The organism is Hymenobacter frigidus (assembly GCF_014640435.1).
In the GTDB taxonomy this organism is placed as follows: Bacteria; Bacteroidota; Bacteroidia; order Cytophagales; family Hymenobacteraceae; genus Hymenobacter; species Hymenobacter frigidus.
The window spans coordinates 57,672-112,654 of the sequence record NZ_BMGY01000012.1 but is presented as its reverse complement, the minus strand read 5'-3'; the positions used below and the strand labels follow the sequence as shown (position 1 = coordinate 112,654).

The 54,983-nt window shown below is 59.5% G+C and carries 44 protein-coding genes (1 of these 44 only partly in view); 36 read left to right on the top strand and 8 right to left on the bottom strand.

Features of this window, described 5'->3' with window-relative positions; all coding sequences use genetic code 11:
• Positions 1-80: 80 nt before the first annotated feature.
• Together IEW17_RS08700 and IEW17_RS08695 are read left to right on the top strand one after the other, a co-directional pair.
• Positions 81-905 (top strand): HlyD family secretion protein, encoded by an 825-nt coding sequence (locus IEW17_RS08700; RefSeq protein WP_229748899.1) that lies wholly within the window; start codon positions 81-83, stop codon positions 903-905.
• A gap of 82 nt (positions 906-987) precedes the next feature.
• Entirely contained in the window at positions 988-2,562 is a 1,575-nt protein-coding gene (locus IEW17_RS08695; RefSeq protein WP_188561640.1) for a DHA2 family efflux MFS transporter permease subunit, read from the top strand.
• A gap of 262 nt (positions 2,563-2,824) precedes the next feature.
• Here IEW17_RS08695 and IEW17_RS08690 read toward each other — a convergent pair whose 3' ends face one another.
• Together IEW17_RS08690 and IEW17_RS08685 are read right to left on the bottom strand one after the other, a co-directional pair.
• The gene (locus IEW17_RS08690; protein ID WP_229748898.1) at positions 2,825-3,076 is read right to left on the bottom strand and encodes a four helix bundle protein; all 252 of its coding nucleotides are present in this window, start codon (positions 3,074-3,076) and stop codon (positions 2,825-2,827) included.
• Between the two features lie 34 nt (positions 3,077-3,110).
• Complete coding sequence (locus IEW17_RS08685; RefSeq protein WP_229748897.1) at positions 3,111-4,148, bottom strand: hypothetical protein; 1,038 nt, start codon at positions 4,146-4,148, stop codon at positions 3,111-3,113.
• A 555-nt stretch (positions 4,149-4,703) separates the two neighbouring features.
• On the opposite strand from IEW17_RS08685, the gene IEW17_RS08680 reads away from it, so the two are divergent.
• The 5 genes from IEW17_RS08680 (at position 4,704) to IEW17_RS08660 (ending at position 9,879) form a co-directional block, all read left to right on the top strand.
• Entirely contained in the window at positions 4,704-5,516 is an 813-nt protein-coding gene (locus IEW17_RS08680; protein ID WP_188561639.1) for a porin family protein, read from the top strand.
• 591 nt (positions 5,517-6,107) lie between these two features.
• The gene (locus IEW17_RS08675) at positions 6,108-6,572 is read left to right on the top strand and encodes a DUF2147 domain-containing protein (RefSeq protein ID WP_188561638.1); all 465 of its coding nucleotides are present in this window, start codon (positions 6,108-6,110) and stop codon (positions 6,570-6,572) included.
• 129 nt (positions 6,573-6,701) lie between these two features.
• Entirely contained in the window at positions 6,702-7,781 is a 1,080-nt protein-coding gene (locus IEW17_RS08670) for a DUF6268 family outer membrane beta-barrel protein (protein ID WP_229748896.1), read from the top strand.
• Between the two features lie 213 nt (positions 7,782-7,994).
• Complete coding sequence (locus IEW17_RS08665; RefSeq protein ID WP_188561637.1) at positions 7,995-8,684, top strand: RNA polymerase sigma factor; 690 nt, start codon at positions 7,995-7,997, stop codon at positions 8,682-8,684.
• The gene (locus IEW17_RS08660) at positions 8,671-9,879 is read left to right on the top strand and encodes an energy transducer TonB (RefSeq protein ID WP_188561636.1); all 1,209 of its coding nucleotides are present in this window, start codon (positions 8,671-8,673) and stop codon (positions 9,877-9,879) included. The genes IEW17_RS08665 and IEW17_RS08660 overlap by 14 nt, the downstream gene beginning before the upstream one ends.
• Positions 9,880-9,939: 60 nt before the next feature.
• Here the strand turns inward: IEW17_RS08660 and IEW17_RS08655 are convergent, their stop codons facing one another.
• Positions 9,940-11,046, bottom strand: coding sequence for a proline iminopeptidase-family hydrolase (locus IEW17_RS08655; protein WP_229748895.1), 1,107 nt, complete (start codon positions 11,044-11,046; stop codon positions 9,940-9,942).
• A 232-nt stretch (positions 11,047-11,278) separates the two neighbouring features.
• Positions 11,279-11,659 (bottom strand): dodecin family protein, encoded by a 381-nt coding sequence (locus tag IEW17_RS08650; RefSeq protein WP_188561635.1) that lies wholly within the window; start codon positions 11,657-11,659, stop codon positions 11,279-11,281.
• 210 nt (positions 11,660-11,869) lie between these two features.
• Between IEW17_RS08650 and fumC the strand changes: the two genes are divergently transcribed.
• The 5 genes from fumC (at position 11,870) to IEW17_RS08625 (ending at position 15,713) form a co-directional block, all read left to right on the top strand.
• Positions 11,870-13,273, top strand: a complete 1,404-nt coding sequence (gene fumC, locus IEW17_RS08645) for a class II fumarate hydratase (RefSeq protein ID WP_188561634.1) — start codon at positions 11,870-11,872, stop codon at positions 13,271-13,273.
• Positions 13,274-13,567: 294 nt separating this feature from the next.
• A complete protein-coding gene (locus tag IEW17_RS08640; protein ID WP_188561633.1) occupies positions 13,568-14,161 on the top strand; it encodes a GNAT family N-acetyltransferase in 594 nt (197 codons plus the stop codon).
• Positions 14,154-14,555, top strand: a complete 402-nt coding sequence (locus tag IEW17_RS08635) for a diacylglycerol kinase family protein (protein WP_229748894.1) — start codon at positions 14,154-14,156, stop codon at positions 14,553-14,555. The genes IEW17_RS08640 and IEW17_RS08635 overlap by 8 nt, the downstream gene beginning before the upstream one ends.
• Before the next feature lie 112 nt (positions 14,556-14,667).
• Positions 14,668-15,120 carry a DUF6970 domain-containing protein gene (locus IEW17_RS08630; protein ID WP_188561632.1) on the top strand — a complete coding sequence of 151 codons (453 nt, stop codon included), beginning with the start codon at positions 14,668-14,670 and terminating at the stop codon, positions 15,118-15,120.
• A gap of 98 nt (positions 15,121-15,218) precedes the next feature.
• Positions 15,219-15,713: a DinB family protein gene (locus IEW17_RS08625; protein WP_188561631.1), complete on the top strand. Its 495-nt coding sequence runs from the start codon at positions 15,219-15,221 to the stop codon at positions 15,711-15,713.
• Between the two features lie 227 nt (positions 15,714-15,940).
• Here the strand turns inward: IEW17_RS08625 and IEW17_RS08620 are convergent, their stop codons facing one another.
• Positions 15,941-16,777, bottom strand: a complete 837-nt coding sequence (locus IEW17_RS08620) for a DUF4382 domain-containing protein (RefSeq protein ID WP_188561630.1) — start codon at positions 16,775-16,777, stop codon at positions 15,941-15,943.
• Between the two features lie 116 nt (positions 16,778-16,893).
• On the bottom strand, positions 16,894-19,926 hold the full coding sequence (locus IEW17_RS08615; RefSeq protein WP_188561629.1) for an AsmA family protein: 3,033 nt from the start codon (positions 19,924-19,926) through the stop codon (positions 16,894-16,896).
• 642 nt (positions 19,927-20,568) lie between these two features.
• Between IEW17_RS08615 and IEW17_RS08610 the strand changes: the two genes are divergently transcribed.
• The 3 genes from IEW17_RS08610 to IEW17_RS08600 all read left to right on the top strand — a co-directional run bounded on the left by IEW17_RS08610 (position 20,569) and on the right by IEW17_RS08600 (position 24,216).
• Positions 20,569-21,747 (top strand): OmpA family protein, encoded by a 1,179-nt coding sequence (locus IEW17_RS08610; protein WP_188561628.1) that lies wholly within the window; start codon positions 20,569-20,571, stop codon positions 21,745-21,747.
• A gap of 99 nt (positions 21,748-21,846) precedes the next feature.
• Positions 21,847-22,890: a PorP/SprF family type IX secretion system membrane protein gene (locus tag IEW17_RS08605; RefSeq protein WP_229748893.1), complete on the top strand. Its 1,044-nt coding sequence runs from the start codon at positions 21,847-21,849 to the stop codon at positions 22,888-22,890.
• 69 nt (positions 22,891-22,959) lie between these two features.
• Entirely contained in the window at positions 22,960-24,216 is a 1,257-nt protein-coding gene (locus IEW17_RS08600) for an SUMF1/EgtB/PvdO family nonheme iron enzyme (protein WP_188561626.1), read from the top strand.
• Positions 24,217-24,302: 86 nt separating this feature from the next.
• On the opposite strand, the gene IEW17_RS08595 is transcribed toward IEW17_RS08600, so the two are convergent.
• Positions 24,303-25,004 carry a ComF family protein gene (locus IEW17_RS08595; protein ID WP_188561625.1) on the bottom strand — a complete coding sequence of 234 codons (702 nt, stop codon included), beginning with the start codon at positions 25,002-25,004 and terminating at the stop codon, positions 24,303-24,305.
• A 217-nt stretch (positions 25,005-25,221) separates the two neighbouring features.
• On the opposite strand from IEW17_RS08595, the gene IEW17_RS08590 reads away from it, so the two are divergent.
• From IEW17_RS08590 to IEW17_RS08530, 13 genes are all read left to right on the top strand, one after another.
• Entirely contained in the window at positions 25,222-25,641 is a 420-nt protein-coding gene (locus tag IEW17_RS08590) for a carboxymuconolactone decarboxylase family protein (RefSeq protein ID WP_188561624.1), read from the top strand.
• Positions 25,638-26,030 (top strand): hypothetical protein, encoded by a 393-nt coding sequence (locus IEW17_RS08585; protein ID WP_229748892.1) that lies wholly within the window; start codon positions 25,638-25,640, stop codon positions 26,028-26,030. The genes IEW17_RS08590 and IEW17_RS08585 overlap by 4 nt, the downstream gene beginning before the upstream one ends.
• Positions 26,031-26,095: 65 nt before the next feature.
• On the top strand, positions 26,096-26,866 hold the full coding sequence (locus tag IEW17_RS08580) for an exodeoxyribonuclease III (RefSeq protein WP_188561623.1): 771 nt from the start codon (positions 26,096-26,098) through the stop codon (positions 26,864-26,866).
• Between the two features lie 89 nt (positions 26,867-26,955).
• Positions 26,956-30,474: a DUF4175 family protein gene (locus IEW17_RS08575; protein ID WP_229748891.1), complete on the top strand. Its 3,519-nt coding sequence runs from the start codon at positions 26,956-26,958 to the stop codon at positions 30,472-30,474.
• Positions 30,475-30,638: 164 nt separating this feature from the next.
• On the top strand, positions 30,639-31,085 hold the full coding sequence (locus IEW17_RS08570; protein WP_188561622.1) for an ATP-binding protein: 447 nt from the start codon (positions 30,639-30,641) through the stop codon (positions 31,083-31,085).
• A gap of 5 nt (positions 31,086-31,090) precedes the next feature.
• The gene (ybeY, locus tag IEW17_RS08565; RefSeq protein ID WP_229748890.1) at positions 31,091-31,588 is read left to right on the top strand and encodes an rRNA maturation RNase YbeY; all 498 of its coding nucleotides are present in this window, start codon (positions 31,091-31,093) and stop codon (positions 31,586-31,588) included.
• A 112-nt stretch (positions 31,589-31,700) separates the two neighbouring features.
• The gene (locus IEW17_RS08560) at positions 31,701-32,426 is read left to right on the top strand and encodes a GNAT family N-acetyltransferase (RefSeq protein WP_229748889.1); all 726 of its coding nucleotides are present in this window, start codon (positions 31,701-31,703) and stop codon (positions 32,424-32,426) included.
• Between the two features lie 279 nt (positions 32,427-32,705).
• Positions 32,706-34,574: a tRNA uridine-5-carboxymethylaminomethyl(34) synthesis enzyme MnmG gene (mnmG, locus tag IEW17_RS08555; protein ID WP_188561621.1), complete on the top strand. Its 1,869-nt coding sequence runs from the start codon at positions 32,706-32,708 to the stop codon at positions 34,572-34,574.
• A gap of 225 nt (positions 34,575-34,799) precedes the next feature.
• A complete protein-coding gene (locus IEW17_RS08550; protein WP_229748888.1) occupies positions 34,800-35,690 on the top strand; it encodes a class I SAM-dependent methyltransferase in 891 nt (296 codons plus the stop codon).
• On the top strand, positions 35,690-35,956 hold the full coding sequence (locus IEW17_RS08545; RefSeq protein WP_188561619.1) for a hypothetical protein: 267 nt from the start codon (positions 35,690-35,692) through the stop codon (positions 35,954-35,956). The genes IEW17_RS08550 and IEW17_RS08545 overlap by 1 nt, the downstream gene beginning before the upstream one ends.
• Entirely contained in the window at positions 35,940-37,574 is a 1,635-nt protein-coding gene (locus tag IEW17_RS08540) for an Ig-like domain-containing domain (protein ID WP_188561618.1), read from the top strand. Before IEW17_RS08545 ends, IEW17_RS08540 begins: the two co-directional genes overlap by 17 nt.
• Positions 37,575-38,493: 919 nt before the next feature.
• Positions 38,494-38,988, top strand: coding sequence for a DUF4385 domain-containing protein (locus IEW17_RS08535; protein WP_188561617.1), 495 nt, complete (start codon positions 38,494-38,496; stop codon positions 38,986-38,988).
• A gap of 115 nt (positions 38,989-39,103) precedes the next feature.
• Positions 39,104-39,589, top strand: coding sequence for a hypothetical protein (locus IEW17_RS08530; RefSeq protein ID WP_229748887.1), 486 nt, complete (start codon positions 39,104-39,106; stop codon positions 39,587-39,589).
• A gap of 185 nt (positions 39,590-39,774) precedes the next feature.
• On the opposite strand, the gene IEW17_RS08525 is transcribed toward IEW17_RS08530, so the two are convergent.
• On the bottom strand, positions 39,775-41,178 hold the full coding sequence (locus IEW17_RS08525) for an inorganic phosphate transporter (RefSeq protein ID WP_188561616.1): 1,404 nt from the start codon (positions 41,176-41,178) through the stop codon (positions 39,775-39,777).
• A gap of 305 nt (positions 41,179-41,483) precedes the next feature.
• On the opposite strand from IEW17_RS08525, the gene IEW17_RS08520 reads away from it, so the two are divergent.
• The 8 genes from IEW17_RS08520 to rnr all read left to right on the top strand — a co-directional run.
• The gene (locus IEW17_RS08520) at positions 41,484-42,986 is read left to right on the top strand and encodes a glycine--tRNA ligase (RefSeq protein ID WP_188561615.1); all 1,503 of its coding nucleotides are present in this window, start codon (positions 41,484-41,486) and stop codon (positions 42,984-42,986) included.
• A 238-nt stretch (positions 42,987-43,224) separates the two neighbouring features.
• A complete protein-coding gene (locus IEW17_RS08515) occupies positions 43,225-45,672 on the top strand; it encodes an efflux RND transporter permease subunit (protein ID WP_188561614.1) in 2,448 nt (815 codons plus the stop codon).
• 149 nt (positions 45,673-45,821) lie between these two features.
• Positions 45,822-49,193 (top strand): isoleucine--tRNA ligase, encoded by a 3,372-nt coding sequence (ileS, locus tag IEW17_RS08510; RefSeq protein ID WP_188561613.1) that lies wholly within the window; start codon positions 45,822-45,824, stop codon positions 49,191-49,193.
• Positions 49,194-49,492: 299 nt separating this feature from the next.
• A complete protein-coding gene (locus IEW17_RS08505; RefSeq protein WP_188561612.1) occupies positions 49,493-50,164 on the top strand; it encodes a lipoprotein signal peptidase in 672 nt (223 codons plus the stop codon).
• A gap of 45 nt (positions 50,165-50,209) precedes the next feature.
• On the top strand, positions 50,210-50,878 hold the full coding sequence (locus IEW17_RS08500; protein WP_188561611.1) for a lipoprotein signal peptidase: 669 nt from the start codon (positions 50,210-50,212) through the stop codon (positions 50,876-50,878).
• A gap of 97 nt (positions 50,879-50,975) precedes the next feature.
• A complete protein-coding gene (locus tag IEW17_RS08495; protein WP_188561610.1) occupies positions 50,976-51,494 on the top strand; it encodes a hypothetical protein in 519 nt (172 codons plus the stop codon).
• A gap of 131 nt (positions 51,495-51,625) precedes the next feature.
• A complete protein-coding gene (locus IEW17_RS08490) occupies positions 51,626-53,689 on the top strand; it encodes an ABC transporter ATP-binding protein (RefSeq protein ID WP_188561609.1) in 2,064 nt (687 codons plus the stop codon).
• Between the two features lie 279 nt (positions 53,690-53,968).
• Positions 53,969-54,983: the beginning of a ribonuclease R gene (rnr, locus tag IEW17_RS08485; RefSeq protein ID WP_188561608.1), read on the top strand. 1,466 nt of this gene lie beyond the right edge of the window; only the first 1,015 of its 2,481 coding nucleotides appear in the window; the start codon lies at positions 53,969-53,971; its stop codon lies off the right edge, out of view.

Sequence of the window (54,983 nt, the reverse complement as noted above, 5' to 3'; positions counted from 1 at the left end):
TGTGGGGGAAGGAGCAGGTACGCTGCCTAAACTAATAATGCTGTAATTAAGTTGTCAGAACACTAGTAGACAACCAACTCGTGAAAAAAGGCGACGTGCTGGCCACCCTCGACCCCGCCGACTACCAGCAGCGCGTGAATGCCGCCGAGGCCGCCCTCGCCGCCGCTCAGGCGCAGGTAGCGGCCGCCCGCGCCGGCGTGGCTACCGCCCAGGCCAATGTGCGCACCGCCCAAACCGGCATTGGTGTGAGTGAGGCCAACCAGGCCAAGCTCCGGAAAGACCTGAAACGCAGCACGTTTCTGCGCCAGCAGGACATCATTCCGCAGAGTGAGTACGATGCCGTGCAGGCCAACCTGCGCGCTACCAGCGCCCAGCGCGCCACCGCCACCGACCAGGTGAGCGTGGCCCGCCAGCAGGTGGCCGCCGCTCAGCAGCAAGTCAACGTGGCCCAGGCCGTGGTGAAGCAGCGCCAAGCCGACCTCGACAACGCCAGGCTGCAGCTCAGCTACACCACGCTGGTAGCGCCCGGCAACGGCATTGTGAGCAAGAAAAACGTGCAGCCCGGCCAGGTAGTGGCCCCCGGCCAGCAGCTCATGGGCTTGGTTTCGAGCAACAAAACCTGGGTCATTGCCAACTTCAAGGAAACGCAGCTGGAGGACATGAAAGTGGGCCAGCCCGTGAAGCTGGAAGTAGATGCCTACCCGCACGAGGAATTCCGGGGCCACATCGAGTCGCTTTCGGCCGCTACCGGCGCCCGGTTCGCCCTGCTGCCCCCCGACAATGCCAGCGGCAACTTCGTGAAAGTGACCCAGCGCGTGCCCGTGAAAATCGTGCTTGATAACGAGGATGCCGCACACCCGCTGCGCACCGGCATGAGCGTGAACGCGGTGGTGCAGGTGAAGTAAGAAATAAGCAACGTGCTAAAAGGTCGTCATGCTGAGCGCAGCCGAAGCATGACGACCTTTTAGCACATATGAATCGCAGTTAATGGAAACCGGATTTACCAAGTGGATTATCGTTGTGACGGTGGTCCTCTGCGTCCTGCTGGAGCTGATTGACACCAGCATTGTGAACGTGGCCCTGACCCAGATGATGGGCAACCTCTCGGCCACGCAGCAGGAAGTGACCTGGGTGGTGGCCTCCTACGGCATCGCCAACGTGATTGTGATTCCGATGACCGGTTTTCTGGCCGAGCAGTTTGGGCGGCGCAACTACTTTTTCGTGTCGGTGGTGATTTTCACCATCGCGTCCATCGCCTGCGGGCAGAGCACCAATATCTGGGAGCTGGTGGCGTTTCGCTTCATTCAGGGCATTGGGGGCGGCGCTCTGATGGCTACCTCACAGGCTATCTTGATTGATACCTTCCCGCCCCGGCAGCTGCCGCTGGGCCAGGCGTTATTTGACATGGGCATCATTATCGGGCCCACCATCGGCCCCACGCTGGGCGGCTACATCGTGGACAGCAACCTGGGCTGGCCCTGGATTTTCTACGTGAACGTGCCGGTGGGCATCCTGGCGGCTATTTTCACGCTGCTGTTCATCCGCGACCCGGAACGCATCAAAAACGCTATTCCGCGGCCCTTGCGCGAGATTGACTGGGCCGGCATTGGCCTGCTGATTCTGGGCGTGGGCTCGCTGCAGCTGGTGCTGGAGCAGGGCGAAAGCGAGGACTGGTTCGAAAGCGCCTACATCAACACGTTCGTGGTGTTTTCAGTCATCGGCATCGTCGGTTTCATCTGGCGCGAGCTCACGGCCGAAAAGCCCATTGTGGACCTGCGGGTGCTGGGCAAGAGCCGCAACCTGGCGGTGGGCGCATTCCTATCGTTCGTGCTCGGCTTCGGACTGTTCGCGTCGGTGTTTGTTTTCCCGATTTTCACGCAGCGTATTCTGGGCTTTTCGGCCGCCCAAACCGGGTTTTTGCTGCTGCCGGGGGCGTTGGCTTCGGGCTTTATGATGCCCATTATCGGCAAGGCCCTGCAGGCGGGCGTGCCCCAGAAGTACATGATTCCGGCGGGCTTCACCATCTTCTTCCTCTTCACGTTCTGGATGTCCTCGCGCATCTCGCCCACGGCTGGCGAGGGCGACTTTTTCTGGCCGCTGATGGTGCGGGGTGTGGGCCTGGGTCTCATTTTCCTACCCATCACCACCATGAGCCTGGCTGGTCTGCAGGGCAAGGACGCGGGCCAGGCGGCGGGCATTACCGGCATGATTCGCCAGCTGGGTGGCTCGTTTGGCGTGGCCATTGTGGGCACGTACCTGGAACGCAACATTGCTATCAACCGCGTGGGGCTGCTGCCCAACATTTCGCTCTACAACCCCGAAACCGTGCAGCGCATCCAGGCCCTCACCCAGAACTTCGTGAACAAGGGCTTCCCCTTGGAACAAGCCCGCCAGCAGGCTTACGCCGTCCTCGAAGGCATTCTGATGAAGCAGGTATCCATCATCACCTACTCGCAGGTGTTCTCGGCGCTGGGCTTCTTCTTTATCGCCTGCCTGCCGCTCATTTTTCTCATCAAGCGCAACAAGACCAGCGCAAAAATGGACTTGAACGCCGCGCACTAACGAGTGACTGAGTGGGGGAGTGACTGAGTGACGGTTCAGCTAAAATGCAGCTGGAGAAGCTGGAATAAACCACGAAGCGCGGGGAGTGACTGAGTGATGATTCGGCTAGAATTCGTCACTCAGTCACTCCCCCACTCAATCACTGTTTCTATGAGGCTGTTTTACGAGCTTTTGCCAACACCGACACTATTTCCAGGTATTCCTGTTTTAAATCCGTCAGACGCTCTTCTGGTACAATGCCCGCTTCGCCCAGCAACTCCAATCAAAGTTGAACTTCATCAGCCCCTTCTACGCAGATGCTGAGCTTGGCAAAGAATTCGGCTGCTGACCGCCCCCGGCAAGCAGCCCGGCAATTGGCTGCCACCGATGTAGCACAACGTAAAAGCTGTTTGCCAAGCACATTCGCTTCACCGGAATGTGGCAACCGTTGATACAGTCGAATAACACGTAAAGCTGCTGCTTTCGTACGATTACGAAACGCCTCATTAAGCGCAGCTTTTTCCGTCGTTTCCATTAATCACTCAGTCATTCCGCCACTCAGTCACTCCTTACTGGTACTGAATGTAGAGCGGCGCGGGCACCAGGGCGATGACTTCCTTGGGCGTCATAATATGGTAGGGGGCCGGCCGGGCGTCGTACTCGTAAAAGAGCTTGAAGCCGGTGTACTGCACGGGCTCTTTCACGATGTAGGCGTGGTAGGAATCCTTTTTGAGCGTGGGCTCGCCGTGGCCGTCCATGTGCATCACAATCTGCACCCGGGGGTCGAGCTTGATATTTTTGTAGTTGGTAATCATTTTCCGGGTGAAGCGGTGCACGGTGAGCACCTTGGGCGGGAGCTTATTCTCGCTCACGATGCGGGCCAGAAACTGCACGGCGTAGTTCACGTCGGCGGCGTCGAAGGTGCCGATGCGCTGATTGGGGCGCACGCCGGGCATGGTGGCCAGCGAAAACTCGGGGTCGATACCGAGGTGGACAATAGGGTCTTTGAGGTACTGCTCCAGCTTGGGCAGCTCGGCTTTGAGGGTGCTGTGACCCACCTGCACGTCGAGGAAAAGAATGCACTTGTGCTCCTTGGCCCAGCTGATAACCTCCTCAATGGTGGCCTTCGAGTTCATCAGGCGCCACTTACCGTCTTTGCCGGGCGTGCCCTGGGCCGTGATGGTCACGTTGTGCAGCGCGGCCTGCACGGGCCGGCTGGGGTCGGCGGCCTGCCATTCGGCCAGCACCTTCTCAAGCTTGCGAAACATCTGCTCCTTGGGCTCGCGGCCCAGAATGCCCATGCCCTTCGAGCGGATGTTGCCGTAGAATGCAATGATGCGGTGGCCGGGCAGAATAGCGCCCGGCAACGCGCCGCTTTTGCGCACAATGGAGTCGGCCCGGAGCGAGTCGCGGCGCATGGCCAGGGCCTTCAGCTTGATGGTATCGGTGGGCGCGGGCGGGGCAGCAGAATCACCCGCGGCGGTGGTGCCGGCAGCGGCGGTTTCGCCCTCGGCAGGGCGGGTGGAACAGGCGGAAAGGCCGGCAACAGCCAGCAAACTCAACGATGCGGCCACAACGGCGCGGCGCGGCAGGAAAGAAATTAACACTGAATAAAAACGAGTTAGAAGGCCAATACTACCCGCAAGTTAGCCCATTCCGGGCGGTTGGCCTCCGGGCAAACCCAGAAAAGTCCCGGCAGTAGCCGAAGCTTTTCGAACAATTTCTTCAAGTATCCAGCCGAAATGGTCCTGACTGTTCAACCGGGGGGCTGGATAAAACCAGGCCCTTTCAACCGGGCCGCTGGCCCGATGAAAGCAGACTCAACAAAGATAGTTGTACTCGTCACGAAGTAGTCTGCGAGAACGATGTAGCGGCGCGACCCTTCGCGTCTCAGCGTTGAACGGTTGAGGTGTTGACGGCGCGAACGCCGAGACGCGAAGGGTCGCGCCGCTGCACCAATTGATACAACGTTTATAAAACTACTCTAATCAGGCAAATAAGAACCTTAATCTGAAAGCAGAACGAAACCGACATTGGCTGCTGCCGGCCGACTAGTGGTTTGGCACAGTTTTGTGATACCCTCTATTATCGGCCCAGTAGCCGGGCCGGGACTCCGGCCTCCGAGGTCCGGTTTCTTTCACTCATCCCAACCAGTTCTGGTTATGAAAATTTCACGCCTTTCGGGCGGCCTGGCCGCGGCTTGCCTATTCATTTCTGCGGTGGCCAGCACCGCATCGGCCCAGGGTGCCCGCGATGCCTATGGCAACCCCAAGGCTGCGCCATCGCCTCGGGCCTCGGCTCCGGTGGGCCGCTCGCGGGGCTATAGTAAGCCCTCGTATTCTTCGCCAACCAGCGGCAGCGCTTCGGGCGTGCGGTTTGGCTTCCGGGGCGGTCTGAACCTGGCTGATGTGCAGGGCGATGCCGTGAAAAGCTTCACGAACCTGGCCGGCTATGCTCCCGATGGCGCTGTCACCCGTGAGATGCGCCCCGGCTTCTATGCTGGCCTCTACGCCACGCTGCCCATCGGCCCCGGCTTCGCCATCGAGCCCGGCATCAGCTACTCCGAGAAAGGCACCGTGCTCAGGGGCACCCTTCCCTTCCCCGCCCTCGATTTCCTGAATGCCCAGGTAACTGGCACTGCCCGCCTAGCTTATGTGGACGTGCCGGTGCTGGCCAAGGTGTTCGTCACACCGGGCTTCTACCTCTATGCAGGTCCGCAGGCCTCGTTTTTGGTGAGTGGCAAAGCCCGGGTGGAGGCCGGCGCGCTGGGCTTCACGGCCTACAGGCAGGATTTTGACGTCTCCAACCAGCTGCGCAAAGTGGATTTTGCCGCCGTGGCGGGCCTGGGCTACCAGTTCGAAAACGGCCTGGGCCTGAGCGCCGGCTACGACTACGGCCTAACCTCGCTTGATACCAACAACCGCTTCGACGCCCAGAACCGGGTTATCAAAGTCGGCCTGAACTACTCCTTCTAATTATTCAAGCCGATTACCGGCCATTTTATCCCACTGTCCTGGTTCATTTATTGCTCGGGTAATTATCCGAAATAGGTTATGGAAAGGCCTCGCCGATAGCACAGCGGGGCCTTTCTGGTTTTGGCAGGTTCCTACACAGAACGACCATGCTGAGCTCAGCCGAATTGAAAGTCGCTATGGGCAAGTAAGTGCCAAGCCACTAGCTTTTAGCTAATAGCTGTTAGCTTTTGTTCTCATAGCCAAGTGATTATACCGGCTTCATTGTTCGTTTAATTAGGGCTTGGCACTTATCTCTGCTACTTCGCTATAGTCGCATTCAGTTGGCGTTTCCTTACAAAGTGAAGTTGGGTGAATACCCTGCCGATGCCACCTGACCAGACAATTGCATTCGGGCATCCCGGTTTTTTAGCTTGCTCTGTTCACCAGCCGCCACGCGGGCAAGGAAGCCGCATTTTGGAGGCTAGTTCCCAACAAGTTGGTTTTTTAGAAAAATCTTCATTATATCTTCATGAGTAGTGGTATGCATTGCTACATTTGGACTCCATTTTGTTATGTCATCATTTTTTCTCACTCAAATTCCCACTCTCCATTATGAATAAGCGTCTCGTTGGCTTCGGCCTGCTACTCATCTTCGGCCTGTTGCTGGCTGTTGTTCCCGCCCGCGCCGCTGGCAGCCCCGATGCCGTGCTCGGCGTCTGGAAAAACGGCGAAGGCACGGGTATGATTCAGATTTTTAAGAAGGCCGACAAGTACTACGGCCGCCTGGTGTGGCTGAAAGTGGCCAATACCCCCGCCGGCACGCCCCGTACCGACGTGAACAACCCCGACGAAGCCAAGCGCAAAACTCCTTTGAAGGGCCTCGAAAACATGCGTGACTTCACCTTTTCGGGCGATAACAAGTGGGAAGGCGGCAAGATTTACGACCCAAAAAACGGCAGCGACTACAGCTGCGAAATGACCCTCGTGGATGCCAACACCCTGGAAGTACGCGGCTTCATCGGCGTATCACTCTTCGGGCGCACCGACGTCTGGAAGCGCCAAATGATGAAGAAGTAAATTCCCGAATGAAGGAGCAATAAGCTGAGTGTTGGCTCCCGGGCCCGCCTTCAGCCTATTGCTCCTTAATTTCGCAGCGGGCAGGCTGTGCCCGCTCTATTCATACTTTTCGCTTCCCAATTCTTTTCAATGAATTCTTTCTACTACTTGCTTGTGAGCGGCTTGTTGCTGGCTACTGGGGCCCGGGCCCAAACGGTGCCCGCCGACACCAGCCGCCGGGCCGCCCCCGCCGCCGCCGAAGAAAACTTCGACGCCTTTGGCGATGCCGCCGCCGATGCCAGCATGAGCTACAACACCCAAAAAGTGCTTTACCTCACGCCGACGAAGCTTATTTCATTCGGCTATGAAGCGCAGCTGCCCTACGACCTCACCAGCAAGGGCCCCGCTACGGCCCCCGGAGGCGGCACCATGGCCGAAACCAAAGTTGATGCGGCGCGGGGCATCCGCCTGGCGCTGAATGCGCCGGTGGTTTCACGCACCGATTTTATTTTCAATGTGGGCCTCACTTACTGGAACACGGGCCTCGACCTGGCCAACCCCGAGCGCTCCCCTTATTTCGACAAGCTGAAGGATGGCTTGCGCACCACGGGCGTGAACACCACCATCTTCAATCCCTTCGACAACAAGCACTTTCTGCTTCTACAGTTCAACCTGGATGCCAACGGCAACTACCGTAGCCTGGGCGACCTGAAAAGCGAGCACTTCACCTTCAGCGGCACGGGCATTTATGGCTGGAAGCCCAACGACAACCTGCAGTGGGGCCTGGGCCTGACTCGTACCTATCGTGCCGGCCAGCTCCTATACATTCCGGTACTGCTCTACAACCGCACTTTTTCGCCGCAGTGGGGCTGTGAGGTGATATTTCCGGCCCGCGCCGAGCTGCGCCGCAACTTCGGCACTTCGTCGCTGATTAAAATCGGCTACGAGCTGGAAGGCAACGCCTATTACCTGGGCCGCATCGGCAACGACAACGTGTACCTACGCCGGGGCGAGCTGAAACCGCGCATTACGTATGAGCGCAAACTCGCTGGCTTCGTGTGGGTATCGGCGCAGGCAGGCTTTCGCTACAATTACCGCAACGACGCGTTTCGCAACCAGGATGTGACCGGCAAGCGCGAAAGCACCTTCGGCTCGGAACCCGCGCTTTTCAAAAACACGCTGACCAACCCGCTCTATTTCAACGTGAGCCTGAATCTGGTTAGCCCATAAATCGGGGTGCGGCCTGGGCAGCACTTCGGTGGTAGCCCAAGCCCCTTACCTACCAATTGCGACTGCCCCGGCAGAGCAGAGAGCCGGCCCAAGGTGCCGCTTCTGCCCTGCCGGGGATTTTTTTGGGAATTCCAGATGAGGTATTGACCAGCGCACAGGCATGGCGTTGCGGTCCGCCCGTTATCTTAATGCCCCAAAGCCACTTCCGCTGCCATGTTTTTCCGCCGCTCGCCGTCGTCCGCTGCTGCTGCGTCACTCTCCGACCAGGAGCTGCTGGCACGCTACCGCGCGCACGGCGACGTGGCCGACCTCGGCCGGCTCTACGACCGGTACCTGCCCGAGGCTTTTGCCGTAGCCCGCCGCTACCTGGCTCCGCCCGACGAAGACGCCCAGGATGCCGCCATGCAGCTGTTTGAGCACTTGGTGAAGGTGCTGCGCACCCACGCGCCCGACAACTTCCCGGCCTGGCTGCACACCACCGTTCGCAATTACTGCCTGATGCAACTGCGGGCCCGCAAGCGCGCCGGGCCCAGTGCCGGGCCGCTCATTCTGAGCTTTCCCGACGCGGCCGATGTGGAATCGGCGACCACTCGGCATCTGCCGGACGAAGGCGCAGCCACCGAGGAGGCCGAAGCTGCCGAGCTGCGCCTGCAAAGCGTGGAGGTGGCGCTGGCGCAATTGCCCACGGCCCAACGTCGCTGCCTCGAATTATTTTACCTCGAAAAGAAGTGCTACCGCGACATCGCCACCGAAACCGGCCTTGAACTGAACCTAGTGCGTAGCCATTTGCAGAACGGCAAGCGGATGCTGCGGCGGCAACTGGAACCACCGGCGACGCCGGTACCTGCTCCCCGCCCGCCCCTTCCCGCTCCCGATAAAAACGCTATTCATGTCGCCCGCTGACTCGCCCTTTGCCCAGCTGCCCGCCCCCGGCCCGCACCCGGCCACGGCCGAGCTGCGCGCATACGCGGCGGGCACCCTACTTCCCGCCGAGGAGTACCGCATTGAGGCCCACACCCTCGATTGTGAGCGCTGCGCCGATTTAGTGGCCGGATTTTCGATGAGCGACCCAGCCACGACAGACCAGGCCGTGGCCGACCTGCGCACCCGCCTCCAAGCCCGCGTGGGCCCGGCCGAACCCGTGCCCGTGGCTGGCGGCTGGGCCTGGCCGCGCCTTGCGGCGGCGGCCGCTCTGCTGGGTGCGATAGCCGGCAGCATCTGGAGTTGGGAGCATTACGAACCAGCCCCGGCCACCGCCCGCCTCGAAACGGCAGCCGCTCCCGTGCCAAGCGCCGCAGCCAGCGGTGAGTCCAAACCCGCCCAAACACTCGAAATAGCCGCTGCCGAAGTCCTGGCTGCCAAGGCGGCTCCGGAAACAGATGCGCTGGCGGCGGCTTCAACGATACCAGCAAGCGCCCGGCAGGCCGGTTATGCGGCCGTTGTGCCGGCTCTGGTGCCGCGCCGGCGGGCCTTTGGTCGGGTGGCGCGGCCGGCCGCTCAGCCGGCAACGGAATCAGCTGCCCGTTTCAGCCGCTCAAATCAGGAAAGCGAAGTGGCCGCCAACGAGGCAGTCGCGAGAACCACTGATATGCCAGTGCCAACAGCGGCCCCGGCGGCAGCCAGCTCCGCTGCCGGAGTTCCGCCCCAAAGTGTCACCGTACTAGCCGAACCAACCGCTACTGATACGCTGGCGCAGGATAATGCAGCTAAGATGAGCCGGCAGTATGCCAAAGCCATATCAAATATTAACGCCTTGGCGGCTGATAATACGGCGCGCGTGGCGACTACGCCCATGCCGACAGCGCCGGCCATCAACCCCGCGCCGGTAGGCGGCACGCCGGCTTTTCGGGAGTACCTGCGCCGCGAGGCGACCAAATTTGTGCCTGAAGATGGGGCATCTCAACTAAGTGGCTTGGTACGCCTGCAGTTCACGGTGGGAGCCGATGGCAAGGTGAGTAATCTGAAAGTGGTACGCGGACTGCGGGTCGACTACGATGAGGAAGCCTTGCGCCTGGTATGCGAGGGCCCCGCCTGGCAGCCAGGCATTAGCATTGGCCGCCGCGCTCCCTTACCGGTGGAGATGACGGTGCCTTTTTAACGTAGTGTGGACTTTTGGTCTGCGGGGTGATGATTTCTATTCGCGTACTAAAAGTCCGCGCTACAGCGTGGTGCCGGGCTTCATTGTGCCCTCGTTCACTGATTTTAGAAACGTAATCAGGCCTTTGAAATAGGTTTGCTGGTCGTCGTATAAGCTCATGTGGCTGCCCTGGGGGCAAATGAGGACATTGCCTTTCTGCACTTTGCTGGCAATCATACGCATGTGCTCGGGGTCCATGGTGTCGTACTTGCCACCGATGGACAGAACGGGTACGCTCAGCTTGGGCAGGTCGGCGGTGCGGTCCCAGTTCAGAAGTTTGCCCGAAACCCCAAACTCGCTGGGGCCCTGCATGGTGACGTAGAGCGACTGATTCATTTTACTGAAAGAGCGGGTTATAGGCTCAGGCCACTGGTCCAGCGGCAGGCGGCAAATGTGCTCGGCGTAGAAATTGGGCATCAGCAGCGCCATGTAGCGCGGGTTCTGAAAGTCTTTTTTGGCTTCGATTTGGCGGATTTCAGCCAACACTTCGGGCTTCATCTGCTTAGCCAGCACCTCCTGGGCATATTTGCCATAGGCGGGGCAGCTCATCATCATATTCGAAATGATGAGGCCCTTGAGGTTTTGCTGGTACTTGAGGGCGTACTCGGCGGCCAGGATGCCGCCCCAGGAATGGCCCAGCAGGTAAAAGTTGGTGTTGTCGAGCTTCAGGGCCTGGCGCACCTGCTCCACTTCCTCCACGTAGCGCGGCAGGCTCCACATGGCGGTGTCCTTCGGGTTGTCGGAATTGCCGCAGCCCAGCTGGTCGTAGTAGATAAATTCAATGCCTTCCTGGGGCAGGAAGTTTTCCATGCACTCAAAATACTCGTGCGTAGCACCCGGCCCGCCGTTGAGCAGCAGCACTTTGATTTTAGGATTGTTGCCGAAGCGCTTGGTCCAGACCTTGAACTGGCCCTTGGGCGTGCTGATGGGAATCATCCGCACGTTGCCGTCCTGCACGCCGGTTTCGGTGTTGGCGAAATAACTGGTCGTGGTGCCAGCCGGGACCGGGGCAGTAGCCAGTTCGGTAGCGGTGTCCGTGTCGGGCGGGGCGGGCTTGCTGCAGCTGATAACAAGCGGGGTACTGAGCAGCAGGGCCGCCATCAGGCGCAGCGAGGCAAGTGATTTCATGGCAAATTGAATTAAGCGGCAGCCACTTGGAGGGCTATTTACAATGGCAATAACGTCATGACGAGCGCAGGTTGAGGCGAAGGGAAGCCAGAAAAGAAAAGCGGCTCAGACAGGGGCCGCCTTTCTTCTTTATCTGCCACGCGAAATTAGCCGCTTATCAGACACCAAAACGCCGCGCCGCCCATAAAAAGAACGACGCGGCGCTTAGCGAATAGCAGCTTTGTGAGCGGCCCTAGCCGCTGTAGCCGCCGCCGCTGGCGGGCTCGGTGGCGCTGCCACCCGGCTCTACTTCGCGGGGCAGTTCGGGCTCAGTCCTGATTTCGAGGTGGCTGTAGTCGGGGGCGCCGTTGCCGCCGGCCACAGGGGCTTCGTTGTAGGTGCGCTCCAGCTCCGAGGTGTCAAAATCTTCCACGGGCGTGCCGAAGCTCACCTTGGCCGTGATGCGGTACTCCACAATGCGGTTGTCGCGCACCTTGCAGCTCTGGTCTTTGATGTAGATGCCCGAAATATTGGGTACCGAAGTGCTGAGCGACGCCACGGCGCGCTGCAGCGCATCTTCGAAGCTTTTGTCGGACGAGGCCAGGATTTCAATGACTTGTTTGATGGAGGACATTCTATTAAATGTGGAAGTGTGGTTGATGGGAAAATGGGAAACGCATGTTTATCATTCTTGCTCACTGGCGTGTACGCCAGCAGGGCTTTCATGGCCACCCGCGAACCAATAAATAACATAATTCCGCGCCGGTGTACTTTTGCAACCAGCGCGTGCGCCGGCTTTTACATTTTCGCATCTTCACATTAGCACATTTTCATATTTCATAAAATGGATTTCCGCACCGAAAAGGACACCATGGGCACCGTGCAGGTGCTTGCTACCGCCTACTGGGGCGCCCAAACGCAGCGCAGCATCGAGAACTTTCCCATTGCCCAGGACATCAACCGGATGCCCAAGGAAATCATCGCGGCCTTTGCCTACCTGAAGAAAGCCGCCGCCCTCACCAACCGCGATGCCGGCGTACTGACGGCCGAAAAAGCTGAGCTGATTGGCAAAGTCTGCGACGAAATCCTGGCCGGGAAGCTAGCCGATTCGTTTCCGCTGGTGGTGTGGCAAACCGGTTCGGGCACGCAGTCCAACATGAACGTGAACGAGGTGATTGCCTACCGCGGCCACGTGCTGCAGGGCGGCCAGCTCACCGACGAAAAGAAGGTACTGGCCCCCAACGACGACGTGAACAAGAGCCAAAGCTCGAACGACACGTTCCCGACGGCCATGCACATCGCAGCCTACAAAATCCTGATGGAGCTGACCATTCCGGGCATCGAGAAGCTGCGCGACACGCTCAAGGCCAAGAGCGAGAAGTTTATGCACATCGTCAAAATCGGCCGTACCCACCTCATGGATGCCACGCCGCTCACGGTGGGCCAGGAGTTTTCGGGCTACGTGTCGCAGCTCGACCACGGCCTGCGCGCCATCAAAAACACGCTAGCCCACCTGAGCGAGCTGGCCCTGGGCGGCACCGCCGTGGGCACGGGCATCAACACGCCCCAAGGCTATTCTGAGAACGTGGCCAAGCATATTGCCGACCTCACCGGCCTGCCCTTTATCACGGCCGAAAACAAGTTTGAGGCCCTGGCCGCCCACGATGCCATTGTGGAAGCCCACGGCGCGCTAAAAACCGTAGCCGCTTCGCTCATGAAAATCGGCAACGACATCCGCCTGCTGGCTTCGGGCCCGCGCGCCGGCATCGGCGAGCTGCACATCCCCGACAACGAGCCCGGCTCGAGCATCATGCCTGGCAAGGTAAACCCCACGCAGTGCGAGGCCATGACCATGGTGGCGGCCCAGGTGATGGGCAACGACGTGGCCATCAACATCGGCGGCATGAGCGGACACTTCGAGCTGAACGTGTTCAAGCCGGTCATGATTTTTAACTTCCTGCACTCGGCCCGCCTCATCGGCGACGTGTGCGTGGCTTTCAACGACAAGTGCGCCGTGGGCATCGAGCCCCTCGAAGCCAACATCAAGAAGCACGTCGATTCGTCGCTGATGCTCGTTACGGCCCTCAACCCGCACATCGGTTACTACAAAGCCGCCGAAATAGCCCAGACGGCCCACAAAAACGGCTCTACGCTCAAGGAAACCGCCATCGAGCTCGGCTACATCACCACCGAAGATTTCGACGCGTGGATGAAGCCCGAGGAAATGGTGGGCGAAATCAAGAAGTAAGTGCTTGTTCTAAATTAAACAGTCAATCAGAACGTCATGCTGAGCTTGTCGAAGCATCTCTACCGCTTCGTCAGGGTCGTTCAACGAAGCGGTAGAGATGCTTCGACAAGCTCAGCATGACGCCCTAATACCTCGTTTAATTTTGTGCAGGCACTTAGGTTGTCAATCTGCTAATCGTCTGTCATCCTAAGCTTGCGAAGGACCCTATCGGGTTAGAGCAAATCGTTCGAAAGTGATAAGGTTCTTCGCAAGCTCAGGATGACAGATGGTTACCTATTAAGCCCCCATCCTCCCATGGATTTTTCTGCCCCCGTCGTCCTCGAGAACAGCCGCGCCCGCCTGCGCCCGCTCGAACTCACCGATTTCGAAGCCCTCAAGGCCTTGGCTTTCGATGCTGAGCTGTGGCGCTACACCCTCACCCGCGCCGACGACGCCGTGAGCCTCGCGGCCTACCTGCGCCAGGCCGTGGAGGCCCGTGCCCAGGACCAGCGCTACCCCTTCGCCATCATCGACCGGGCCACCGGAGAGCTGGCGGGCAGCACCAGCTACTACAACGTGCACGAGGCCGAGCAGCGCCTCAGCATCGGCTACACCTGGGTGGGCAGCAAGTTTCAGCGCTCGGGCCTGAACCGGGCCTGCAAGCACCTGCTGCTCAGCCACGCGTTTGGAGCACTGAATTGTGAGCGGGTGGAGCTCGAAACGGACTCGCGCAACCACAAATTGCGCACGGCCATGGCCCGCATGGGCGCTACTGAAGAGGGCACGCTGCGCCACCACCGCCTCACGCAGGGCGGCCTGCGCCGCGACACCGTCATTTTCAGCATCATCCGGCCCGAATGGTCGGGGCTGCGCCAAACGGTCTTTCAGGAATTCGAAGCCCGTGGCTGAGCCGGCACTGCCTACCCCGGAACGCCTGCGCCCACCCGAGGGCTTGTGGCGGCGGCGCGTGGCCAGCTTCGGCCACGCCGGACGCGGCGTGTGGTCGGCACTGCGTTCCGAAGTGCATTTGCGCCTCCACGCGGTAGCCACGGTGGTGGTTATCGGGCTAGGGTTTTACAGTGGCCTCTCGCGCCTGGAGTGGGCGCTGGTGGCGCTGGCCGTGGCTTGCGTGTGGGCCGCTGAGCTAATGAATACGGCCATTGAAGCCCTTACCGATTTGGCCTCGCCGGCTTACCACCCGCTGGCCGGCAAGGCCAAGGACGTGGCGGCCGGGGCTGTGCTGCTTGCGGCGCTGGGGGCGCTGGTGGTGGGGGCGCTGGTATTCGTACCGCATTTCATTTAGCCATTACTCATTTTAAAACGGATTAAAAACCATTGCTGAATGTGGGCGTAAGCCTATTCAAATGCCGCAAACCCAACCCGTACGGTGGTTGGCTGCTAACCAATAAATACCCATGCGCCTCCTTTTTTTAGCTGCTTCCCTACTGCTCACTTCCGCTTGTGCCCCCCAGCAAGTGAGCGTGACTACGCCTGCCACGCCGTCCCGAGGCCCCATTGCGCCGGGCACACCCGCGTCCACTAAAACCAACACCGTGGACCCCGGGTCTGCCCGCGTGGCCAAATCAGACACCGCGGCGCGCCCGGCCTGGCTGAAGGCCCGCATCGCGGCGGTGCTATCGGAGCGCAAGCGCAACCCCATCACCCGCATTCTTCGCTATCAGTATGAGGACAAAGATGTTTACTATCAGTCGGCTCCGTGCTGCGACCAGTATTCGCAGGTGTTCGATACTAAAGGCAAGCTGGTTTGCCAGCCCGACGGCGGCATTACGGGCAAGGGCGACGGCCAGTGCCCGGACTTCGAAAAAAACAAATCCAACGAGAAACTGGTCTGGCAAGACCCCCGGTAAAAGGAATTATGAGTTTTGGGTTATGAATTACGAGTTGTCGTTCGGGCCAGTCGTGTTTTTAACTCATAATTCATAACTCAAAACTCATTATTAAATCCATGAATACCCTCGAAAAACTTGGCGCTTTCAACGTGTGGGCCAATACCACCGTGCTGAACCGCCTCAATGAAGTGGCCGCTACCGGCCAGGAAATTCCCCCTATCGTGCTGCGCCTCCTCAGCCACGTTCTCAATGCCCAGGCCATCTGGATTGCGCGCATCGGCGGCACGCCCAGCCCCGTGAAAGTGTGGCAGGAGCACGACCTGGCCGCCTGCCACCAGCTGCACGCCCAAACCTCGGAGACCCTGCACCAAATCATGGTGCAAGCGGATGAAACCGAGTTGCAGCGCCTGATTTCCTACACCAACTCGCTGGGCGATAAATACGATAGCATGGTGCACGATATTCTGACCCACGCCGTGGTGCACGCCAGCTACCACCGCGCCCAGGTAGCCACCCGCCTGCGCGACCACGGCCTGGAGCCCGTGAACTCGGATTTTATCACCTACTGCCGCGAGCTGAGCGCGGCCGGGCTCGCCACGGTCAGCCTGTAGCCCAAGCGCCCAAATGCAAAAAGGCCGCCCCAATCGGGGCGGCCTTTTTGCATTTGGGCACTTGGGCAGTCGCGGACAAGTAACTGTAATTCACTAAAAACAACGTCATTCCGAGCTTGCCGGGGAATCTCGCCGGAGTTATCCGCGCCGCCTACTGGCGCGGGCGAGATTCCTCGGCAAGCTCGGAATGACGTTCTTCTTTATTCGGTTACTTGTGCGTGAGCCGCTTAGTTCAACGGTAGCGGCGAGGGCTGGATGGTCGTCACGTTGTCGTTGGTAACCACAATGCCAGGGAGCCTGACGGTGCGGTAGGCGTTCTGGCCGGCGGGGGCCGTGGTGCTGGGGAAGAATTCTACCCGATAGGTGCCTGCGGGCAATGCGCCAATCTGGAACCGGCCGGAGGCATCGGCCATGGTGCTCACCGTATCAGACGCAAGCAGGCCCGACGTGCGGATGGCCAGAATCTGGGGCAGGGCCGCCGCCGGAACTACGGTGCCGCTGATGCCCCCGCGCACATCCTGCGCCACCACCCGAATGACGGGCTTGAGCAAGTAACGCTCTTTTTTGTCCTTGCTGGGGTCCCAGTTGCCGCGCTCTACAATGGAGCGGGCCACGTCGAAATCGAGCAGCAGCTGGAAGGTCTCGCGCTGGCGTAAGGAGGCTTTGTCTAATTTCAGCTTGATGCCGGAGCTTTGGCCGCTGGGCGTTTTCAGGTCGTAGCGCAGGCCGTCGCGGCCGATGACGTAGCTGTCGGGACCCAGGATAAGGCGAATTTCCTTGAGGTCGCCGGGGGCGAAGTCTTCGCTCACAAGCAGCGCCGACTTGCCATTCACGTACTGAAGCACGTCGACGACCTGAGGCTTGAAGCTGAGCATTTTCCAGCCGTTCGGGTCGTTTTCCTCCTTCAGGTGCACTTCTACCTGGCGCACGTCCAGAAACACACTGCGGAAGTCACCAGGGGCATCCATTAGCCGCACCTCCAGCTTGGAGGAGTTTGCGCCTTCGTCGGAATTTTTGGAGCAGCCAGCCAGGCCCAGCAGGGCAATGGCAGCAAGAGGCAACATACGGTTGAGAATCATACGCTTGATGTTGTTTAATTATTAGATTAATGCAAATATTTAACTACCAGTAAAGTAGCTGATGGGCTTACTCCAATAATACGGCCAAAGTTGCCGGGACCTTACGGCTTAGTAGTGTCAGCCGGCACGGGGTCTACGGGTCTGGGCTTTGGTTTAGGTTTATTGAACAAGCTATTGAAGCCTTTTGCCAGCTGCTCCCTGGCCTTGTTGGCGGCGTCGATGCGCTGTTGCTGCTTGTCCTTTAGGGCTTGGGCGGCGGCTTCTTCTTCGGTCTGGCCGGCGCGCCGGATGCTGTCCTCGCGGCTCACGGCGCGGGGCTTCACGCCCAGCAGGTCGAGGGCTTTTTGCTTGGCTACGTTGGCTACCAGCGCCTTGCCCTGGTCCTTCATACTGCCACTGGTCAGCTTCACGCTGGGGGCCTTCACGGTGCCGCCAATGTTGAGGCCGAGCGTCACGCGGTCGGTGCCCTTGATGTTGCTCACGCCCGTGAGGCGGGTGAGCTGGCTGCTCATGGCCGTGCCGAGGCGGCCGGTGGGCACATTTAGGGCCGTGACGTAGGCCAGGGCCCCGGCCAAGTTGTTTGAGCCGCCGATGGTCATTTTCACGTCGCCTACTGTGAGTTCAAACGGCTGCACCACGAGGTTACCATTCACGAGGTTGGCCTGAATTTTCTTATTGACCACCAGCAGGGTTTTCAGCTCGGGCAGGGTGGTGAGGCTGGCAATCTTGGTCATCACCTCCGACTGATTCAGGGCCGCCCGCACCACGTCAAAAACCCCTTTACCCGACAACGTAGCGAGGTTGGGGAACATATCCGGTCCCATTTCGCCGCTCACGCTGAAGTTGGTGCCAAACACGCCCTCCACCTGGCTGGCCAGCGGCACCAGCGTCTTTATCGTATTGAAAGCCGAGAAAGCCCGCTGAAAATTCAGGTCCTTGATGTTCAGCCCAAAGTTGAATTTGGGGTGCGCCAGGTTCTGGCTGCTGTAGCTGCCCGTGGTGCCAAACGTGGCCCCCAGGGTATTGAACGTCATGTTTTTGAGCGTGGCCGTCTGGTCGCGCACCGTCACCACGCCCTGGGCATTGGTCAGCTTCAGGTTGTCGTAAGTCACGTTATCGACGCGGCTATTCAGCACCAAATCGAAGAACTTCGGAATCTGCAACACGCCGTTGGCCTTGGCCGGGACCGCGCCGCCAGTAGCCGTGGGCTTGGCCGATACCTCGTCTACCATCCACTCGTTCACGTTGAAATTGCGCGAGTTCACCGTCAGGTTGCCCTTCAGCGCCTGCCCCGGCGTAAACAAGTAGCCCAAATAATTGCTGATGGTGCCCGAGGCCGCGAAATCGGAGCTGCCGGCCGTGCCGTTCAGGCGCTGCACCGCAATCTGGTTGTTATTGAAAGTAGCGGTGCCCGAGCTGATTTTCACGCCCTGCGGCAAGTCGGCACTCTTGTAGGTCACGTTGCTGGCCGTCACGGTGCCGCTGGCTACCACGTTCTGGTAGCGGCCGGCTTCCACGTCGGCCATGTTGCCTTTGGCGGCAATGTTGCCGGCCACGCGGCCGGTCACGGTCATGCCCTTGAGCGGGAAAATCTTTGTGATTTTGGTGAGGTCCACCGTGCCGCGCACGTTGGTATCGAACACCGGCTTATCGATGTTGTGGGCCGTGAGGCGACCTTCCAGCGGCTCGCCCTCCAGCACCATCCGGAACTGCGGCAGGTTGATTTGCGTGTCGTTCACCTGGCCCGTGGTGTTCACCACCGTGCCGCTGAGGTTGATGTTCTCAATAGGAGCGGGAAATTTGGCCGATTTCACAAAGCCATTGGTGAGGCGGATGGCCGCGTTCACCACCGGCATCCGGGTTTTAGAATAGATGCCCTTGGCCGTGCCGTCCACGAACAACTGCCCGCGCATGACCAGGTCTTTCACCGGGTACACTTTCAGGGCTTCGGCCAGGTTCACGTTGGCTTTCACGCGGCCGTCCACCTTCATCGGTTCCAGCCCATCGATGGTAATGTTGCCGTCCACTGGGTCGGGCCCCAGGTCGAGATGAAACTGTGGGATATTGACTTTCAGGTCATTGGTCACACCCGTGAGGTTGCTCACCTGCATCTTCAGGTTGATGTTTTTGGCCGCCCTTGGCAGCTCGGGGTAGTGGAACTGGCCGTTGGTCACGGTCAGGTTCACGCCGTAGCCGGGCAGGCGGGTGTCGTTCTGCACGCCCTTCGCGTAACCATCAAACGCCACCTTCCCGCTGGTTTCGATATTCTTGAACTTGTCAGTGTAAGCACCCGGCACCAGGCTGAGCAGGGTTTTGAAATCCGTTTCGAGCGCCTTGAAGGTGACGTCGTAGGTAATATCCGTGGCATTGGGCAGGCCGATGGCCCCGGCAAAGCTGAACGGGAAGTCGTTGAGGGTAATCTTGTTGTCTTTGAACGTGTAGAGGCTTTTGTTGAGGTCCATGTTCATCGTCACGTCGGCGTCGAGCTTCTTATCGGTCACGTAGGCCACGTCGTTGTAGGTCATGTCCAGGTCGGTGGCCGTGGTTTGCGACTTCATGTCGAACACGTTGCTGGCGAAGTCGCCGCTGCCGGAGTGGTTCACGCCGCGCGCCTCCAGGCGGAAGGGGAGGGTCAGGTCCTCGTAGCGCAGGTGGCCGTCGGTCAGTTTCCAGCCCTTGATGGCCAGGCTCACCTGGCTCGTATCCTGGCCCTTGGCGGCGGCGGCCGAATCCGAAATCAACACGTCCCAGTTGGCCAGGCCACTTTTCAGGCGGCGCAGGCTCAGGTCGGGCCGCTCCAGTTCCACACTGTTAATCCTGATTTCCTGGCCTTTAATCACGGTCATGATATCCAATCCCACGCGCATATTGGGCAGATAAGCCAGCGTATCGCGGCTGAATGAGTCCAAGCCAATCACGCGCAGGTCTTTGATATCTAACGTCAAATCGGGGAAGGAGTGGAGCACGCTCACGTCAATATTGGCCGGGTCGTACAGCACTTGGGCCCGCACGCGCTGCGCTATCTGCCTATCGGCCAGGGCCCGCAGCTTGTCTTTGAATAGAAAAGGTGCCGCCACGACCGCCGCCAACAGCACCACCACAAACACGACAACACCCAACAGAATTTTCCGCATAGCAAGACTAAATGAGTTATTTCAATCAAAGGTAAAACGAGCGGGCTCGCCCCGGTTTTATGACATCATCAGCCTCAAACCCATTCCGTAGTCGCGCAACGGTGTCATTCCGGTCTGCCAGTTACCCGCTCTAGCACTTGACAACTAACACAACAACGCCGCCTGACTACTCCCACTGCCGACCAATCCGGTGGTCGAAGCCTTCGAAAGGCTCCTCTTTCGCAAATCGTATAATTGACCAATGCTTGTTAAAATCCTTTTTTAATAATTAGATAAATTATAAATTATTATCAAATTATCATAAATAAATTTTTACACTATATTTGGCTCTGCTTCGCATTTTTCATTGAAGCTGTTTAAGAATTTAAAAGAACTGAGTGACCGTCATGCCGAGCGCAGCCGAGGCATCTCGCTCGCCTCGTTGAACGGCCCGGACGGCCCGAGCGAGATGCCTCGGCTGCGCTCGGCATGACCGACTAACAAATTACTAAACAACTTTTACGCCAACTGCACCAGGGTTGACAGCCTCAATCCCGCTTTCCAGATTACATATTCTGTCCTTATCCACTACCGGCAATATCCAGGCGGCTCCCGGCTCAAGTACCGAGGGCGTCAACTGAATTTCTCCGCATTTTCTGCATCATGAATCGTTTTCTCCTCTTTCTGACTTTTTCGCTAGTGGCATTTGCTCGCCCGGGGCACACCCAGGTAGCCACCACGAGTCTTAGCGGCAGTGTGCAATCCGATGAAAGCAAGCCCTTGCCCGGCGCAGCTATCACCGTCATCCATGTTCCTTCCGGAATGCGCCACGCGGCTGCTTCCGATGGTAGCGGGCAGTTTATTATTCCCAATCTGCTGGTGGGCGGTCCCTACGTGATGCAGGTAGGAGAGGGCGGCTACCGCCCCCAAACAATGGAAAGCATTTTTCTGGAGAAAGGCAAATCCGCTCCGTTCACTGTCACCCTGAGCAAGCTGGATGCCGTTGGCAACAACACCCCTGGCAAAAACCGGAGCGCCCGGGCCGCCCGCACCACTACCACCGAAGGCCTGGCGGCAGAGAGCGTGGTAGGCGGCCCCGTACTATTTTCCACTACCACTACTCCCACGTCTGCCCGGAGTACCTCTTCCGCGCGGAGTGTTCCGGCGGCCCGGTTCCTGCCCGTTCCCCAAATCATCCCGGCCCCCGCGCCTGCACTGCCGCCCGTGAGCGCGGCAGTTCCAATACCGGCGGCCCCGCGCTATGCCCGCAACAGCCGCTACGTGCCGCGCCGCACCACCCCGCCCGCCCCCGACCCCATCGTGCCGGGCCGCTACGATGCTAAAACCGGCAATTACTTCTACGATACCGGCCAGCCTACTGCGCTGAAGCTACCCGGCGGGGCCGTCATCACGGGCGTTGGCGCCAACTCCACCGAAAGCTACCTCCACCACTTTCTCAACAACCCGGCGGTGCAGGTCGATACCGTGGACCTGACCCAGGGCTGGTTCAACTTCGACCGGGTGTTTTTTGACGCGGGTAAGGCCACTCTCACGGCCGAATCGGTGAATCAACTGCGCAACGTGGCCACGCTGCTGCGCGCTTACCCCAAGGCCCGCATCAAGCTGGGCGGCTACACCGACAGCACCGGTACCTACAAAGTGAACAAGCTGCTCAGCGATGCCCGCGCCCGCACCGCCTGGGCCAGCCTCGTCGAAATGGGTATCAGCCCCAGCCGCGTAGATGCCCGCGGCTACGGCCCGCGCTACGCCATCGCGTCGAATACCAGCGAAGAAGGCCGCGCCCAAAACCGCCGCCTGAGCGTGAAAGTGCTTCAGAAGTAGGGCCCCGGCGGCCCCGGTACCATAAGGCTTCGGGTGTATCTTCGCGTAGCCCGCCGCACTAATCTGCGTAGTAGCGGCGTTATGTCGGCCATTATGCCAATGCTTTGCCCTTCGTTGCGCATCAGAACTACGCGGCTTGCGCTGGCCGCGGGCCTGTGGCTGGGTGTTGTTTCGGGGGTACGGGCGCAGGATGTGTACTTCTCGCAGCCGTTTGCCACCCGCCTGCACACCAACCCGGCTTTCACGGGTTTAGTCGACGACTACGGCCTCACGCTGAGCTACCGCAACCAGCATCCTACCGTGGCGGGCTCCTTCGTGAGCGCCCAGGCCGCCGCCGATGTGCGCCTGACCACGCCCGGCCAGCACCACGCCCTCGGCCTGCTCATCAATCAGGACCGGACCGGCAGCGTGGGCTACACCCGCCTCGAAATCGGCGGCCTCTACGCTTACCATACCCGCCTCACCGAGCGCCTGGCCCTGAGCGGCGGCCTGCGGGCCAGCTACGGCCGCCAGCGCGTTGGATATGATAATTTCGTGTTTGGCGACCAGATTCTGGAGGATGGCAGCCTGACCGGACCATCGGCTGAATCCCTCAGCTTTCCACCCGTTAACTACCTGAGCGTGGGCACCGGAGCCGTGCTTTATTCCGAGCAAGGCTGGCTGAGTCTGGCAGGCCAGCACCTCAACCAGCCCAGCCTGGGTTTCCAGCGCCAGAGCCAGCTGCCGATGCTGCTGAGTGCCTCCGGCGGCTACAAGTTCTTCGTAGTCAGACCCGGCACGGGCGTAGCAACGCGCGAAGTGAGCTACACCCCCGTGGCGGCCTATACCCGTCAGGGAGGCTCCCAACGCGTCGAAACCGGCCTCTACTTCACTGCTTCGCCGGTCACGCTCGGGGCCGTGTATCGCAATATTTTTTCTCCCGGCAACGTTGGTAATCAACACGTACTCGCTCTGGTGGCAGGCATCGAAGCAGGGGGTTTGCGCGTAGGCTACAGCTACGACGTGGGCATCAGCCGCTTGAGCGCCGACTTGGGCGGTGCCCATGAACTTACGCTAGCTCTTCGCGCATTTGACCGACTAGAAAACGCCCATCGTCGCCTAAAAAGGCGTGTTTACCCGCTGGCCCCTTGTCCGGCATTCTAATTTTTTGTACTATTGTGTCCTAATTGCCCTAGCTAACCCCTCCTCCCCCATACTCATTTTAACTTTGTTATGAAATTAACCAATTATCTACGCTTGGCAGTAGTGGGCGTAGTGGCCTTGGCCAGCTGCGGTAAAAAAGGGCCGCCCACGGCCTCTCAGCCCGGCAAATATTCCTCTACAACAGGTATTGAGTACAACACGGAGAAGGGCATGGCCGTGGCCAACTTCAAGAAGATTCCCGAAGGCCCCGGCCTTGTGTTTATCGAAGGTGGCCGCACGGTACTGGGCTCGCAGGAGGAAGACGTAACCATGTCGCACGACAACATCGAGCGCACGGTGACCATCGCCTCGTTCTACATGGACGAAGCCGAAGTAGCCAACATTCACTGGCTCGAATACCTGCATTTCATTCGCACCGACTCGGCCGAAGAGTTTTACCGCTCGGCTTTGCCTGACACCACGGTGTGGGCCCGCGACCTGTCGTTCAACGACCCCTACGTAACCTATTACCTCCGTTACCCCGGCTTTCGCTACTTCCCCGTAGTGGGGGTGAGCTGGTTGCAGGCCGATGACTATTGCACCTGGCGTACCACCAAGGTTAACGAGGGTTTGGCTACGAAAGGGTCAAGTGAAAAAGGCGGCCTGTTTAGCCGTAAGCCCAAGCCTGCAGCCGCAGGTGCTGAAGGTACGGCTACGGCTGGCGCGCTAGCCGACGGCAAAGATGGTCCCTCAATTGAGAAAGGCAACACGCTGCCCAACTACCGCCTCCCCACCGAGGCCGAGTGGGAATACGCCGCGCAGGCCCTCATAGGCACTCAGGAAATAGGCAACGAGAACCAAGAAGAGAAGCGCATTTATCCTTGGGATGGCAAGTCGACCCGCAACGCCTATGGCAAGAAGCAGGGCCAATTCCTGGCTAACTTCAAGCGGGGCCGCGGCGACTACGCCGGCATCGCCGGTAGCCTGAACGACGGGGCCATGATTACCGACTACATCTACTCGTACCCCCCCAATGACTACGGCCTCTACAACATGGCCGGCAACGTGAACGAGTGGGTGCAGGACGTGTACCGCCCCCTTTCGTTTCAGGATGTGGAAGACCTGAACCCCTTCCGCCGCAACGGTGTGGGTGACCCCGCCGATAAGTACGACAAGAAAGGCTATCAGTCGCTGATTGACGACCACGTGCGCGTGTACAAAGGCGGTTCGTGGCGCGATGTGGCCTACTGGCTCTCGCCCGGCACCCGCCGCTTCATGGCCGAGGATTCGGCCACGGCAACTATCGGTTTCCGTTGCGCGATGATTAACGCTGGCAGCAATAAGTAATTCGCTTCGCAGATTAGAAAAGGCCGCTCCTGACTCAGGAGCGGCCTTTTTTGTGGCAGCTAAATATTCGTGTGTTACTTCTGCGCCTACCTGTCCGCGCAGGCGATGGTCGCGATGCTAACCTCGGCCGCGCCGGCCGCCAGCAGCACCGCGCCGCAGGCTTCGAGCGTGGCTCCGGTGGTAAGTACGTCGTCAACTATCAAGATGCGACGGCCGATGATATGAGCGGGGTTTTCGACCTCGAAGACCGTGGCGACGTTTTCCCAGCGCTGGGCGCGGTTCTTCTTGGTTTGAGTTTTGGTGTTGGTGGTGCGGCGCAGGGCGGTGTTGCTGGCGGGCACTTTCAGGCCCTCGGCGAGGCCGGTGGCGAAGGCAGCGGCCTGGTTGTAGCCGCGCTTAGCCAGCTTGCGCGGGTGCAGCGGCACAGGAATGATGAGGTCGAAATCGGCGGCTAGGCCAGCGGCGTGCAGCTCGGCCCCGTAGAGCTGGCCGAGGGCGGTGCCCACGTCGCGCTGGCCTTGGTACTTGAGCTCGTGCAGCAGGTGCTGCACCCGGCCGTGGCGCACGAAGCGCAGGTAGCTAAGGGCGTGGCGCAGGGGCAGCTTGCCCCAGAAACGGCGGCCCAGCGGGTTCTGCTCGGGTGGCAGGCGGTGGAAATCGGTGTAGGGCAGCTCGGCCCGGCAGCCGGTGCAGAGGTGGGTTTCGCCGGTTACCAGCGGCTCGCGGCAGGCCAGACACAGGCGCGGGTAAATCAGGCCAAGAAAATCGGCCCACAAAAAACGCAGCATGGCGGTAGAGCGGGGGAAGGGTTTGGGAGTAATTTTGGGAAAGCAATGTAGCCAGAATTGATGACCATGCGGCATGCGCACGTCATGCTTCCTCTTGCGTCCGCACCGCCGCCGCAGCTCTGCTATTTCGTTACCATTCCATTGATTACTGCTGCACGCGAGGTGCTTCGGCTACGCTCAGCAGAACGTGCTTCTATTCCCTCCAAGCTTCCCAACTATGTCCCAAGTAACCGAATTCAACGAGTACCGCCAGCGGATGAACGCCACTATTCTAGCGGCTGACAACAAGGTCATCAAGCGGTTTTTCAACCTCGATACCAACACTTACGCAGCCGGCGCGATTGACGTAAAAACCAAAGAGATGCTGGGCCTGGCCTGCTCCATGGTGCTGCGCTGCGACGATTGCATCAAGTACCACGTAGGCAAATGCTTCGAGGAGAAACTGACCGATGAGGAGATTTACGAGGTGTTTGCCATTGCCAACATCATCGGCGGCAGTATCGTGATTCCGCACTTCCGCCGGGCGGTGGAGTACTGGGAAATCCTGAAATCGGAAGCCGGCAGCGAGGAGCACGGCTCCGAGCAAGCAGCACTGGCGGCCCACAAGGCCGCGCACGACAGCGAACCCACCGCATGAGTGAGGACCTGAACCACGCCGCGCCGGCCGAACACCCGGAAGCGGAAGCCGACTTCGACGCCCGCTGGGAAACCCTGATGCTGGAGATGCAGGAGCGTTTCGGCAAGCGCCCCGACCTGAACGCGATGCTGCTGCTTATCGGCATTCAGGAGCTGAACCAGGGCATCACCACCTTCACCAAGGAGCAGAAACAGGACCTGATGCACATTGCCACCTGCCGGCTCTTCAGCCTCAGCGGGCACTACGAGCTGGAGCGCGTGGATGAGGACGGCTGGCCGCACTACAAGCTGCTGCGCCCCGTGCCCTTCGCCAACCTCAAGGAGCAGGAGCGCATGCTGAAATGGCATGTGCTGGAATACTTCGCGCTGGACCCAGGGGATGACCTATAGGTCAATAGAACGTCATGCCTCGGCTGAGCTCGGCACGGCGTCCCGTTTTTCTTTAGACAACCAACATGAAAATCGTTTCTTACAACGTCAATGGCCTGCGCTCGGCGCTAAGCAAGGGGCTGTTGGATTGGGTAGCGGAGGCCGCGCCCGAAGTACTGTGCCTGCAGGAAATCAAAGCCGGCCGGGAGGCGATGGACGTGTCGGGCTTTGAGGCGCTGGGCTACCACACCTATCTGCACCCGGCCCAAAAGCCCGGCTACAGCGGCGTGGCCACGTTTTCTAAAGTAGAACCCAAGGCCGTGGTACACGGCTGTGGCCAAAGCCGCTACGACGATGAAGGCCGCGTGCTGCGGCTAGATTTTGAGGACGTATCGGTGCTGAACACCTATATGCCTTCGGGTACGAGCGGACCGGAGCGGCAGGCTTTCAAAGTCGAATGGCTACACTTTTTCCGGCAGTACGTGGCCGGGCTGCGGGCAGATGGCAGCACGCCACCGCTGCTCATTGGCGGCGACTTCAACTGCTGCCAAACGCCTATCGACCTGCACAACCCCAAAGCCAACCAGAATAGCCCCGGCTACACGCCCGAGGAGCGGCAGTGGTTCAGGGACTTTCTGGGCGATGGGCTGGTGGATACTTTCCGGCACCACCACGGCGAAGCGGTGGGGCACTACTCGTGGTGGAGCTACCGGGCCGGTTCGCGGGCGCGCAACGTGGGCTGGCGCCTCGACCATTGGGTGGCCGATGTGGCACTGCAGCCACGCCTGGCGGGGGCGGGCCTGCTGACGGATGTGGTGCACTCGGACCACTGCCCGGCCTGGGTGGAGGTAATGTAGGGCAGGATGACAAACACTTCCACCCGTTCACTCAGCCTTCGAACCAAGCGCCGCATCCTGATGTATCTTTCACAACAAGAACCTGATTTATGGCGATGCTGATGGAGACCGGTGCGGCGGCAGCTGAATACCCCGCCCTGGCGCGGGTGCGAACGGAGCTGGAAGCGTTCAAACGCAAGTTTTACCTGAGCCTGTTGGTGCGGGGGCTGCTGGTGGCCGGCGGGTTGCTGCTCACGTTTTTCGTGGTGTTCAACGGGCTCGAATACTTCCTGTACCTGCCCACCGTGGTGCGGGGCGGGCTGCTGTTCGGGTTTATCGGCCTGACGATTTACAGCTTCGGGCGCTGGATTTGGCAGCCGCTGGCGGCCCTTACTAACCTGCGTCGGCTACTGAGCGACGAGCAGGCGGCCCGTCGGGTAGGAGAGCTGTTTCCGGAAGTACAGGACCGGCTGCTGAACGCCTTGCAGCTGCAGGGCCAGGCACGCGATAATGCGCTGGTTGCGGCCAGCCTGGAGCAGCGGGCGGCGCAGCTGGGCAAGTTCTCGTTCGCCGAGGGCATCAATATTCAACAGCAGAGCAAGCCGCTGTGGAAATACGCGGCGGTGCCAGTGGCGGTATTGCTGGCGCTGCTGGCGTTTTATCCCAGCTTTCTGGTGCAGGGCACCGAGCGCATCTGGCACTACCGACGGGCGTATTCGCCGCCCGCGCCGTTTCAGTTTGTGATTAAAAACCCCAAGTTGACAGCGTTTCGAGGCGAGAATTTTACCCTTGATGTGGCCGTAGCTGGCGCAGCCCTGCCGGCTGATGTGAGCATTAGCTTCAGCGGGGGCGAGCGGCGGCTGAGCAAGGTGGCCGGGCGCGGCGACCAGTTCCGCTACACTTTCGAGCAGCCGCAGGCCGACGTGGCGTTTCAGCTAAAGGGTGCAGGTTTCAACTCGCCCGAATACCAGCTAACGGTGCTGGAACGGCCCAACCTGCGCGATTTCAAGGTCAATATCACCTATCCGCCATACACCGGCAAGGCGGCCGAAACCATTGAAAACGGGGGCAACCTGACGGTGCCCGAGGGCAGCACAGTGCGCTGGGAATTCGCCACGGCGGCCACCGATGAGCTGGCGCTGGTGTTCCAGAACCCGGATGAAACGCTGACGGCCACGGGCGACGACGACACCTTCATGGCCACGCGGCGCGTGCTGCGCTCGCAGCCCTACCTGCTGCGCCTGAAAAACCCGGCTAGCCTGAACCGCGACCCCATTGCCTACCAGCTCACGGCCGTGCCGGACTTGCCGCCCACGCTCACGCTGGAAGCCTTCTCGGATACTGTGACCCGGCGCTTTCTGGCCCTGGGCGGCACCGTGCGCGACGACTACGGCCTCACGCGGCTGGAGCTGCACTACGCCCTGCGCCGCGCCGGCCAGGGGCCGAATGCGGCGCCGAGCCGCCAAGGGGCCACGCCGCTGGCCCTGCCCCGCGAGAGTGCCGGCACTTATGCTTACACCTGGAACCTGAGTGCGCTGAATATGCGGGCCGGCGACCGGCTCGAATATTATGTGGAGGCCTGGGACAACGACGGCGTGCACGGGGCCAAAGCCACGCGCACCCGCCCAGTGGAGTTTCGCTTGCCCAGCAAGCGCGAAATGCGCCAGGAAATGCAGGCTCAGGCCGAGTCGGTAGCCAGCCAGATGAGCCAGGCCGCCAAGCAGAGCGAGAAGCTGGAGCGCGAGCTGGCCAAGGCGCAGGACAAGCTCAAGACCAAGCGCGACCTGAACTTTCAGGACCGCAAGCAGCTGGAGAACATGCTCGACCAAAAAGAGCAGATGAACCAACAGTTGGAGCAAATGCAGAAAATGTTTGAGCAGCTGCAGCAGAAGCAGGACCAGCTCAGTCCCAAAAGCGAGGAGCTGGCCAAGAAAGCCGAAGAGCTGAAGAAGCTGATGGCTGACCTGCTCGACCCCGAAACCAAGAAGCTCTACGACAAGCTGAAAAAGCTGCTGGAGCAGCAGAAACAGCCCGATGCCGAGATGCAGAAGCTCCTGCAGCAGCTCGAAAACAAAGAAGACACGCTGCAAAAGGAGCTGGACCGCGCTTTGGAGATGTTCAAGCAGATGCAGCTGGAGCAGAAGGCTGAGGAAACGGCCAACAAGCTGGATGAGCTGGCCAAGCAGGAAGAAAAGCTGGCCGAAAAAACCGAGCAGAACGACAAGGAAAACCCCGAAAACAAAGCTTCGAACCAGGACCAGAAGGCCAAGCAGGAGCAGCTGAAACAGGAACAGGCCGAAAACCAGAAGGAGTTTGAAGACCTGAAAAAAGAACTGCAGGACCTGAAGCAGATGGACAAGGAGCTCGGCGACCAGAACGGCATGGACGAGCAGAAGCCCGAGCAGGAGCAGACCGACCAGGACATGCAGGAAAGCCAGCAGAGCCTGAGCAAAAACCAGAACAAGAAGGCCGCTGGCAAGCAAAAAAGCGCTGCCTCGCGCATGAAGAAAATGGCGCAGAAAATGCGCGACCAGATGAGCGAGGAGGAAAGCGACCAGGCCCAGCAGAATATCGACGACCTGCGCGACATCCTGGACAACCTACTCACGCTCAGCTTCGACCAGGAAAATCTGATGAAGAATTTCCGCAAAGTAGACCAGTCCGACCCGCGCTTTGTGCAGCTGGGCCAGACGCAACGTAAGCTGCGCGACGACGCCAAGATTATCCAGGATTCGCTGTATGCTTTGGCGAAGAAAGAACCCAAGATTCAGAGCTTTGTGACCCGCGAAGTAGGGGAGATGAACGGCCGTATGGACGAGTCGCTCACCCACATTCAGCAGCGCGACCTGGCCCGGGCCACCGCCACCGAACAACAGGCCATGACCAGCATGAACAACCTGGCCCTGATGCTGCAAAGCTCCCTGCAGCAAATGCAGCAGGAGGCCCAGGCCGGCAAAGGCCAGCCCCAGGACGGCCAGGGCAAGCCGGGCAAGAAAAAAGGCAAGGGCAAAGGGCAGGGCCAGGGCAGCAAGCCCGGCCCCGGCAGCATGGGCCAGATGCAGAAACAACTCAACGAGCAGATTCAGCAGCTTTCGAAGAGCGGCAAAACCGGCCGGGCCATGTCGCAGGAGCTGGCCAAGCTGGCGGGCCAGCAGCAGATGCTGCGCCAGGCCATGCAGCAGCTCGATAAAATGCAGCAGGGCGGCAAGCCCGATGGCGCGCAAGGCCAGGGCCAAGGCGGCAAGGACGGCAAAGAAGGCAAGCAGGACGGCCAAAACGGCAAGGATGGCAAAGGCGAACAGGGCGGTGGCGGCACCGGCGACCTCAAAAAGATGATGGAGCAAACCGAAACCGACCTCGTCAATAAGCGCCTCACCGAGGAAACCATCCTGCGCCAGCAGCAAATTCTGACCCGCCTGCTGGAAGTGGAAAAGTCGGCCCGTGAGCGCGACCAGGACACCAAGCGCGAAGCCCAGGCCGCCCAAGCCAAGCCTCCGGGTTTTCCGCCAGCCTTCGACAAATACAAGGTCAGCAAGGAACGCCAAACGGAATTACTACGTAGTACACCGCCGAACCTTACGCCGTACTATCAACGCGAAGTGGGCGAGTACTTTCAGAAAATCAAATAACTGTGGCTCTTAATTCATCTAAACCGGCCGTAGTTTCGTTAACTAATTAGTGTTCTGTTGGAGTTGCGCGGCCGAGGGTAGCAGAAGCTGTAGTGGCACTTTGCCGTTAAAAGACTATTTTTGCCGCCCCAAACCCGCCGCCGTTCGTTCTATTAAACCGCCTTATGAAGCAGGTAAAAATTCAGATTCCGTCGCTCGTTGAGAATATCCGCGTGGTCGAAAGTTTCATCGACAACTCCAAGGATACCTTTCAAATTGAGGACGATATCTACGGCAATATCATGGTAGCCGTAACCGAAGCGGTGAACAACGCCATCCGTCACGGCAACAAATTCGACAAAGACAAGAACGTCTACCTCTCGCTTTACGTGGAGCCCCAGCAGCTCAAATTTGAGATTGAGGACGAAGGCGCGGGCTTTAATTATGACAATTTGGACGACCCCACCGCGCCCGAAAACCTGGAGAACCCCGGAGGCCGCGGCATTTTCCTCATTCGCCACTTGGCCGATGAGGTAGAGTTCAGCAAGGAAGGCCGCCGCGTGCAGCTTACGTTCCAGCTCACGGCTACTCCCGCCGACGAAACCTCTGCGGCCGACTATATCGCCGCCTAATTGCCATGATGAACACCCCGCCGGCGGGCCCGCCCCACCACGAAAACTTTCCTCCCGGCGAGCTGCACCACGAAGCTCCCGGCATCGAGTTCATGGTAGAAGATGTGCCTGATTTTGAGCTGTCCGAGGCCGAAGGCATTCTGGGTTGGATTGAGCGCGTAGCGCAGGTGCACGAGCACCGCATCACGCAGCTCACCTACATCTTCTGCTCGGATGACTACCTGCACCAGATGAACATTGAATACCTCAACCACGATACCCTCACCGATGTCATCACGTTCGATAATTCGGACGATGCCGACATTATTGAAGGCGACGTATTCATCAGCGTAGACCGGGTGCGTGATAATGCCAACGACCTGGGCATCAGCTTTCGTGATGAGCTGCACCGCGTCATGATTCACGGCGTGCTGCACCTGCTCGGCTATCTGGACAAGGACTTGCTGAGCCAAACCGCCATGCGGGCCCGCGAGGACTATTGCCTGGCCCTGCGGACCTTCTGAGGCTTACTGCTTCTTGCCGAATCCCAACCGATGCCCGTTTCCTGCGGGCGTTGGCGTGTATGAACCATGCGGGCTGCGGTAGCCGCGCCGCCATTGCCTCCCCCTAAATTTTATGGCTGCTTCATCTGCTGCGCTACCCGTAATTCGGGGCAATGCCCTGGATTATTACCTGGCGCAGGGCTACTACCGCATGCAGCAGGACCTGTTCACCTGCCAGTTCGTGCCCTTTGATGGCCGTCTCTACACCGCGCACTGGCTGCGCCTGGACCTGGCCCGCGTGCAGTGGGGGCCCGAGCAGAGCCGGCTACTGCGCCGCAACGCCCGGTTTGCGGCTACCGTGCGGCCGTTTCGCCTCACGGCCGAGTACGAAGAGCTGTACGCCCGTTACCGCGAGTCCATCACCTTCGATGCCGCCCCCACCGTGGACGACGTGTTGCTGGGCGGCGCGGCCCACAACGTGTTCAACACCTACATCATCGAGCTGCGCGACGGCAACCAACTGATAGCCGCCGGCATCTTTGACCGCGGCGACCGCACCCTGGCGGGAATTCTTAACTTCTACGACCCCAACTATCGGAAATACAGCCTCGGCAAGTACCTGCTGCTGTTGAAAACCGACTACGCCCGCCGCCTGCAGTTCGATTATTATTACCCCGGCTACGTGGTGCACGATTACTCCAAGTTCGACTACAAGCTGTTTGCCTGTGCCGCCGCCACCGAAGTGTTCGATTGCGTACGGGGCCAGTGGCAACCCTTTTCACTCGCGGCCGTGGCGGCCCAGTCAGCCGAGCTATTTGCCGATTGGCTGCCGGAAAATCTACAAGGTTCTGCTGGATAGGTGTGGGGTGCGGGGCTTGCTCCCGCCCGTGGTTGCACGGTCCATTCTTGAATTATTCAACGGCGGGCGGGGGCAAGCTCCGCACCCTACGTAGCTACCCCAAAATCTGAAACCCGCAACTCGTTTCACATGAAACTGGCGGCGGGTTTTTGATTGCGTAATTTTGTAGTTATCAACGCCGGAACGCCGGGCGGGCACTTTGGCGTTGCACAATCTTACCTACCGTCTTTTATCGCGGTGCTTTATTCTGAATCTGCTTTGGCGGGTTCTCTGCTGATTATGTTTCAAACCTCCGAATACGACGTCATTGTAGTGGGCGCGGGCCACGCCGGCTGCGAGGCCGCTGCCGCCGCCGCCAACCTCGGCTCGAAAGTGCTGCTGGTGACGATGAACATGAACACCATCGCGCAGATGTCGTGCAACCCGGCCATGGGCGGCGTGGCCAAGGGCCAGATTGTGCGCGAAATCGACGCGCTGGGCGGCCAGTCGGGCATCATCACCGACCAAACCATGATTCAGTTTCGGATGCTGAACCGCTCGAAAGGCCCCGCCATGTGGAGCCCCCGCGCCCAAAGCGACCGCATGCGCTTCGCCGAAGCCTGGCGCCTGACGCTGGAGGGCATCGCCAACGTGGACTTCTGGCAGGAAGCCGTGACCGGCGTGGTGGTGGAAAACGACACCGTAGTAGGCGTGACCACGGCCCTCGGCATCGAGTTTCGGGGCAAGTCGGTGGTACTTACCAATGGCACCTTTCTGAACGGCCTCATCCACATCGGCGAGAAAAATTTTGGGGGCGGCCGGGCGGCCGAGAAGGGCAGCCGGGGCATTACGGAGCAGCTGGTGGAGTTGGGTTTTGAAGCCGGCCGCATGAAAACCGGCACCCCGCCCCGCGTGGACGGCCGCAGCCTCGACTATTCTAAAATGGAAGCGCAGGGCGGCGATGAAGCGCCCAGCAAGTTCTCCTACCTCGACACACCACGCCTGACGCAGCAGCGGCCTTGCTACATCACCTACACCAACGAGCGGGTACACGACATCCTGCGCGAGGGCTTCGAGAAATCGCCCATGTTCCAGGGCCGCATCAAGGGCCTGGGGCCGCGCTACTGCCCTAGTGTGGAGGACAAAATCAACCGCTTTGCCGATAAGGACCGGCACCAGATTTTTGTGGAGCCCGAAGGCTGGAGCACGGTGGAATGCTACGTGAATGGCTTCTCAAGCAGTTTGCCGGAGGATGTGCAATACCGCGCCCTGCGCGAAATCGCGGGCTTCGAGAAGGCCAAGATGTTCCGGCCCGGCTACGCCATCGAGTACGACTTTTTTCCGCCGACCCAGCTTAGCCTGACCCTCGAAACCAAGCTGATTGCGGGCTTGTATTTCGCGGGCCAAATCAACGGCACCACGGGTTATGAAGAAGCGGCCTGCCAGGGTTTGATGGCCGGCATCAACGCCCACAACAAGGTGCACGGCAAGCAGCCGTTCGTGCTCAAAAGGAGCGAGGCCTACATCGGCGTGCTGATTGATGACCTGGTGAACAAGGGCACCGACGAGCCTTACCGCATGTTCACGAGCCGAGCCGAACACCGCATTTTGCTGCGCCAGGACAACGCCGATTTGCGCCTCACGCCGCTGGGCCACGAGCTGGGCCTGGCCTCGGATGAGCGGCTGGCGCGGGTGCGGATGAAGGAAGCCCAGACCGCCGAAGTGGCCGCGCTGCTCCAGAAATTCGCCATCGAAATAGCTGAAATAAACCCACTGCTGACGGAGCTGGGCTCGGCCGAAATCCACGAGAAAACCCGCGCCGTGAACCTGCTGCGCCGGCCCAACGTGGAGCTGGCCGACCTACGCCGCGCTTTGCCCGCGCTGGACGATGCGCTGGCTACTTACGATGCCGAGGCGCTGGAGCAGGCCATCATCAATATCAAATACGAGACGTATTTGCAGAAGGAAAACCAGCAGGCCGCCCGCCAGCAGGAGCTCGAGAACTTCGTGATTCAGGGCCGGCTCGACTATCGCGCCATGCCCGCCCTCAGCCACGAAGCCCGCGAAAAGCTGCTCAAGATTCAGCCCGAAACCATTGGGCAGGCCTCGCGCATCAGTGGCATTTCCCCGGCCGACGTGTCGGTGCTGATGGTGTACCTGAATCGCTGATTGGCACTAATTAATGGTGGTTTAATCACTGATTAGCGCTGATTAACCGTGATTTCGCTGATTTATGTTCTGCTTACCGCGAGTGGGGCGGAACCAGCCGGTGGCTATTTTGAAGATGAATTCGCCAACTTTGCCCGATAGTCTACCCCTTAAAACGACGGATTTTGTGTGGAAAAAATCAGCGAAATCACGGTTAATCAGCGACAATCAGTGATTTACGAGAGATTGGAAAGCTGCCCAATTTGCAGCAAAACGGAGTTTAAGAATAAGCTCATCGTCCGGGATAATACGGTGAGCCACGAAAGCTTCGCCATTGTGCAGTGCGCGGGCTGCGGCTTGCAGTTTACCAACCCCCGGCCCAACGCGACCGAAATCGGCAAATACTATGAATCCGATGCCTACGTATCGCACAACAGCGCGGCAGTTGGGCTGGTGAACCAAGCGTATAAAGTGGCCCGGTTTTTCACCATGCGGCGCAAGGTGAACCTGCTGAATAAGCTGGCGCCGCGCCGGGGCAAACTGCTGGACTACGGCTGCGGCACGGGCCATTTTTTGAAGGCGGCCAAATCGGCGGGCTGGCAGGTTTCGGGCCTCGAGCCCAACGCCCGCGCCCGCGACGAAGCCAGTGAGCGCCTCGGCCAGCTTGTTGGGCAGGAGAGCCTGACCTCGTTTCAACCCGGCACGTTCGATGCAATTACGCTCTGGCACGTGCTGGAACACGTGCATCTGCTCAACGAAACCCTGGCCCAGCTCACGGCGCTGCTCAAGCCCGATGGCGTACTGCTCATTGCCGTGCCCAACGTGGAAAGCCTCGATGCCCAACACTACCGCGAAGTGTGGGCTGCCTACGACGTGCCCCGGCACCTGTATCACTTCGCCCCCAAAACCATGGCCCAGCTGCTCAAAAAGCATAAGCTGACCATCCGCCAGACGCTGCCCATGCCCCTCGATGCCTACTACGTGAGCATGCTCAGCGAGAAGCACAAGGCCGAGCGCGCCGGCGGCCTGCTCACGGTGCTGAAGGCCGGCTACAAGTCGAACCAGTATGCCGAGCAGCACGAAGGCCAGTACTCGAGCCTGCTGTACGTGGTGGGGCGGCGCACCCCGGCGGCCTGATGTGGCGGGGCACAGGCTGGCGGCTGGGGCTGGCGGCGGGCCTGCTCACGGCCGCCGCGCACGCGCAAACCGTGCCCGCGCCCCGGCCCGATTCCATCAAAAATTCGCCGCCGACCTTTGTGACCGATACCGCCCGGCAGGTGGTGGTCGTTGCCTCCCCGGAGCCGCCCGATGCCGTGACGCGCCGCACGGGGCTGCGCATCGGGGCGGCCATTGTTGTTATTACGCTCACCACGTTGCTGTTGTATAATGTCCGTTCGCGCTGAACTGCTGGCTTTGCTGGCGCTGGTTGCCTTGCTTGAAAGCTGCGCCGCCGTGGCCCCGCCCCTGGGGGGCCCGCGCGACCGTACGCCCCCGCGCCGCATCAGCAGCTCGCCCGACAGCGCGGCCCGCAACGTGAAGCAGCAGTTTGTGCGGTTGATTTTTTCGGAGCCCGTCGTGACCAAGGAGCTGAGCAAAAACCTGCTCATCACGCCTCAGCTGCCCGCCGACAACCCCTATAAGCTGCGCGAAGACCGCAACTCCATCAGCCTGCTCTTCGACAAGCCCCTGGACGAGAACACGACCTACAGCTTCAATTTCCGGGAGGGCGTGGTGGACATCACCGAGGCGCTGCCGGCCAAAAACGCCAGCCTCACCTTCAGCACAGGCCCGGAGCTGGACTCGGGCCGGGTGAGCGGCAACGTTATCAGCCTGCTCACGACCAAGCCCGTGGCCGAAGCCAGCATCGGCCTCTACCGCGAGGCCGACACGGCCGGCGTGCGCCGGGGCCGCCCGTACTACACCGTGCTCACCAGCAAGGAGGGAAAATTCAGCCTGAATTTCCTCAAAGCCGGCCGCTACAAACTGTACGCCGTCGCCGATAAAAACAACAACGGCCAGTACGACGACGGCGAGAAAATAGCCTACCTGCCCGCGCCCATTACCGTGGCCAGCGGCCCCGGCCCCCCCGTCACGCTCGTGCTCACCCAGCCCGACCGCCGGCCGCCGCTGCTCACCACCCGGCAGCCCAGCCCCACACAGCTGCGCCTGAGCTACAACGAAGGTCTGAGCTCGGCCACGCTGGCCTCATTAGAACCCGGCGCTGCGGCTACCGCCGTGGCCGAGGCCGTGCAGCTGGCCGACCAGGGCCGCACCGTGGTGCTGTTCAAAACGCCGGTGGTGGGCGATGGGCGCTACCTCCTCACCACGGCCGACAGCACCGGCAACCGCACCGCCGACACGTTGCAGGTGAAATTTCCGGTGCCCCCGGCTACTGCTCGTAAAGTGGTCAACCCGCCCCTGTATTCCGTGGAAGGCGGAGTAGCCAGGGTGTATCCCGAAGGTCAGGTGAAATTTAATTTTGCCGTACCGGTGCGCGTGGCCACGGGCCGGCCCTTCGGCACGCTGGTAGAAGACTCGGTACGCCGCCGCCCGCTACGCCTGCCCGCCGATGGCACCCTCAGCCCCGACCGCACCCAGCTTACCGTCCGCTTCACTACCAAAGCCAAAATCCGGCTCGATGTGCTGCTCGATAGCACGGCCATCACGGCCATCACGGCGCAGCCGTTGCGCCTGCGCCCGCTGCGCCTCGGCATTAGCGAGCAGGACGTTTCCACCAGCCTGTCGGGCACCATCAGCACCAAGGAGAAGAGCTTCGAGCTGCAATTGCTCGACGATAAGCTGCAGATTATATCCAGCCTGACCTCCCCCAAAGGGTCTTATCGGTTCGCCGACATGGCCCCCGGTGCCTACCGCTTGCGGGTGCTCATTGATAGCGACGGCGATGGCCGCTGGCGCGGTGGCGACCCCAACCTGCTCCTGGCCCCCGAGCCGGTGTTTCTGTACCCTAAGTCGCTGCAAATCCGGGCCGGCTTCGACATTGTGGAGCCGCTGAAATTTTAAAGAGTCTGCCCTGAGCATACGTATGATTCTACGCGGGTAAATTATCGGGTAATCCCGCCGTTTCCAGGGCCGTACAGAGTTTTTAGCACCGACAGAGCCGTAGGGCGAAGCGGTGCTTCGCCCTACGGCTCTGCGCCAGTCTGATTTTCGCACATCAATTCGCGACGGATGTAGCTGTAGCGTTTCCACAGCTGCCGCGACCCGCTTTCCAGCTCACATTGCTACGACCGGTATTCGCTGTTGGAAAACGGCCAAGACAGCCCCTGCTTTCCACATTAGTGGATAACTTAAGGCTTTTTCCAGTTACTGGGGCCGGTTTTCGGGGGTAATCCACCGGTTTTCCACGGGCTTTTCCACATTGATTATCGGCTGGGGGTAAAATCGGGGATAACCTGGGGGAAACAGGGGAACAGCGCGGGGATAAGTGGGGTAGAAGTTTTTTTGGCAATCCCGGCTTTTCCACAGGGGAAAACGGTGGGGGATAACCGTGGATAACTCCCCCACCGCAGAAGCCCTTCCCACACCCCCATTTTTTGGGGGATACTGAAAATGTGGAAACCCTGGGGAGATGTTGAAAAACAAATAAAGCACTTGATAAACAGTGCCTTGTTTTCCACATAGCCGGTGTATATCGCGTGGAAAAGAGTTGTATTACCCCCACGTTATCCACGCTGGGGATAACCGCCTGCGCTTATCCACTTATCAACCGACCTAATGAGTGAGAATAAGAAGGGTTTTTTAGAAAAAAATTTAATTAAAAAGTAAGACTGTGGAAAACCTCGCGGGAAAAATTCCGGACCCAATGCTGGCCCCGTAAAAATTCGCGCTGGTTGAGTCTCTGCTTTTCGAAGCCCGACTGCCGGTTCTGTGGAAAACGCGTAGAAGTAGTTCGCAAACCCAACGATGCTTGTTTCGCAACATGCCGTTCGACTACACCCTCGATTTCCACACCGTTGATTTCCGTCGGCACCCCGGGCTGTACCGCGTGGGCCGGGGCGAACAGGGCGTGCTGCTGGTACAGCCCTACAAGGGCGAAATCCTGCCCCACTGGCGCTTCAAAGACGCGGCGGCGGCCACCGAGTCGTCCGAGACGATTTACGGCCTGTTTGAGGCGTATTTGAAAGTCCATGATTTTGTGGGGGCCGACATGGCCCGCAAATTCATTCAGATGGGCTTTACGCGGGCCCGGCGCTACGCCAACCACAAAGGCGGCAAGAAGTACGACGGCCCCGTACCCGACGATAAAAAAGGGCAGAGTGGGGCCCACGGCCGCGCCGAACTGCCCCGCACCACCCACCCCGATGTGGATAAAGTGGAAGCCGCCGCCATTTTCAAGCGCAAGTGGGACGAGGCCAAAGTTCATCCGGAGTACCTGCGCCAGAAAGCGGCTTTCATTGAAAAGTACGGGAAGTAGGTCGACCGTTTTTTATCCGTCGCTCTGCTCAGGATGACAATCAACAACTAACAACCTGTAACAACCAGCCGCGCCTGCTACCTACCTTTGCCTACTACCCTTCACCCCCAATCTCATGAGCACTCCCCAACCCTCCAGCATCGAGGAAAACGAAATTATCCTGGGCACCGGCATGGGCCCGCTGCGCTTCGGAGCGACCATGGACGAAGTCCGGACCCTGGTCGGCGAGCCCGAGGAAATTGAAGAGTCGGACGACGACGACGAGTTCGAGCACAAGGCCTGGAACTACCACGAAGACGACTACCTGCTGTCGCTCTACTTCGACCGCGAAGACGACTTCCGCCTGAGCTGCATCGAAACCGACAACCCCGGCATGCGCCTGTTTGGCGAAGCCATTCACGGCCAAAGCGTGGACCAAGTGAAGGCCCTGATGCAGCGCAACAACCAGGCTACGCCCGAGGTTGAAGAGATGGAAGAAGGTGCGTTGCGCCTCTCCTACGAAAAGTCGATGATTGACTTATACTTCGAAGAAGGCGAGCTGCAGTTCGTGAACTTTGGCGTTTTCATTAATGACGACATGGAAGTACAATGGCCTAAATAGGTTGGCTTATCCACATTTTCACGGTTTTTAGCTGTGGATAAGTGGATAAGTGAATGAATACAGGTCGGTTAACCCCATTTTTGGTTGCTAAAATCCAAGGCCAGGAATTTCCTCGCTCGCGCATGCACACAAAAAAGGCTGCCCATTGTGGGCAGCCTTTTTTGTGTTTTGGTTGGCCGAAAAGGTTAGCCTAATATGGCGCGGAACAGCAGGAAGAGCAGGCCCGACAGCACCATGGTCACGGGCAGAGTGAGCACCCAGGCCAGGGCAATATTGCGCACCATGCCGGGGTTGATGTTCTTCACGCCGCGGCTGGCCACCATGCTGCCGGCGATGGACGAGGTGAGTACGTGCGTGGTGGAAGCGGGCAGCCCCAGCTGCGTGTTCACGCCAATCATAAACGCGGCCACCAACTCCGAACTGGCACCCTGCGCGTAGCTCAGGTGTTCTTTGCCGATGCGCTCGCCGATGGTTTTCACGATGCGCTGCCAGCCAATCATGGTGCCGCAGGCCAGCGAAAGGCTCACCATGAGCAGCACCCACCACGGAGCATAGTCGGTAAAGGTTTTCATGTTGGCCACGGCCCCGTCGTAGATGCCACGGTCCTGGCTGCTGAGGCTCACGTTGGGCGAGGCCATGAGCTTTTTGGCGCGGTTGGCCAGCATCAGCACATCGCGGCGGATTTCGAAACGCGTTTGTTGCGGCAAGTCCTTGACGTCGGTTTTACCAGCGAAAATGCGGTCAAGGTCGGCGGTTTGAACCTGCATTTCGGCCAGGCTTTTTTGGTCGACCGGGCTGAGCTCGTTGCGGTTTACGCGGCTCATCACGTACTCCACCTTGCCCAGCGACTCGCGCAGGTCGAGCGGATTCTTGCTTTCGTCGAGGGCAAACCGGAAGGGTACGATGCCGATGAGAATCAGCATGATGAGCCCCACGCCCTTCTGGCCGTCGTTGGAGCCGTGAAAAAAGCTCACCAGTGTGCACGTTACGATGAGGAGCAGCCGAATCCAGAGGGGCGGGGGCTTGCGCTTGTGCGGCTCCTTAAAAATGGCCTTGCTGGGTACGAAACGCTTGAACAGGAACATCATGCCAATGGTGAGCGCGAAGCCCAGCAGTGGCCCCACCAGCAGGGCAATGCCCGTTTCGCTGGCCTTGCTCCAGTTCACGGCCGAGCCGCGCGACTCGGGCAACAGTGAAAACGCAATGCCAACGCCCAAAATGGACCCAATGAGGGCGTGCGAGCTGGAGGCCGGAATGCCGTAGTACCACGTGCCCACGTTCCAGATGATGGCTCCCAGGATGAGCGCGCCCACCATGGCGATGCCGTGGTACACGTTGGAGTCGACCAGGCTCTCGACGGGCAGCAAATACACGATGCCCATGGCCACGCCAATGCCGCCGGCAAACACGCCGATGAAGTTCCAAAAAGCCGACCATACGACTGCCACCCAGGGCCGCAGCGCGTTGGTGTAGATAACTGTCGCCACGGCGTTGGCCGTGTCGTGAAAGCCATTGACAAACTCGAACGCGCAAGCGGCTACCAAGCACACGACAAGCAGCAACAACACGTGAGGCTCTAAACCAAACATATAGGACGGGTTTGTGGGAATTTAATTTGATTCATGGGTCAAAGGTAGGAACATGGCCCGGTGCTGATACATTACCGAATTGTGACGCCGGGCAGGACGTTTGCGTTGAATGGGAACGTCCTGCCGCGCGTAGTCGCGGCAGGACGCATGTAGTCGTAGCTCAATTACTGAATGGAAAAATGATTAGTGACGGCACGCGTCATGCCTCGGCCACGCGCGGCATGACGTTTTATTGAGTGTTACTCGATTTCGCGCCTTGTACGCACAAGTTTTGGCTTCCGCCGCATCGACCTACTTTTGTGGCTATGAACCCAGCAATCGAAACTACCCAGCTTAAGGATATTGTGGCCCACGCCAAGGAATACGGCTTCGTGTTCCAATCATCGGAAATCTACGACGGCCTGGCCGCCGTGTACGACTACGGCCCCAACGGCGTGGAGCTGAAAAACAACCTCAAGCGCCTGTGGTGGGAGGCCATGACCCAGCTGAATGGCAACGTGGTGGGCATCGACGCGGCCATTTTTATGGACCCCCGCACCTGGGAAGCCAGCGGCCACATCGCCGGCTTCAACGACCCGCTGATTGACAACCTCGACAGCAAGAAACGCTACCGCGCCGACGTGCTGCTCGAGGAAAAAGCCGCCGAGTACGAAAACGCCGGCGACCCCGCCCGCGGGGCCGCCCTCACGGCCGAAATGGGCCGTCTGCTCACCGCCAACGACCTGGCCGGCGTGCGCCAGCTCATTCTCGACGAGAAAATAAAGTGCCCGGTGTCGAATACCGGCAACTGGACCGACGTGCGTCAGTTCAACCTGATGTTTTCGACTCAGGGCTCGGCCGTGGATTCGGACGCGCCGCCCGTGTACCTGCGCCCCGAAACGGCTCAGGGCATTTTCGTGAACTTCCTGAACGTGCAGAAATCGGCGCGCATGAAGGTTCCCTTTGGCATTGCCCAAATCGGCAAGGCTTTCCGGAACGAGATTGTGGCCCGGCAATTCATCTTCCGGATGCGCGAGTTTGAGCAGATGGAGATGCAATTCTTCGTGCGCCCCGGCACCGAAGGCGAGTGGTACGACACCTGGAAAGCCGCCCGCCGCCGCTTCCATGAGGCGCTGGGCCTGCCGGCCGCCAAGCTGCGTTTCCACGACCACGACAAGCTGGCCCACTACGCCAAAGCAGCCGTGGATATTGAGTACGAGTTTCCCTTCGGCTTCAAGGAAATGGAGGGCATCCACTCGCGAGGCGACTTCGACCTGACCCAACATCAGAACCTGAGCCGCAAAAAGCAGCAGTACTTTGACGCGGACCTGGACCCCGCCACCGGCAAAGCTTACGGCAACTACGTGCCCTTCGTAGTGGAAACCTCAGTGGGGGCCGACCGCCTGTTCCTGGCCACGCTCTGCAACGCCTACCAGGAGGAAACCATCACGGAAGGGGAGGGCGACGCCCAAACCACCAAAACCCGCACCGTGCTGAAGCTGCACCCCGCCGTGGCTCCGGTGAAGGCCGCCATTTTCCCGCTGGTGCGCAAAGACGGCATGCCCGAGAAGGCCCAGGAAATCTTCGACGAGCTGAAGTACGACTTCCGCCTCGTGCTGGAAGAGCGCGACGCCATTGGCAAGCGCTACACCCGCCAGGACCTCATCGGCACGCCCTTCTGCATTGTGGTGGACGGCCAGACCTTAGAGGATAACACCGTGACCGTGCGCCACCGCGACTCGCGTGAGCAGACCCGCATGCCCATCGCCGACCTGCGCGCCTACATCGGCGAGGCCGTGAGCTTCCGGCGCATCTTCGAGCAGCTGTAGACGTTCAACCTCACCCCCGGCCCCTCTCCAAAAGAGAGGGGAGCCTGACGGTTTCTTATTCTTGGTTATCATTTAAAGTTAAAACCTCGGCTCAATTTAGAGTCGGGGCTTTTTGTGGAGGACGACGTCGTGTTTTGTAACCCTGCAAGAGCGTCAGGCTCCCCTCTCTTTTGGAGAGGGGCCGGGGGTGAGGTTCCCCCGCGCCGCCCTTACGTAACTTTGCCTTTTTACAGGATTTATGTGGGAGCAGCTCGCCTTATTCATCATCCGGTTCCGTCTCTCGCTGATTGCGGTGTTGGCCGTCATTACCGTGTTCATGGCCTGGCAGGCCAAGGACGTGGAAATGACCTACGACTTTGCCCAGGTGGTGAGCGAGAAGGACCCGGACATGGTCTATTTCAAGCAGTTCAAAAAGCGCTTTGGAGAAGATGGCAACGTGCTGGTTATCGGCATGCAGGACAGCTCGGTGTACAAGCTGGGCAACTTCAACGAACTCCGCATCCTCACCGACACCCTGGCCAAAATAGAAGGCGTGAACGGCGTGCTGAGCGTGAGCAAGCTGCTGAGCATCAGCAAGGACACCGCCAATAACAGCTTCGCCGCCGCGCCCATTTTCAAAGCCCCGCCGCGCACCCAGCGCGAGCTCGACAGCCTGATGCGGGTAGTGAACCAGGTCGAATTCTACAAGGGCCAGCTCATCAGCCCCGTTACCGGGGCCACGCTGCTGGCCCTGACGATGGACCCGAAGTACCTGAATTCGTCGAAGCGGCAGGCGGTGATGAACAACATTTTGGGCTTTGCCAAGCAGTTTGAGCAAAAAACCAAAATTAAGCTGCACTACGCCGGCCTGCCCTACGTGCGCTCCACGATGACGAGCAAGGTGGCCTCGGAGATGAAGTTTTTTACCATGCTGGCCATGCTCGTGACCGGGATTACGCTGCTGGTGTTCTTCCGCACGTGGTCGGCGGTGGTGTTTCCGCTCATCGTGGTGGGTGTCACGGTTATTTGGTGCATTGGCTCGATTGTGCTGCTGGGCTTCAAAATCAACCTGCTCACGGGCCTGATTCCCAGTATCATCGTCGTTATCGGTATTCCGAACTGCACCTACCTGCTTTCGCGCTACCACTACGACTACCGCAAATCGGGCAACCAAATGCTGGCCATGACGCGGGTAATCCGCAAAATCGGCCTCGTCACGCTCATGAACAACACGACCACGGCCGTGGGCTTCATCGTGTTTGCCTTCACCGACATTGCCATTCTCTACCAGTTTGGCCTGGTGGCCACGGTCAATATTTTCGCGGCCTTCGTCATCAGCTTCATCCTGATTCCGGCCGTGTTCAGCATGTTGCCGCCGCCCACGCCCAAGCAGCTGGAGCACCTCGATGCCGCGCCACTCACCAAGCTGCTGGAGTTTTTCGACCACCTCGTGCTCCATCGCCGCCCCAGCGTGTACGTGGCCGCGCTGGTGCTGGTGGCCGGTGCTGCCATTGGCATCTCGCGCATTGAATCCGTGTCGTACATGGTGGACGACTTGCCCAAGAAAAGCTCCGTCAACGCCGATTTGGCTTTCTTCGAAAGTCATTTCAACGGCGTGATGCCGCTGGAATTTGAAGTCGACACCCACAAGAAAAAGGGTCTGTTCAAGCTCAAGAATCTGGAGAAAATCGACCAGTTCGAGAAGTTCCTGCGGACGCAGCCGGAGCTGTCGCCGCCCGTCAGCCTGGTTACCTTCCTCAAGGCCAGTACTCAGGCGTTCTACAACGGCGACCCGAAGTTCTTTCGCCTGCCCGATAACTCGGAAAAGAACTTCATCCTCAGCGCCTTGGCCAACTCCAAAAGCGCGGCCACCGGCGCGGGCATGAACAGCAAGCTGCTGCGCTCCTTCGCCGACAGCACCGGCCAGAAAGCTCGCATCAGCCTGAAAATCGCCGACATCGGTTCCCAGAATCTGGACACGCTGATGAGCACGAAAATCATCCCGGAGATGAATCGCATCTTCAAGGGGACGGGCATGGACATCCGGCCCACGGGCACCACCATCCTCTTCACCAAAGGCAACGAGTACATCATTCACACCCTGCGCGACAGCCTGTTTCTGGCTTTTGGGTTGGTGGGTTTGGTGGTGCTCGTCCTGTTCCGCTCGTTCAAAACCGTCCTCTTCGCGCTCATTCCGAACGCCGTCACGCTGATTCTCACGGCTGGCATAATGGGTTATTTCAACATTGCGCTCAAGCCCAGTACAGCCTTAATTTTTGTGATTGCGCTGGGGATTGATGGGGATAACTCCATTCACTTATTAGCTAAATTCCGCCAGGAAATGGCCCTGAACGGCAACCGCGTGCGCGAAGCCGTGTCCGTAACGCTGAGCGAGGCCGGCACCAGCATGATTTACACGAGCATCGTGCTATTCGTTGGTTTCAGCATCTTCGCCTTCAGCGAATTCGGCGGCACGAAGGCTTTGGGATTGTTAATGTCGGCGTCGCTGTTGATAACGAACTTCTCGAACCTGATTCTGCTGCCCGCGCTACTGGTCACGTTTGACCACGGCAAGGGCAACACCATCGACGGCAACGCTCTCATCCGGCACTACGACGAGTCGTACCACGAAGAGGACGACGATGCTGATTTGAACCTGAAGCAAATGCACAAAGCCGCCGACTACAGCGGTGACTACACGATTTAACAGAACAGAGCCCACTAAAAAGAACGTCATGCTGAGCGCAGCCGAAGCATCTCGCGTGCAGTAGTAATCAATACGATTGCAACGAAGCGAGTGAGATGCTTCGGCTGCGCTCAGCATGACGTTCTAAAGAATTGAAAATAATCCAATTCATGAAATACCCTGAATTTAAGCAGCCGCTCAACTATGGCCAGCTCGGCGAGGACATCCTCGCTTGGTGGAAGGAGCACGGCATCTTCGAGAAGAGCGTGAGCAGCCGCGAAGGCCAGCCCACGTTCGTGTTTTACGAAGGCCCGCCTTCGGCCAACGGCGCGCCCGGCATCCACCACGTGATGGCGCGCACGGTGAAGGACATCTTCTGCCGCTACCAGACGCTGCTGGGCAAGCAGGTGCCCCGCAAAGGCGGCTGGGACACCCACGGCCTGCCCATCGAGCTGCAGGTGGAGAAGGAGCTGGGCATCACGAAGGAGGACATCGGCAAGAAAATTAGCATCGCGGAGTACAACCAGCGCTGCAAGGAAACTGTCATGCGCTTCAAGGCGCAGTGGGACGACCTGACTGAGAAAATGGGCTATTGGGTCGACCTTGACGACCCCTACGTGACCTTCGAGCCGGAGTACATCGAAAGCTGCTGGGCGCTGCTCAAGAAGCTTTACGACAAGGGTTTGCTCTACAAGGGCTACACCATTCAGCCCTACTCGCCGGCCGCCGGTACCGGCCTCAGCTCGCACGAGCTGAATCAGCCCGGCACCTACCGCGACGTGATGGACACGACCGTGGTGGCGCAGTTCCGGGTGAAGCCGGGCGCGGCGGCTGAAAAGCTGTTTGCCCTGGCTGGCCATGAAGCCAAGGTGTTCATTCTTGCCTGGACGACCACGCCCTGGACCTTGCCCGCCAATACGGGCCTCGCCGTGGGTAAGAACATCCCGTACCAGCTTATCCGCACCTTCAACCCCTACACCTTTGAGCCCATCCACGTGGTGCTGGCCAAGGCGTTGGTGGGCCGTTATTTCAACGAGAAGGGTGCCGCTGCTCCGCTGGAAGGCTATGCCGAGGGCGACCACAAGGTGCTGCCCTGGCGCGTACTGGGTGATTTTACTGGCGCCGACCTCATCGACATTAAATACGAGCGCCTGTTCGATTTTACGCCGTTCGAAGGCGAGGAGCGGGCTTTCCGCGTCATCAACGGTGACTTTGTGACCACGGAGGACGGCACCGGCATCGTGCACATCTCGCCCACGTTTGGCGCTGACGACTTCCGGGCCGCGCAGCTGGCCGATATCCCGGCGCTGATGGTGCCGGATGCCGAAGGCACGCTGGGGCCAATCGTGGACCGGACGGGCCGCTACGTGCCCCAAATGGGCGAGTTTGCGGGCCGCTGGGTGAAAAACTACGACGGCCACGACGAGACCGGGGCCGACTACAAGACGCTGGACGAGAGCATCGTCATCAAGATGAAGGGCGACGGCACGGCCTTCAAAGTTGAGAAGTACGAGCACACCTACCCGCACTGCTGGCGCACCGACAAGCCCGTGCTCTATTACCCGCTCGATTCCTGGTTCATCAAGACCACGGCGGTGAAGGACCGGCTCATCGAGCTCAACAAAACCATCAACTGGAAGCCCGAAAGTACCGGCACCGGCCGCTTCGGCAACTGGCTGGAAAACCTGGTGGACTGGAACCTCAGCCGCTCGCGCTACTGGGGCACGCCGCTGCCCATCTGGCGCACCCAGGACCGGACGGAGGAAATCTGCATCGGCAGCATCGCCGAGCTGAAAGCGGAGATTGATAAGGCCGTGGCGGCCGAAGTCATGACCCACAACCCCTACGCCAACGGCGAACAAATTGACCTGCACCGCCCTTACGTGGACGATATTTTCCTCGTCAGCCCCACGGGCCAGGCCATGTACCGCGAGGCCGACCTCATCGACGTCTGGTTCGACAGCGGGGCCGTGCCCTACGCCCAGTGGCACTATCCGATTGAAAACGCCGAGAAATTCCAGAAGAACTTCCCCGCCGACTTCATCGCCGAAGGCGTGGACCAGACCCGCGGCTGGTTCTTCACGCTGCACGCGCTGGCCGTGATGCTGGAGGACTCCGTGGCCTTCAAAAACGTGATTGCCAACGGCCTCGTGCTGGCCAAGGACGGCCAAAAGATGAGCAAGCGCCTCGGCAACGCCGTGGACCCGTTTGCCACCATCAAGCAGTTCGGCCCCGACGCCACCCGTTGGTACCTCATCGCTAACGCGCCACCGTGGGACAACCTCAAGTTCGACTCGGCCGGCGTGACCGAGGTGCAGCGCCGTTTCTTCGGCACGCTCTTCAACACGTACTCGTTCTATGCGCTTTATGCGAACCTGGACGGGTTTGAAATCGACGAAAAAACCCGTACTCCGCACGCCGAGTTGAGCGAGCTGGACCGCTGGATTCTGAGCAAGCTGCAGTCACTGATTGCCGAAGTACGCGGCCATCTGGATAGCTACGACCCCACGAAGGCCGCCCGCGCCATCCAGGATTTCGTGACCGACCAGCTCTCGAACTGGTACGTGCGCCTCTCGCGCCGTCGTTTCTGGAAAGGCGAGCTGACGAACGATAAGCGCGCCGCCTACGAGACGCTGAACGAGTGCCTGCAGACCGTGGCGCAGCTCATGTCGCCCATCGCGCCCTTCTTCGCCGAGTGGTTGTACCGCAACCTCACCGGTGACCAGGGCATTGAATCGGTGCACCTCACGCTGCTGGTTGAAGCCGATGAAACCCGCATCGACCCCAAGCTGGAAGAGCGGATGGAGCTGGCCCAGCGCATCAGCTCGCTGGCCCACTCGCTGCGCAAAAAGTCGGTGCTGAAGGTGCGGCAGCCGCTGCTGCGCATTCTGGTGCCGGTGCTGAACGACACCACCAAGGAGCAAGTCGGCCTCGTGGAGGACCTGATTTGCGCCGAAATCAACGTGAAGCACATCGAATTCCTCGACGACGAGAGCGAAAGCGGCGTGCTGGTGAAGTCGGTGAAGCCCAACTTCAAGCGCCTCGGCCAGCAATACGGCCCGCGCCTGAAGGCCGTGGGTGCCCGCATTCAGCAGATGACAGCCGCCGAAATCAGTCAATTGGAGAAGGAGGGAAGCCTCGCCGTGGAGGTTGATGGCCAGCCCATCACCCTGGCGCCCGACGATGTGGAAATCCGCACCGACGACCTGCCCGGCTGGCTCGTGGCCACCGACGGCCCCCTCACCGTGGCCCTCGACGTAACCCTGACCGACGCCCTGCGCCAGGAAGGCCTCGCCCGTGAGCTGGTGAACCGCCTGCAGAACCTGCGCAAAGACTCGGGCCTGGAAGTGCAGGACAAAATCCGCGTGACCTTGGCCGACCAGCAGCCCGAGCTGGCCGCCGCCGTAGCCGCATTTGGTGACTACATCCGCGCCGAAACGCAGGCCCTCGCTTTGACTTTCGCAGCCGACGTGAACGGTGGTTCCGTGCTCGAATTTGATGACTACTCCGTGCCCGTCCGTTTGGAGGTGGCAACTGCTTGATGCTGAACGACTCGCCGGTATTGCAAAACCCGGCGAGTTTTTGGTCGCACAAACGGTCGATAAGCTCGTTTTTATCGGTCAAAAAACCCAGACAGTCAGTTATAAAAGGTATAAAACATGGTAAAAGGAACGTCTCCTAATCGCACGTCATACTGAGCTTGTCGAAGCATCTCTATCGCTCCATTTGAGCCGTTCAACGAAGCGGTAGAGATACTTCGACTGCGCTCAGCATGACGTTCTAGAGAATCCTAACCGTACTACTTTCTGACTTCAACTTCCTCGATTTTCGGCCCGCCTGAATGCACCCAACCATCACCAATCGCCAGCAATCTGCGGCCAAATTCTTCCTGCTGGCGCTTTTTATCATCGCCATCGACCAGCTGTCGAAGTGGGCCGTGCATACCTACATGCAGCCCGGAATGGCGGGCGAAATCCGTCTGCTGGGCGACTGGGCCAAGCTGCACTACACGCTGAACCCCGGCATGGCCTTCGGAGCCGAGCTGCCGGCTCCTTACGGTAAGCTGGTGCTCAGTGCTTTCCGCTTGGTGGCAGTGTTCGGTATCAGCTACTACATCATTCGGCTGGTGCGCCAGCGGGCCGCGTCCGGATTCATCGCCTGCATGGCCCTGATTTTGGGCGGCGCTTTGGGCAACCTGATTGATTCTATTTTCTACGGTATCATCTACGACAACGCCCCGTTTGGCTCGCCCACGCGTTGGTTCTACGGTCAGGTCATCGACATGCTCTACGTCGATATTTACGAAGGCTTCCTGCCCCAAAACTGGCCGCTGCTAGGAGGGAAGTACGTGTCGCTCTGGCCCATCTTCAACATCGCCGATTCCTCCATTTTCATCGGCGTAGCCTTGATTCTGCTCAACCAGAGCCGTTTTTTCAAGCAGGAGGAACCCACTGCTACCCCCGCCAGGCACAGTGAGCCGCTGGTAGCGCCCGACTCAGAGAACCTGGCCTAGCGCATCTTTCCTGCCCGTTTATTCTGCCCCCGGGCACTAATTGAAATGCACCCAACGCTCTCCACTCGTCAGCATTCCGCGGCCAAGTTCTTCCTGCTAGCCCTGCTCATCATCGCCATCGACCAGCTCTCAAAGTGGGCCGTGCACACTTACATGCAGCCCGGTTCAGCCGGCGAAATCCCCGTCCTCGGCCAGTTCGCCAAGCTGAATTACATTCTGAACCCCGGCATGGCCTTCGGCGCGCAGCTGCCCGCGCCCTACGGCAAGCTGGTGCTCACGCTTTTCCGCACGGTGGCCGTCGGCGGGCTGATTTACTACATCATCCGTCTGAGCCGCCAGCGCGTGGCCGCCGGCTACATCGCCTGCATGGCCCTCATCCTCGGCGGCGCGGTAGGCAACCTCATCGACTCAATTTTCTACGGAATTATCTATGATAATGCCCCAGCTGGCTCGCCCACGCGCTGGTTCTACGGCCAGGTCATCGACATGATTTTCGTGCCGCTGTATGTGGGGTACTTCCCCAAATCCTGGCCCCTCATCGGGGGCACGTACAGCAACGGCTTCCCCATCTTCAACATTGCTGATTCGTCCATCTTCATTGGCGTAGCGTTGATTCTGCTCAATCAAAACCGTTTTTTCAACGAGTCGCAGCCCACGGCCGCTCCCAACGAGAGCCAGCCACGAGTCGCTACCGATACTGAGAAGCTGGTGTAGCACGGGAGGGGCTGGGCGGCGGAATCGCAGACCTTCATGCTGAGCACAGTCGAAGCATCTCTACCGCTTTATTTGGAAAGACACAAAAGACATTTTTGTGAAAATTAATAAGTCTCATTCCGTCGCCCGAAGAACAGCATTTGTTCTTTTCGTTACTGCGGTCTTTTCGTCCTGTTTGGTATTCGGTCAGTCAAGCCTTACGCCAGATGTTGTTCCAACAAGTAGCTATGCTGCAAGAGCAAATGCTGTAATGCCTTCGGCAAATGTTATTGTGTTTCCATTTTGGTCCGTCGATGAAGGTCTGTTTCGAGGTTCGGATGCTCTCAAAGCAACATCACTCAATAATCAGAAATTACAGCAATTAGACAGCTTATTAGTCGTCCTACACCGGGCTAACAATTTGCCAATAGCGGGTTATTACCATCAGTTCATAAGTGCTATTGATAGCAAAGGCCACAAGCTGGTTTACGTAAACGGCTTTTGTCGTGTTGATAGCAGTGAGTGGTGGAAGAGTCATTTGTATCAAGTTAAAGGCGGTGGCGCGTGTTATTATGACGTGGTGGTGAGTCTATCGACCGGGCAATATTCAAACTTTAGGATTAATGCTCCCAAATAGGTAGCAAGTGACTCTTTGGATTCGACCGCCAAGCGGTAGAGATGCTTCGACTGCGCTCAGCATGACGTTCCTGCGTACTTGACGTTCTTGCGTACCAAAACCATCCAAATCCGCCACCCATAATTCCCTCCGTGCCCAACCCGCTCCTCACCGTCTCCAACCTCACCATTGACTTCTCCAGCCACCGCGGCGACGTGCGGGCCGTAGACAACGTGTCGTTTGAGCTGAACCGGGGCGAAACGCTGGCCATTGTGGGCGAATCCGGCTCGGGCAAGTCGGTCACCTCATTGGCCCTGTTGGGGCTGATACCGATGCCGCCCGGCCGCATCAGCAGCGGGCAGGTCATCTTCCAGTCCTCAACCCTGGGCCATACCGACCTGCTGAAACTATCCGAAACCGACCTGCGTCAGGTGCGCGGCAACGACATCGGCATGATTTTCCAGGAGCCGATGACCTCGCTGAATCCCGTGTACACCTGCGGCAGCCAGGTGGTGGAAGCCCTGCGCCTCCACACCGAGCTCAGCGCGAAGGAAGCCAAGGCGCGCACCATCGAGCTGTTCACCGAAGCCCAGCTGCCGCGCCCCGAAAGCATTTTCGGCAGCTATCCGCACGAAATTTCGGGTGGCCAGAAGCAGCGCGTGATGATTGCCATGGCTATGGCCTGCCGCCCGGCCCTGCTCATCGCCGACGAGCCCACCACGGCCCTCGACGTGACCGTGCAGGCCCGGATGCTGCGCCTGATTGATGACCTGCGCCGCCAGCACAACACCGCCGTGCTCTTTATCACCCACGACCTGGGCGTGGTGGCCGAAATCGCCGACCGCATTCTGGTCATGTACCGGGGCAAGGTGGTGGAGCAGGGGAGAGTGCTGGATATTTTTTCAAATCCGCAACATCCGTACACAAAAGGCCTTTTGGCGTGCCGTCCACGCCTCTCGGTGGGCAAAAAACGCCTGCCCGTAGTGGCCGATTTCATGGGTGAGGACGCCAGCGGGCAGCTTTTTGCTCAGCCCGCGCCAACGGTTCCATTGCCAGATGAGGCACTTGCGGAATCTTCGCCCGAAGTGCAGCAGCAGCAGTTACTCGATAAAATTGGTACCGCCAAAACGTTCCCCGTGGAACATGGGGATTTGGGCGGTGTTCCACGGTTGGAAACCGGTTTGGCGCAGGCGTCAACCTCACCCCCTGACCCCCTCTCCCGTGGAGATGGGGCACCGGTAATGCGCGGGGATAAGTCTTGCGTTTCAGAAGATGCTTCGGCCGCTGTTGATTCCACTGTCTCATCTCTCGTTCCAACCCAAACCACACCTCAGTCGTCAGACTCCCCCTCTCCGCGGGAGAGGGGGCTGGGGGGTGAGGTTAACGGAGCCGCGCCGCTCCTGGAAGTCCAAAATCTCCAGGTCTACTTTCCCCTCCGCAAGGGCTTCTTCCGTCGGGCCACCGACTACGTGCGGGCCGTGGACGATGTCAGCTTCACGCTCTACCCCGGTGAGACCATCGGCCTGGTGGGGGAGTCTGGTTGCGGCAAAACCACGCTGGGCCGGGCGCTGCTCCGCCTCACGGAACCAACGGCGGGCAGCATCCTGTTTGAAGGAACTGATTTGGCGAAGCTGTCCAGTGGTGACTTGCGCCGCCGTCGGCGCGATTTGCAGCTGGTTTTTCAGGACCCCTACGCCGCCCTTAATCCCATGCTGACGGTGGGAGAGGCCATCTGGGAGCCGATGCGCGTGCACAACGTGGGCGGCACCCGCTCGCAGCAAAAAACGAAAGTGCTGGAGCTGCTGCGCACCGTGGGGCTGCGCGACGAGCATTTCCAGCGCTACCCGCACGAGTTCAGCGGCGGGCAGCGGCAACGAATCTGCATTGCCCGGGCGCTGGCCCTACAGCCCAAGCTGATTGTCTGCGACGAGTCGGTTTCGGCCCTCGACGTTTCGGTGCAGGCGCAGGTGCTGAACCTGCTCAACGACCTCAAGCGCGAGTTCGGTATCACCTATTTGTTTATCACGCACGACCTGTCCGTGGCCCGGTTTATGAGCGACCGGCTGCTGGTCATGCACCAGGGCCGCATCGTGGAGAGCGGCCCGGCGGCGGCCATTTATGCCAACCCACAACACGAATACACCCAGGGCCTGCTGGCGGCTATTCCCAAGGATAGTTTGGCCGACATCGAAGCCGCCGTGGCCAGCCGGACGTAACCTACTGAATTCGGCTGTAGAGACGCATATTTGCGTCTCGTCGTTGAACGGAATCGTCCCGGATGTTCCCCGGCTGTTTCAATGGCGTTGCGGCAGCTTCTGCTGTGGCACCCGGAACAGCTCATGCTACGAGACGCAATTATGCGTCCCTACCCCGGCCATCTAAAACCTCTCGGCCCGGCCCGCGTTTCACTAAGCGGCGCGGCCCAGCCAGCCCAACCATTTTTCCGCTCTCGCCGCCTGCGACCAATCAACTATTCGGCGGCCGCTTTTTTTTACATGAACACCCCCGAAAACTCCCGGACTCCCCGCGCCAAGCGCGAAAAGCCCGAACCCACGGCCATCACCCAGGACCAGGTCCTGCGCGCCTTCACCGACAACCCCACCAAAGTTCTCGCCTACCGTCAGCTCTCACGCCGCCTCGGCGTCACGACCAAGGACCAGCGCGAGGAAATCTTTGCGCACATTAAGGTCCTGCGCAAGCAAGGCTTGATTACGCTGCTCCAAAACGACGAATACCGTTTGGCTGATACCGATGCCGTGGCGACGGCGTTGATGCCGTCCAGCGCCCGCAAATCGACCAAAAAAGTCGACTTGCCGGTGGCGCCGCCCCGCAACCGCTCAGTGCAGGCCGAGTTTGGCCAGGACCCCATCGTGCACCGCCGCCGCGCCGCCGGTTTCGACTACGTGGACGGCGACGACCGCCCCGAGCGCGCTCCGTCAAACACTGTTATCGGCACCGTGGATTTGGCCACGCCCAACTTCGCCTTCGTGGTGCCCGAGGGCACGGGCGAGGCCGATGACATTCGCGTGTTCACGGACCAGCTCAAGTTTGCCCTGCAGGGCGACGTGGTGCGGGTGCGGATGCGCAGCTCCCGCGACGGCCGCCCGGTGGGCGACGTGGTGGAAGTGCTCAAACGCCAGCGCCCTGAAGTGGTGGGCCGCATTCAGATTCAGGGCACCCTGGGTTTTGTTAAACCAGATAACCGCAAGGTGTACTTCGACGTGTTTGTGCCGCCGCACTTGCTGCACGAGTCGCGCAACGGCGACAAGGTGCTGGTGCGCATCACCGAGTTTCCGGAGGACAGCAGCCGCCAGCCGGTGGGCGAGGTTATCCGCAACTTCGGGGCTGCCGGTGGCAACGAGGCGGAGATTAACGCCATCATGGCTGAGTTCGGCCTGCCTTTTGAATTCCCCGAGGAAGTGCAGACCGAATCGGAGGGCATCAGCGAGGTTATCTTGGAGGACGAAATTGCCCGTCGCCGTGACTTCCGCAACGTCACCACCTTCACCA

Coding starts and splice junctions, on each gene's coding strand:
- IEW17_RS08600 (WP_188561626.1), top strand. CDS start 22,960: ATGAAATTAACCAATTATCTACGCTTGGCAGTAGTGGGCGTAGTGGCC.
- IEW17_RS08640 (WP_188561633.1), top strand. CDS start 13,568: ATGGATTTTTCTGCCCCCGTCGTCCTCGAGAACAGCCGCGCCCGCCTG.
- IEW17_RS08610 (WP_188561628.1), top strand. CDS start 20,569: ATGAATCGTTTTCTCCTCTTTCTGACTTTTTCGCTAGTGGCATTTGCT.
- IEW17_RS08665 (WP_188561637.1), top strand. CDS start 7,995: ATGTTTTTCCGCCGCTCGCCGTCGTCCGCTGCTGCTGCGTCACTCTCC.
- ybeY (WP_229748890.1), top strand. CDS start 31,091: ATGATGAACACCCCGCCGGCGGGCCCGCCCCACCACGAAAACTTTCCT.
- IEW17_RS08545 (WP_188561619.1), top strand. CDS start 35,690: ATGTGGCGGGGCACAGGCTGGCGGCTGGGGCTGGCGGCGGGCCTGCTC.
- IEW17_RS08570 (WP_188561622.1), top strand. CDS start 30,639: ATGAAGCAGGTAAAAATTCAGATTCCGTCGCTCGTTGAGAATATCCGC.
- IEW17_RS08505 (WP_188561612.1), top strand. CDS start 49,493: ATGCACCCAACCATCACCAATCGCCAGCAATCTGCGGCCAAATTCTTC.
- IEW17_RS08580 (WP_188561623.1), top strand. CDS start 26,096: ATGAAAATCGTTTCTTACAACGTCAATGGCCTGCGCTCGGCGCTAAGC.
- IEW17_RS08585 (WP_229748892.1), top strand. CDS start 25,638: ATGAGTGAGGACCTGAACCACGCCGCGCCGGCCGAACACCCGGAAGCG.
- IEW17_RS08655 (WP_229748895.1), bottom strand. CDS start 11,046: ATGAAATCACTTGCCTCGCTGCGCCTGATGGCGGCCCTGCTGCTCAGT.
- IEW17_RS08695 (WP_188561640.1), top strand. CDS start 988: ATGGAAACCGGATTTACCAAGTGGATTATCGTTGTGACGGTGGTCCTC.
- IEW17_RS08590 (WP_188561624.1), top strand. CDS start 25,222: ATGTCCCAAGTAACCGAATTCAACGAGTACCGCCAGCGGATGAACGCC.
- IEW17_RS08605 (WP_229748893.1), top strand. CDS start 21,847: ATGCTTTGCCCTTCGTTGCGCATCAGAACTACGCGGCTTGCGCTGGCC.
- IEW17_RS08520 (WP_188561615.1), top strand. CDS start 41,484: ATGAACCCAGCAATCGAAACTACCCAGCTTAAGGATATTGTGGCCCAC.
- IEW17_RS08530 (WP_229748887.1), top strand. CDS start 39,104: ATGAGCACTCCCCAACCCTCCAGCATCGAGGAAAACGAAATTATCCTG.
- IEW17_RS08630 (WP_188561632.1), top strand. CDS start 14,668: ATGCGCCTCCTTTTTTTAGCTGCTTCCCTACTGCTCACTTCCGCTTGT.
- IEW17_RS08620 (WP_188561630.1), bottom strand. CDS start 16,777: ATGTTGCCTCTTGCTGCCATTGCCCTGCTGGGCCTGGCTGGCTGCTCC.
- IEW17_RS08500 (WP_188561611.1), top strand. CDS start 50,210: ATGCACCCAACGCTCTCCACTCGTCAGCATTCCGCGGCCAAGTTCTTC.
- mnmG (WP_188561621.1), top strand. CDS start 32,706: ATGTTTCAAACCTCCGAATACGACGTCATTGTAGTGGGCGCGGGCCAC.
- IEW17_RS08540 (WP_188561618.1), top strand. CDS start 35,940: ATGTCCGTTCGCGCTGAACTGCTGGCTTTGCTGGCGCTGGTTGCCTTG.
- IEW17_RS08650 (WP_188561635.1), bottom strand. CDS start 11,659: ATGTCCTCCATCAAACAAGTCATTGAAATCCTGGCCTCGTCCGACAAA.
- IEW17_RS08615 (WP_188561629.1), bottom strand. CDS start 19,926: ATGCGGAAAATTCTGTTGGGTGTTGTCGTGTTTGTGGTGGTGCTGTTG.
- IEW17_RS08660 (WP_188561636.1), top strand. CDS start 8,671: ATGTCGCCCGCTGACTCGCCCTTTGCCCAGCTGCCCGCCCCCGGCCCG.
- IEW17_RS08625 (WP_188561631.1), top strand. CDS start 15,219: ATGAATACCCTCGAAAAACTTGGCGCTTTCAACGTGTGGGCCAATACC.
- IEW17_RS08575 (WP_229748891.1), top strand. CDS start 26,956: ATGGCGATGCTGATGGAGACCGGTGCGGCGGCAGCTGAATACCCCGCC.
- IEW17_RS08535 (WP_188561617.1), top strand. CDS start 38,494: ATGCCGTTCGACTACACCCTCGATTTCCACACCGTTGATTTCCGTCGG.
- IEW17_RS08675 (WP_188561638.1), top strand. CDS start 6,108: ATGAATAAGCGTCTCGTTGGCTTCGGCCTGCTACTCATCTTCGGCCTG.
- IEW17_RS08560 (WP_229748889.1), top strand. CDS start 31,701: ATGGCTGCTTCATCTGCTGCGCTACCCGTAATTCGGGGCAATGCCCTG.
- IEW17_RS08680 (WP_188561639.1), top strand. CDS start 4,704: ATGAAAATTTCACGCCTTTCGGGCGGCCTGGCCGCGGCTTGCCTATTC.
- ileS (WP_188561613.1), top strand. CDS start 45,822: ATGAAATACCCTGAATTTAAGCAGCCGCTCAACTATGGCCAGCTCGGC.
- IEW17_RS08690 (WP_229748898.1), bottom strand. CDS start 3,076: ATGGAAACGACGGAAAAAGCTGCGCTTAATGAGGCGTTTCGTAATCGT.
- IEW17_RS08515 (WP_188561614.1), top strand. CDS start 43,225: ATGTGGGAGCAGCTCGCCTTATTCATCATCCGGTTCCGTCTCTCGCTG.
- IEW17_RS08595 (WP_188561625.1), bottom strand. CDS start 25,004: ATGCTGCGTTTTTTGTGGGCCGATTTTCTTGGCCTGATTTACCCGCGC.
- fumC (WP_188561634.1), top strand. CDS start 11,870: ATGGATTTCCGCACCGAAAAGGACACCATGGGCACCGTGCAGGTGCTT.
- IEW17_RS08670 (WP_229748896.1), top strand. CDS start 6,702: ATGAATTCTTTCTACTACTTGCTTGTGAGCGGCTTGTTGCTGGCTACT.
- IEW17_RS08525 (WP_188561616.1), bottom strand. CDS start 41,178: ATGTTTGGTTTAGAGCCTCACGTGTTGTTGCTGCTTGTCGTGTGCTTG.